This is a genomic window from Kitasatospora sp. NPDC005748 (assembly GCF_040630735.1).
In the GTDB taxonomy this organism is placed as follows: Bacteria; Actinomycetota; Actinomycetes; order Streptomycetales; family Streptomycetaceae; genus Kitasatospora.
The window spans coordinates 1-55,147 of sequence record NZ_JBEXYD010000037.1; the positions used below are offsets into that span (position 1 = coordinate 1).

48 protein-coding genes and 2 pseudogenes are annotated in these 55,147 nt (G+C 74.6%); 25 read left to right on the forward strand and 25 right to left on the reverse strand.

Annotated features, from left to right (window positions below):
* Positions 1-108: 108 nt before the first annotated feature.
* From ABZ495_RS24245 to ABZ495_RS24255, 3 genes are all read right to left on the reverse strand, one after another.
* On the reverse strand, positions 109-1,089 hold the full coding sequence (locus tag ABZ495_RS24245) for an alpha/beta hydrolase (protein WP_359810305.1): 981 nt from the start codon (positions 1,087-1,089) through the stop codon (positions 109-111).
* A 181-nt stretch (positions 1,090-1,270) separates the two neighbouring features.
* The gene (locus ABZ495_RS24250; RefSeq protein ID WP_359838012.1) at positions 1,271-2,455 is read right to left on the reverse strand and encodes a GDSL-type esterase/lipase family protein; all 1,185 of its coding nucleotides are present in this window, start codon (positions 2,453-2,455) and stop codon (positions 1,271-1,273) included.
* Between the two features lie 97 nt (positions 2,456-2,552).
* Positions 2,553-3,122: a WHG domain-containing protein gene (locus tag ABZ495_RS24255; RefSeq protein WP_359838014.1), complete on the reverse strand. Its 570-nt coding sequence runs from the start codon at positions 3,120-3,122 to the stop codon at positions 2,553-2,555.
* 225 nt (positions 3,123-3,347) lie between these two features.
* Between ABZ495_RS24255 and ABZ495_RS24260 the strand changes: the two genes are divergently transcribed.
* Positions 3,348-4,598 (forward strand): family 16 glycosylhydrolase, encoded by a 1,251-nt coding sequence (locus ABZ495_RS24260; protein ID WP_359838016.1) that lies wholly within the window; start codon positions 3,348-3,350, stop codon positions 4,596-4,598.
* Positions 4,599-4,671: 73 nt separating this feature from the next.
* Here ABZ495_RS24260 and katG read toward each other — a convergent pair whose 3' ends face one another.
* The gene (gene katG / locus ABZ495_RS24265) at positions 4,672-6,900 is read right to left on the reverse strand and encodes a catalase/peroxidase HPI (protein ID WP_359838018.1); all 2,229 of its coding nucleotides are present in this window, start codon (positions 6,898-6,900) and stop codon (positions 4,672-4,674) included.
* A 275-nt stretch (positions 6,901-7,175) separates the two neighbouring features.
* Between katG and ABZ495_RS24270 the strand changes: the two genes are divergently transcribed.
* From ABZ495_RS24270 to ABZ495_RS24280, 3 genes are all read left to right on the forward strand, one after another.
* A complete protein-coding gene (locus tag ABZ495_RS24270) occupies positions 7,176-7,586 on the forward strand; it encodes a Fur family transcriptional regulator (protein ID WP_329491548.1) in 411 nt (136 codons plus the stop codon).
* Between the two features lie 272 nt (positions 7,587-7,858).
* Complete coding sequence (locus ABZ495_RS24275) at positions 7,859-9,406, forward strand: MFS transporter (protein WP_359838020.1); 1,548 nt, start codon at positions 7,859-7,861, stop codon at positions 9,404-9,406.
* Positions 9,403-10,023: a TetR family transcriptional regulator gene (locus ABZ495_RS24280; protein ID WP_359838022.1), complete on the forward strand. Its 621-nt coding sequence runs from the start codon at positions 9,403-9,405 to the stop codon at positions 10,021-10,023. Before ABZ495_RS24275 ends, ABZ495_RS24280 begins: the two co-directional genes overlap by 4 nt.
* Before the next feature lie 58 nt (positions 10,024-10,081).
* Here ABZ495_RS24280 and ABZ495_RS24285 read toward each other — a convergent pair whose 3' ends face one another.
* Both ABZ495_RS24285 and ABZ495_RS24290 read right to left on the reverse strand, forming a co-directional pair.
* Entirely contained in the window at positions 10,082-11,086 is a 1,005-nt protein-coding gene (locus tag ABZ495_RS24285) for a hypothetical protein (RefSeq protein ID WP_359838024.1), read from the reverse strand.
* Complete coding sequence (locus tag ABZ495_RS24290; protein WP_359810323.1) at positions 11,083-11,466, reverse strand: PadR family transcriptional regulator; 384 nt, start codon at positions 11,464-11,466, stop codon at positions 11,083-11,085. The genes ABZ495_RS24285 and ABZ495_RS24290 overlap by 4 nt, the downstream gene beginning before the upstream one ends.
* 265 nt (positions 11,467-11,731) lie before the next feature.
* Here ABZ495_RS24290 and ABZ495_RS24295 point away from each other — a divergent pair, with 265 nt between their 5' ends.
* Entirely contained in the window at positions 11,732-12,406 is a 675-nt protein-coding gene (locus ABZ495_RS24295) for a hypothetical protein (RefSeq protein WP_359810326.1), read from the forward strand.
* Between the two features lie 42 nt (positions 12,407-12,448).
* Positions 12,449-13,234 (forward strand): GNAT family N-acetyltransferase, encoded by a 786-nt coding sequence (locus tag ABZ495_RS24300; RefSeq protein WP_359810329.1) that lies wholly within the window; start codon positions 12,449-12,451, stop codon positions 13,232-13,234.
* Between the two features lie 90 nt (positions 13,235-13,324).
* Here ABZ495_RS24300 and ABZ495_RS24305 read toward each other — a convergent pair whose 3' ends face one another.
* The 6 genes from ABZ495_RS24305 to ABZ495_RS24330 form a co-directional block, all read right to left on the reverse strand.
* The gene (locus ABZ495_RS24305; RefSeq protein ID WP_359838026.1) at positions 13,325-13,918 is read right to left on the reverse strand and encodes a hypothetical protein; all 594 of its coding nucleotides are present in this window, start codon (positions 13,916-13,918) and stop codon (positions 13,325-13,327) included.
* 130 nt (positions 13,919-14,048) lie between these two features.
* Complete coding sequence (locus tag ABZ495_RS24310) at positions 14,049-14,426, reverse strand: hypothetical protein (protein WP_359810334.1); 378 nt, start codon at positions 14,424-14,426, stop codon at positions 14,049-14,051.
* A gap of 133 nt (positions 14,427-14,559) precedes the next feature.
* Complete coding sequence (locus tag ABZ495_RS24315) at positions 14,560-15,891, reverse strand: sigma-70 family RNA polymerase sigma factor (protein WP_359838028.1); 1,332 nt, start codon at positions 15,889-15,891, stop codon at positions 14,560-14,562.
* Positions 15,864-16,283, reverse strand: coding sequence for a YciI family protein (locus tag ABZ495_RS24320; RefSeq protein ID WP_329491558.1), 420 nt, complete (start codon positions 16,281-16,283; stop codon positions 15,864-15,866). The genes ABZ495_RS24315 and ABZ495_RS24320 overlap by 28 nt, the downstream gene beginning before the upstream one ends.
* Before the next feature lie 171 nt (positions 16,284-16,454).
* The gene (pntB, locus tag ABZ495_RS24325) at positions 16,455-17,930 is read right to left on the reverse strand and encodes a Re/Si-specific NAD(P)(+) transhydrogenase subunit beta (RefSeq protein ID WP_359838029.1); all 1,476 of its coding nucleotides are present in this window, start codon (positions 17,928-17,930) and stop codon (positions 16,455-16,457) included.
* A 6-nt stretch (positions 17,931-17,936) separates the two neighbouring features.
* Positions 17,937-19,493, reverse strand: coding sequence for a Re/Si-specific NAD(P)(+) transhydrogenase subunit alpha (locus ABZ495_RS24330; protein WP_329491560.1), 1,557 nt, complete (start codon positions 19,491-19,493; stop codon positions 17,937-17,939).
* Between the two features lie 315 nt (positions 19,494-19,808).
* Here ABZ495_RS24330 and ABZ495_RS24335 point away from each other — a divergent pair, with 315 nt between their 5' ends.
* From ABZ495_RS24335 to ABZ495_RS24345, 3 genes are all read left to right on the forward strand, one after another.
* Positions 19,809-20,321 carry a hypothetical protein gene (locus tag ABZ495_RS24335; protein ID WP_359838031.1) on the forward strand — a complete coding sequence of 171 codons (513 nt, stop codon included), beginning with the start codon at positions 19,809-19,811 and terminating at the stop codon, positions 20,319-20,321.
* Between the two features lie 96 nt (positions 20,322-20,417).
* Positions 20,418-21,353 carry a GNAT family N-acetyltransferase gene (locus tag ABZ495_RS24340; RefSeq protein WP_359838033.1) on the forward strand — a complete coding sequence of 312 codons (936 nt, stop codon included), beginning with the start codon at positions 20,418-20,420 and terminating at the stop codon, positions 21,351-21,353.
* A gap of 130 nt (positions 21,354-21,483) precedes the next feature.
* A complete protein-coding gene (locus ABZ495_RS24345) occupies positions 21,484-23,058 on the forward strand; it encodes a hypothetical protein (protein WP_359838035.1) in 1,575 nt (524 codons plus the stop codon).
* A gap of 203 nt (positions 23,059-23,261) precedes the next feature.
* Here the strand turns inward: ABZ495_RS24345 and ABZ495_RS24350 are convergent, their stop codons facing one another.
* A complete protein-coding gene (locus ABZ495_RS24350) occupies positions 23,262-23,648 on the reverse strand; it encodes a VOC family protein (RefSeq protein WP_359808622.1) in 387 nt (128 codons plus the stop codon).
* A gap of 477 nt (positions 23,649-24,125) precedes the next feature.
* Here ABZ495_RS24350 and ABZ495_RS24355 point away from each other — a divergent pair, with 477 nt between their 5' ends.
* From ABZ495_RS24355 to ABZ495_RS24365, 3 genes are all read left to right on the forward strand, one after another.
* Complete coding sequence (locus ABZ495_RS24355; RefSeq protein WP_359838037.1) at positions 24,126-25,346, forward strand: MFS transporter; 1,221 nt, start codon at positions 24,126-24,128, stop codon at positions 25,344-25,346.
* Positions 25,347-25,617: 271 nt separating this feature from the next.
* Positions 25,618-26,724: an AI-2E family transporter gene (locus ABZ495_RS24360; RefSeq protein WP_359838039.1), complete on the forward strand. Its 1,107-nt coding sequence runs from the start codon at positions 25,618-25,620 to the stop codon at positions 26,722-26,724.
* Positions 26,725-27,114: 390 nt separating this feature from the next.
* Positions 27,115-28,275, forward strand: a complete 1,161-nt coding sequence (locus tag ABZ495_RS24365; protein WP_359838041.1) for a hypothetical protein — start codon at positions 27,115-27,117, stop codon at positions 28,273-28,275.
* 96 nt (positions 28,276-28,371) lie between these two features.
* Here the strand turns inward: ABZ495_RS24365 and ABZ495_RS24370 are convergent.
* Positions 28,372-28,527: pseudogene (locus ABZ495_RS24370) on the reverse strand (pyridoxamine 5'-phosphate oxidase family protein); the annotation flags it as partial.
* Here ABZ495_RS24370 and ABZ495_RS24375 point away from each other — a divergent pair.
* Both ABZ495_RS24375 and ABZ495_RS24380 read left to right on the forward strand, forming a co-directional pair.
* Positions 28,520-28,645: pseudogene (locus tag ABZ495_RS24375) on the forward strand (alcohol dehydrogenase); the annotation flags it as partial. The pseudogenes ABZ495_RS24370 and ABZ495_RS24375 sit on opposite strands and share 8 nt — an antisense overlap.
* Positions 28,646-28,853: 208 nt before the next feature.
* Positions 28,854-30,026 (forward strand): macrolide family glycosyltransferase, encoded by a 1,173-nt coding sequence (locus ABZ495_RS24380; RefSeq protein ID WP_359838043.1) that lies wholly within the window; start codon positions 28,854-28,856, stop codon positions 30,024-30,026.
* Positions 30,027-30,083: 57 nt separating this feature from the next.
* On the opposite strand, the gene ABZ495_RS24385 is transcribed toward ABZ495_RS24380, so the two are convergent.
* Positions 30,084-30,815, reverse strand: a complete 732-nt coding sequence (locus tag ABZ495_RS24385) for a hypothetical protein (RefSeq protein ID WP_329491570.1) — start codon at positions 30,813-30,815, stop codon at positions 30,084-30,086.
* Positions 30,816-30,831: 16 nt separating this feature from the next.
* Entirely contained in the window at positions 30,832-32,982 is a 2,151-nt protein-coding gene (locus ABZ495_RS24390; protein WP_359838045.1) for a DUF2156 domain-containing protein, read from the reverse strand.
* A gap of 243 nt (positions 32,983-33,225) precedes the next feature.
* Here ABZ495_RS24390 and ABZ495_RS24395 point away from each other — a divergent pair, with 243 nt between their 5' ends.
* Positions 33,226-33,906 carry a methyltransferase domain-containing protein gene (locus ABZ495_RS24395; protein ID WP_359838082.1) on the forward strand — a complete coding sequence of 227 codons (681 nt, stop codon included), beginning with the start codon at positions 33,226-33,228 and terminating at the stop codon, positions 33,904-33,906.
* Between the two features lie 24 nt (positions 33,907-33,930).
* Here the strand turns inward: ABZ495_RS24395 and ABZ495_RS24400 are convergent, their stop codons facing one another.
* Positions 33,931-34,746, reverse strand: coding sequence for a maleylpyruvate isomerase family mycothiol-dependent enzyme (locus ABZ495_RS24400; RefSeq protein WP_359838047.1), 816 nt, complete (start codon positions 34,744-34,746; stop codon positions 33,931-33,933).
* Between the two features lie 635 nt (positions 34,747-35,381).
* Between ABZ495_RS24400 and ABZ495_RS24405 the strand changes: the two genes are divergently transcribed.
* Complete coding sequence (locus ABZ495_RS24405; protein ID WP_359808610.1) at positions 35,382-36,758, forward strand: MFS transporter; 1,377 nt, start codon at positions 35,382-35,384, stop codon at positions 36,756-36,758.
* Positions 36,759-36,820: 62 nt separating this feature from the next.
* Here ABZ495_RS24405 and ABZ495_RS24410 read toward each other — a convergent pair whose 3' ends face one another.
* Entirely contained in the window at positions 36,821-37,765 is a 945-nt protein-coding gene (locus ABZ495_RS24410) for an MBL fold metallo-hydrolase (RefSeq protein WP_359838049.1), read from the reverse strand.
* Between the two features lie 143 nt (positions 37,766-37,908).
* Complete coding sequence (locus ABZ495_RS24415; protein ID WP_359838051.1) at positions 37,909-39,387, reverse strand: FAD-dependent monooxygenase; 1,479 nt, start codon at positions 39,385-39,387, stop codon at positions 37,909-37,911.
* Between the two features lie 102 nt (positions 39,388-39,489).
* On the opposite strand from ABZ495_RS24415, the gene ABZ495_RS24420 reads away from it, so the two are divergent.
* Positions 39,490-40,119, forward strand: a complete 630-nt coding sequence (locus ABZ495_RS24420) for a TetR family transcriptional regulator (RefSeq protein ID WP_359808605.1) — start codon at positions 39,490-39,492, stop codon at positions 40,117-40,119.
* Between the two features lie 200 nt (positions 40,120-40,319).
* On the opposite strand, the gene ABZ495_RS24425 is transcribed toward ABZ495_RS24420, so the two are convergent.
* Both ABZ495_RS24425 and ABZ495_RS24430 read right to left on the reverse strand, forming a co-directional pair.
* Entirely contained in the window at positions 40,320-40,763 is a 444-nt protein-coding gene (locus ABZ495_RS24425) for an SRPBCC family protein (RefSeq protein WP_359838053.1), read from the reverse strand.
* A gap of 360 nt (positions 40,764-41,123) precedes the next feature.
* The gene (locus tag ABZ495_RS24430; protein ID WP_359838055.1) at positions 41,124-41,933 is read right to left on the reverse strand and encodes an alpha/beta hydrolase; all 810 of its coding nucleotides are present in this window, start codon (positions 41,931-41,933) and stop codon (positions 41,124-41,126) included.
* A 418-nt stretch (positions 41,934-42,351) separates the two neighbouring features.
* Between ABZ495_RS24430 and ABZ495_RS24435 the strand changes: the two genes are divergently transcribed.
* From ABZ495_RS24435 to ABZ495_RS24455, 5 genes are all read left to right on the forward strand, one after another.
* Positions 42,352-43,395, forward strand: coding sequence for an RIO1 family regulatory kinase/ATPase (locus ABZ495_RS24435; protein ID WP_329491580.1), 1,044 nt, complete (start codon positions 42,352-42,354; stop codon positions 43,393-43,395).
* 252 nt (positions 43,396-43,647) lie between these two features.
* A complete protein-coding gene (locus ABZ495_RS24440; RefSeq protein WP_359838057.1) occupies positions 43,648-44,484 on the forward strand; it encodes an NPP1 family protein in 837 nt (278 codons plus the stop codon).
* A 401-nt stretch (positions 44,485-44,885) separates the two neighbouring features.
* On the forward strand, positions 44,886-45,095 hold the full coding sequence (locus ABZ495_RS24445; RefSeq protein ID WP_329491583.1) for a hypothetical protein: 210 nt from the start codon (positions 44,886-44,888) through the stop codon (positions 45,093-45,095).
* Positions 45,082-46,491: an amidase gene (locus ABZ495_RS24450; protein WP_359838059.1), complete on the forward strand. Its 1,410-nt coding sequence runs from the start codon at positions 45,082-45,084 to the stop codon at positions 46,489-46,491. The genes ABZ495_RS24445 and ABZ495_RS24450 overlap by 14 nt, the downstream gene beginning before the upstream one ends.
* 29 nt (positions 46,492-46,520) lie before the next feature.
* On the forward strand, positions 46,521-47,078 hold the full coding sequence (locus ABZ495_RS24455) for a TetR/AcrR family transcriptional regulator (RefSeq protein WP_359808595.1): 558 nt from the start codon (positions 46,521-46,523) through the stop codon (positions 47,076-47,078).
* Between the two features lie 57 nt (positions 47,079-47,135).
* Here the strand turns inward: ABZ495_RS24455 and ABZ495_RS24460 are convergent, their stop codons facing one another.
* Positions 47,136-48,017: an NAD(P)H-binding protein gene (locus tag ABZ495_RS24460; RefSeq protein ID WP_359838061.1), complete on the reverse strand. Its 882-nt coding sequence runs from the start codon at positions 48,015-48,017 to the stop codon at positions 47,136-47,138.
* A gap of 324 nt (positions 48,018-48,341) precedes the next feature.
* Positions 48,342-48,764: a carboxymuconolactone decarboxylase family protein gene (locus ABZ495_RS24465; protein WP_329491587.1), complete on the reverse strand. Its 423-nt coding sequence runs from the start codon at positions 48,762-48,764 to the stop codon at positions 48,342-48,344.
* Positions 48,765-48,943: 179 nt separating this feature from the next.
* On the opposite strand from ABZ495_RS24465, the gene ABZ495_RS24470 reads away from it, so the two are divergent.
* From ABZ495_RS24470 to ABZ495_RS24480, 3 genes are all read left to right on the forward strand, one after another.
* Complete coding sequence (locus ABZ495_RS24470; RefSeq protein ID WP_359838062.1) at positions 48,944-49,819, forward strand: metalloregulator ArsR/SmtB family transcription factor; 876 nt, start codon at positions 48,944-48,946, stop codon at positions 49,817-49,819.
* A 31-nt stretch (positions 49,820-49,850) separates the two neighbouring features.
* The gene (locus tag ABZ495_RS24475) at positions 49,851-50,465 is read left to right on the forward strand and encodes a dihydrofolate reductase family protein (protein WP_359838064.1); all 615 of its coding nucleotides are present in this window, start codon (positions 49,851-49,853) and stop codon (positions 50,463-50,465) included.
* A gap of 181 nt (positions 50,466-50,646) precedes the next feature.
* The gene (locus ABZ495_RS24480) at positions 50,647-53,538 is read left to right on the forward strand and encodes a hypothetical protein (RefSeq protein WP_359838066.1); all 2,892 of its coding nucleotides are present in this window, start codon (positions 50,647-50,649) and stop codon (positions 53,536-53,538) included.
* Positions 53,539-54,095: 557 nt separating this feature from the next.
* Here the strand turns inward: ABZ495_RS24480 and ABZ495_RS24485 are convergent.
* A complete protein-coding gene (locus ABZ495_RS24485; RefSeq protein WP_359838068.1) occupies positions 54,096-54,503 on the reverse strand; it encodes a hypothetical protein in 408 nt (135 codons plus the stop codon).
* Between the two features lie 66 nt (positions 54,504-54,569).
* Positions 54,570-55,073: an Rrf2 family transcriptional regulator gene (locus ABZ495_RS24490; RefSeq protein ID WP_329491592.1), complete on the reverse strand. Its 504-nt coding sequence runs from the start codon at positions 55,071-55,073 to the stop codon at positions 54,570-54,572.
* Positions 55,074-55,147: the final 74 nt, after the last annotated feature.

The following is a 55,147-nucleotide window of genomic DNA, read 5'->3' on the forward strand; positions in this document are numbered from 1 at the left end:
CTTGATCAGCTTCCAGGCCGTCCAGACCAGGAAGCCGCCGAAGATGAAGAACACCCAGGAGAACTGCGCCACCAGGGCCGCGCCGCCGGCGATGACCGGCCCGACCGGTCAGGCGGGCAGGGAGGCCAGCCAGTCGGTCAGGAGCCGGTTGACCTCGTCCGGTCGTTCCTGCTGGATCCAGTGCCCGCAGCCGTCGAGGACGTGGCAGGAGAGCAGACCGGGAAGCGTGACGGGGTAGGCCGCGATCGCCTCGGCCAGCCAGGTGGTGGAGGCGTCCAGGCCGCCGCCGGCGAACAGCGAGGGCTGGGTGATCGGGGCGCCGTCGAAGCGGGCGAGGTCCTCCCAGTCCCGGTCCATGCTGCGGTACCGGGCCAGCGCCCCGCGCAGGCCGGTCCGCTCGAACTCACCGGCGTAGAAGTCGAGGTCCTCCGCACTGAGCCAGCCGGGCAGCCGGCCGGCGGGGAACCGGTCGCGCAGCGTCCCGCCCGGGCCGACGAAGTGCGGATCGGGTGCGCCCGGGGCCGGCATGGTGTCGGCGGACAGCGCCGCGTAGAAGCCCGCGAGCCAGCCGCGCACATCGGGTTCGATCTCGGCCTCGGCGCGGCCCGGCTCCTGGAAGTAGGCGACGTAGAACTCCTCGTCGCCGCCCATCCCCGTGAAGACCTCGCTGGGGCGCGGACCGCCGCGCGGCAGGTACGGGACGCTCAGCAGTCCCACCGCACGGAACACGTCCGGCCTGACCAGGGCGGAGTCGGCGGCGATGGTCGCCCCCCAGTCGTGCCCGACGATCACCGCGGACCGTTCGCCCAGGGCGTGCACCACCGCGACGTTGTCCTCGACGAGGTCGAGCATCCGGTACGCGGCCGGGTCCTCGGGGGCGGTGGAGCGCCCGTACCCCCGGACGTCGACGGCGACCGCGCGGTACCCGGCCGCGGCCAGCGCGGGCAACTGGCGGCGCCAGGAGTACCAGGACTCCGGGAACCCGTGCACCAGCAGGACCAGCGGCCCGCTGCCCTGTTCCACCAGGTGGATCCGGCCGCCGGGGGTGGGGACCAGCCGGTGGGTGGCGCCCGCGAGGTGGGGTGACATGCGTCCTCCTGACGATTCGGTCGGCCGGGCGCGGGGTGGCGATCCGGCGCACGCTGTCTCGCCGCCGATCATGGTGCGCCCGGTGGGCTCCGGGCGAGGACTGTTGCCGGTTCGGCAAACCGCCCGGCCGGCTTCGGCTCCCGCGCTCCCCGCTACCGCTACCGGTTGCCCGCGCTCCCCGCTACCGCGCCGCGAACGGCCGGCCGGGGCCGAAGGCCAGGGCGGCGAAGCGCTCGCCGATGCGGCGGTGCGCGGCGGTGTCCGGGTGGAGCGCGTCGGGCAGCGGCAGCTCGGCGAAGTCCGCCTCGCCGTACAGCTCGCGGCCGTCGAGGTGGTGCAGGTTCGGGTCCTGGGCGGAGCGCTGCCGGACGATGCGGGCCAGCTCCTCCCGGATGACGCGCAGGGTGAGCTTCCCGCCCGCCCGCTCCGCCGGGTCGCCGGTGGCCAGGAACCGCAGGCGCCCGGTGGCGAGGGCGGTGGGGTCCGGGGCGCTGGGGCCGGGGGTGTCCTCGTGGATGGGGCAGAGGATGGACGAGACCACCAGCAGCGGCGCGTCCGGGTGCCCCTCGCGGATGGTGTCGAGGAAGCCGTGGACGGCCGGGGTGAAGGCGCGCAGCCGCATCAGGTCGGTGTTGACGAGGTTGATGCCGATCTTGACGCTGATCAGGTCGGCGGGGGTGTCGCGCATGGTCCGGGCGGTGAACGGGTCGAGCAGGGCGCTGCCGCCCAGGCCCAGGTTGACCAGCTCCGCACCGCCGAGCGCGGCGGCGAGCGCCGGCCAGGTCGTGCTGGGGCTCGCGGTGTCGGACCCCTGGCTGATCGAACTCCCGTGGTGCAGCCAGACCTTGCGGCCCCGGTCGGCCGGGTGCTGCTCGACGGGGGCGTCGGTGCGCAGCGCCACCAGTTCGGTGGTCTCGTTGTGCGGCAGCCAGATCTCGACGTCCTTGACGCCCTCGGGCAGTGCGGGGAACCGGGCGGTGCCGACCGGCCCGGGCCGGGTCCGCGCGGATCCGGTGGCCAGGTCGATGGTCAGGGTGTTGCCGGTGGCAACGGTGGACTGCCCGGCCGGGCGGCCGTCGACGAGCAGGTCGTACACGCCGTCCGGGCGGGGCGGTGCGCCCGGGTAGACCCGCTTGGTGGGCAGGGTGTCCAGTTCGATCGCGGTGGCCCGGGTGCGGAAGGCCAGGCGTACGCCGGAGGGCTGGGACTCGGCCATGGCCAGCTGGTCGTCGGTGTCGCGGGCGCGGACCCAGGCGGGCAGCCGGTGCGGGAGCAGACCGTGCTCGGTCCGCTCCAGGTCCAGGGCGCCGCGCAGCAGCTCCGCGGTGACGGGCGTGGTGATCCAGGTGTGCGGGGTGGTGTTCATCGTCTCAACCTTGTGCTTCGGGAAGTGCGGGGGCGTCGGCCCGGACGCGGGCCGGTCGGCCGGTCGGGCGCCGCCCGTGGCGGGCGAGGGGCCCGGGTCAGGGCGCGGGCCAGTTGCGCAGCAGGGCGTCGAGGGCGTCCAGGATCCGTGTCCAGGACTCCTGGGAGTCGGGGGCGCTGTGGCTGAAGGCCTCGGCCAGCTCCAGGCTGACGTAGCCGTGGAAGACGCTCCCCAGCAGGCGGACGGCGTGGGTCTGGTCCGGTTCGGTGAGGTCGTACCCGCGCAGGATCGCCCGCGTCATCTCCGCGTGGCGGCCGCCGGCGCTGGCCGCCGCCGCCTCCGGGGTGAGCGGCTGACGGGTCGCCGCGTAGCGGCCGGGGTGCTGCCGCGCGTAGTCGCGGTAGACGTCGGCCAGCGCCGTCAGGGCGTCCTTGCCCGCCCGCCCGGCCAGCGCGTGGGCGCCGCGGTCGGCGAGCTCCTCCAGGGCGAGCAGGGCGATCCTGGTCTTGAGGTCCTGGGAGCTCTTGACGTGCGAGTACAGGCTCGCGACCTTGACGTCGAACCGCCTGGCGAGTGCCGAGACGGTCACCTGCTCGAAGCCGACCTCGTCGGCCAGCTCGGCGCCCGCCCGTGTCAGGCGCTCGGTGGTCAGCCCTACGCGTCCCATGTCCCGTCCTCTCGTTCGACAGAACCGATGATGCATTTGCCTAATGCCTTTAGGCAAATCGACGGGAGGTGTAGGGAAGAGTGGTGCGGCGGCCAGGGTGCGGGCGGGTAGCGGAAGCGGGCCCCCGTTCAAGTGATTGACAGCGTTCCGTCATGGGAGTTCACTTCGTGAAGAAAGGTCCCGGCCGGGCTCTCCCACGACCCCTCCAGACCAAGGCGGTTGCGTATGCCCTCGTCGATCCACCGACAGTCCCTGGCAGCCACGTTCGGGCTGCTGCTGGCCATCGTCGCGACCTTCGCCTGGGGACCGGCCCAGGCCACGGCGGCCCCGACCTCCGTTCAAGCAGTGAACTTCGAGGACGACTTCGACGGCCCCGCCGGGTCGGCGGTCGACGCGGGCAGGTGGCAGACCGAGACCGGCGACAACGTCAACAACCACGAGCGCCAGTACTACACGGCCGGGAACGCGAACGCCGCGCTGGACGGCCAGGGCCACCTGGTGATCACGGCGCGCCGCGAGAACCCGGCCAACTACCAGTGCTGGTACGGAACCTGTCAGTACACCTCGGCCCGGTTGAACACCTCCGGCCGGTTCGCCCAGGCCTACGGGCACGTCGAGACCCGGATGAAGGTCCCGCGCGGCCAGGGCATGTGGCCGGCCTTCTGGATGCTGGGCAACGACATCGGCCAGGTCGGCTGGCCGAACAGCGGTGAGATCGACGTCATGGAGAACGTCGGCTTCGAGCCCGGCACGGTGCACGGGACCATCCACGGCCCCGGCTACTCGGGCAGCGGCGGCATCGGCGCCGGGTACAGCCTCCCGGGCGGCCAGGCCTTCGCGGACGCCTTCCACACCTTCGCCGTCGACTGGGCGCCCGACTCGATCTCCTGGTCCGTGGACGGCACGGTCTACCAGCGCCGCACCCCGGCCGATCTCGGCGGCCGGAGCTGGGCGTTCAACAAGCCCTTCTTCCTCATCCTCAACCTCGCCGTCGGCGGCTACTGGCCCGGTGACCCGGACGCCGGCACCGCCTTCCCGCAGCAACTGGTCGTGGACTACGTGCGGGTGACCACCTCCGGCGGCACCCCCACGGGCGGCACCCTGACCGGGCTGGCGGGCAAGTGCCTGGACGTGGCCGCCGCGGGCACCGCCAACGGCACCCAGGTCCAGCTCTACACCTGCAACGGGACGGCCGCGCAGCGCTGGACGGTCGGCACCGACGGCACGGTGCGCGCGCTCGGCAAGTGCCTGGACGCCAATGCCGCGGGAACCGCGGACGGCACCAAGGTGCAGCTGTGGGACTGCAACGGCACCGGCGCCCAGCGCTGGTCGTACAACGCGGCCACCCGCGACCTGGTCAATGTGCCGGCGAACAAGTGCCTGGACGTGGCCGGCAACAACCCGGCCGATGCCACCGCGACCCAGCTCTGGACCTGCACCGGGGCCGGCAACCAGAAGTGGACGCTGAACCCCTGACGAACAGCGCCGTGCCCCGGTCGCCGGAGGGCGGCCGGGGCACGGCGGTCCGTCAGGGTCGGGTGACCCGCGGTCAGCGCAGGTCGAAGCGGTCGAGCTCGGACACCTTGGTCCAGGCCGCGACGAAGTCCGTCACGAACTTCTCCTTCGCGTCGTCGCTCGCGTAGACCTCGGCGAGTGCCCGCAGCTCCGAGTTGGAGCCGAACACCAGGTCGGCGCGGGTGCCGGTCCAGCGGACCTCGCCGGTGACGGCGTCCCGGGCCTCGAAGGTGTTCGCGTCCGCGGCGGTGGCCTTCCACGTCATGCCCAGGTCGAGCAGGTTGACGAAGAAGTCGTTGGTCAGCCGGCCGGGGGTGTCGGTCAGGACGCCCAGCGAGGACTGCTGGTGGTTGGCGCCCAGCACGCGCAGGCCGCCGACCAGGACGGTCAGCTCCGGGGCGCTCAGGGTCAGCAGGTTGGCCCGGTCCAGCAGCAGGTACTCGGCCGGCAGCCGGTTGCCCTTGCCCAGGTAGTTGCGGAACCCGTCGGCGGTCGGCTCCAGCGCCGCGAAGGACTCGACGTCGGTCTCGTCCTGGGCGGCGTCCACCCGGCCCGGGGTGAACGGCACCACGACCGGGAAGCCGGCGTCGGCGGCGGCCTTCTCCACACCGGCCGCGCCCGCGAGGACGATCAGGTCGGCGATCGAGATCGCCCTGCCGTCCGTCCGGCCGGCGTTGAACGAGTCGCGCACGCTCTCCAGGGTGCGCAGCACGGTCGCCAGCTCGTCGGGCCCGTTGACCTCCCAGCCGCTCTGCGGTTCCAGCCGGATCCGGGCGCCGTTGGCGCCGCCGCGCAGGTCACTGCCGCGGAACGTGGAGGCCGAGGCCCAGGCGGTGGAGACCAGCTGGGCGACGGTCAGGCCGGAGGCCAGCACCTGCTGCTTGAGGGCGGCGATGTCCGTGGCGTCGACCAGCTCGTGCGTGACGGCGGGCAGCGGGTCCTGCCACAGCAGGGTCTCCGACGGGACCTCGGGGCCGAGGTAGCGCACGACCGGACCCATGTCGCGGTGGGTGAGCTTGAACCAGGCCCGGGCGAAGGCGTCCGCGAAGGCCGCGGGCTCGGCCAGGAAGCGCCGGGAGATCTGCTCGTAGACCGGGTCGACCCGCAGCGCGAGGTCGGTGGTCAGCATGGTCGGCGCGTGGGTCTTCGAGCCGTCGTGCGCGTCCGGGACGGTACCGGCGCCGCCGCCGTCCTTGGGCCGCCACTGGTGGGCGCCGGCCGGGCTCTTGAACAGCTCCCACTCGTAGCCGAAGAGGATCTCGAAGAAGGTGTTGTCCCAGGTGGTGGGCGTGGTGGTCCAGATGCCCTCAAGGCCGCTGGTGATCGTGTCGTCGCCCTTGCCGCTGCCGTAGGTGCTCTGCCAGCCCAGGCCCTGCAGCTCCAGCGGGGCGGCCTCGGGGTCGGGGCCGACGTTGTCGGCCGGGCCCGCGCCGTGGGTCTTGCCGAAGGTGTGGCCGCCCGCGATCAGGGCGACGGTCTCCTCGTCGTTCATCGCCATCCGGCGGAAGGTCTCGCGGATGTCGCGGGCCGCGGCCATCGGGTCCGGGGTGCCGTTGGGGCCTTCCGGGTTGACGTAGATCAGGCCCATCTGGACGGCGCCCAGCGGGCTCTCCAGGTCACGGTCGCCGGTGTAGCGCTCGTCGTCGAGCCAGGTCGTCTCGGGGCCCCAGTAGACGTCCTCCTCCGGCTCCCAGACGTCCTCGCGACCGCCGCCGAAGCCGAAGGTCTGGAAGCCCATCGTCTCCAGCGCGACGTTGCCGGCCAGGATCAGCAGGTCGGCCCAGGACAGGCTCTGGCCGTACTTCTTCTTCACCGGCCACAGCAGGCGGCGGGCCTTGTCGAGGTTGGCGTTGTCCGGCCAGCTGTTCAGCGGCGCGAAACGCTGCTGGCCGGCACCGGCGCCGCCGCGGCCGTCGCTGATCCGGTAGGTGCCCGCGCTGTGCCAGGCCATCCGGATGATGAAGGGGCCGTAGTGGCCGAAGTCGGCCGGCCACCAGTCCTGCGACGTGGTCAGCACCTCGGCGAGGTCGCGCTTGACGGCGGCGAGGTCGAGCGTCTTGAACGCTTCGGCGTAGTCGAAGTCCGCACCGAGCGGGTTGGCCACGGCCGGGTTCTTGGCAAGGATCTTCAGGTTGAGCCGGTCCGGCCACCACTGGCGGTTTCCACCGCCCTGGGTCGGGTGCGCGGCGCGCCCGTGCGCGACGGGGCAGCCTCCCCCCTCCGCCTTCGCATCGGTGACGATCGCGTCGTGGTTCTCAGACATGGGAATCCTTCCGGGCCGGGCGGATCACGTTGTTCAGGAACGATCGAAGGGCGGAGCACCTGGGGGGGTCGTTCAATGAGGAGGACTAGCTCACCCGACGCGGAGGTGCTCACCGCCGTTCCGGAGCCTCACTGCCCCCTAGGCTATCGCCGGAACCGATCCTACGATGGACAGATTCCAAGTCAAGAACCACACCGAGTCACTATCCCGTCGGGGTTCGGAAGGCCACTGCTAGAATCCGGGGTTCCCCCATGAGCCTGAATAGGTGAACCGATATGAGTGACCTGCTGGTACGGCTGAGAGGGCGCGGCTGGCGACTGACCGCCCAGCGGCGCGTCGTCGCGGAGGTCCTCGACGGCGATCACGTCCATCTCACGGCCGACGAGGTGCACGCCCGCGCGGTCCAGCGGCTGCCGGAGATCTCCCGCGCGACCGTCTACAACACCCTCGGCGAACTGGTCGGCCTCGGCGAGGTCATGGAGGTCGCCACCGACGGCCGGGCCCGGCGCTACGACCCCAACGCCCACCGCCCGCACCAGCACCTGGTGTGCTCCGGCTGCGGCACGATCCGCGACGTCCACCCGGCCGGGGACCCGCTGGCCGACCTTCCGGCCGAGCAGCGGTTCGGCTTCGCCGTCGCCACCGCCGAGGTCACCTACCGCGGGATCTGCCCGGACTGCGCCTGACGCCCGGGGCCGGCGGCTCGCCGACCCGCCGAAGGGGCCGGCCGAACCCAAGGGTTCGGCCGGCCCCTTCGGCTGCGGTGCGGTCGACGGACGGCCGCTCAAGGTGCTCGAACCGCTGCTGCTCTCGTCGACGACGATGATCTCCCCGCTGGAACTCGACGAACCACCGCCCCGGCCGGCGCCGTCGGTGCCGCCGTCGGCGACGAGGGCGCGGCCGTCGGGGCTGGATGCGTAAAGGGCGGGACAGGGGGTGTACAAGCGTTTACCCTGGGATGGGTGAACGTCTGTGCACCCGTCTGTGGACCAGCGTCTGGAGCACCATGACCCCGGTGACGGCCGAGCCCGGCCAGACCTCCCCCGTCCCGTCCGCCAGGACGCCGCGGGCCGATCTGATCGTGCCCGTCCTCGCCTTCTGCGGCGTCGTGGTCGCGGTCATGCAGACCCTGGTCGTGCCGCTGCTCCCGCACGTGCCCGCGCTGACCGGCAGTTCGCCGGGCGCGGCCGGCTGGCTGGTCACCGTCACCCTGCTGACCGGCGCGGTCTTCACGCCCGTGCTCGGCCGGGTCGGCGACATGTACGGCAAGCGCCGGGTGCTGCTCGCCTCGCTGGGCGTGCTCACCGCCGGGTCCGTGCTGTGCGCCGTGAGCTCGCAGATCGGCGTGCTGATCGCCGGCCGCGCGCTGCAGGGCGCGGCCCTCGCCGTCATCCCGCTCGGCATCAGCATCATCCGCGACGAACTGCCGCCCCAGCGCGTGCTGCCCTCCATCGCCCTGATGAGCTCCACCCTCGGCATCGGCGCCGCGATAGGCCTGCCGGTGGCGGCGCTGGTCGTGGAGAACTTCGACTGGCACACCATGTTCTGGGCCTCCGCCGCGCTCGGCGTGCTGGACATCGCCCTGGTGCTCCGGACCGTGCCGGAGTCGCCGCTGCGCTCCCGGGGGCGCTTCGACCTCCCCGGGACCCTCGGCCTCGGCGCCGTCCTGGTCGGCCTGCTGCTCGCGATCACCCAGGGCGCCGGCTGGGGCTGGACCTCGCCGCGCACGCTCGGCCTGCTCGGCGGCTCGCTGCTGCTCGGGCTGCTCTGGGGCCGGTACGAGCTGCGCACCGCCTCGCCGATGGTCGACCTGCGGGTCTCGGCCCGGCCCGCGGTGCTGCTGACCAACCTGGCCGCGATGCTCATCGGCTTCGCCTTCTACGCGAACTCCCTGGTCACCGCGCAGATGGTGCAGGAGCCCAAGGAGACCGGCTACGGTCTCGGCGCCTCGATCGTGGTGGGCGGGCTCTGCCTGCTGCCGGGCGGCCTGGCGATGGTCGCGCTGTCCCCGCTGTCCGCCCGGATCTCCGCCAAGTACGGCCCCCGGACGACGCTCGCCGTCGCGGCGTCCGTGATGGTGGTCGGCTACCTGGTGCGGTTCTTCACCAGTCACAGCCTCTGGCTGATCGTGGCCGGGGCCACCGTCGTCGCCTCCGGCACCGCCCTCGCGTACTCGGCGCTGCCCGCGCTGGTGATGCGGGCGGTGCCGGTCAGCGAGACGGGCGCGGCGAACGGGCTGAACACGCTGATGCGCTCGGTCGGGCAGGCCTGCTGCAGTGCGGTGGTCACCGCCGTGCTCGCCCACGTCACGTTCACCGTCGCCGGGCGCACCGCCCCCACCCTGCACGCCTATCTGCTGATCTTCCTGATCGCGGCCGGGATGGCCGCCGCCGCGCTGGTCGCGACCCTCTTCCTGCCCGCCGGCCGCACGGCGCGCCCGGCCCCCGCCGCAGCCGGTACGGTCGGGGTGACGACCCCGGCGGCCCCGGCCCAGGAGAGCGCATGACCATCGCCGACGAGACCGGCGCGACCGAACCGGCCACCGGGCCGGTGACCGGGCGGCCCGAACAGCCCGGCGAGGCCGAGCAGGGCACCGGGCGGGACGCGATCCTGCGCGCCGCCCGCCGGGCCTTCGCCCTGCGCCCCTACGCCGATGTCACCATGCGGGGGATAGCGGCCGACGCGGGCGTCAGCCCGTCGCTGATCGTGAAGCGGTTCGGCAGCAAGGAGCACCTGTTCAACACCGTCGCCGACTTCGGGCCGGCGGCGGACGAGCTGTTCGCCGCCGAGCCCGGCGCGCTGGGCCGCCACCTGGTGCTCACCGTGGTCCGGATGCGCCGGGAGCAGCGCGGCGACCCCCTGCTGCGCGTGGTCTTCTCGCTCGGCAACGACGACGAGCGGACCCTGCTGCGCGAGCGGTTCCGCCGCCAGGTGACGGACCGCCTCGCCGCCTCTCTGCCGGGGCCGGACGCCGAACTGCGCGCCGAACTGATCGCCGGCCAGCTGCTCGGGCTCGGCGCGACGCTCAGCCTGCACCGCCCGGGCGCGGGCGACCGCGCCACCCCCGAGCGGCTGGCCGAGCTGTACGCCCCGGCGCTGCAACGGCTCGTCGACGGCGCCTGAGACCGGCTGGCTGGCCCCCGTGCGGGCCCCGACCGGTCACGCCGGTCGGGCCCCGCCGTCAGGCCGGTTCGACCGGCTCCGGGGTGGTGGCGCGGGTGCGGCGCAGTGCGGCGAGGGCGGTGGCGACGGCCAGGAAGGCGGCCACGACCCCGGCGTCGCGGGCGAGTTCGGCGAACCCGATCGGCGGCGCCCAGTAGTAGGGCGGGGCCAGCATGGCGGTCCAGGGGAGGACGGCCAGGGCGGCGCCGGCGGCCCGCAGCCGGTCTGGGCGGGCGGCGGCGAGCTGGACGAGGTAGGCGATCGTCATCACCAGGGCGGGCCAGGCCGTGGAGACGTCGAGGAGGGTCTGCAGGCTGTCGGAGAAGACGGGCTCGGAGAAGTCCCCGGGGCCGGCCCACGGCCAGCGCAGGACGAGCGCGGTCATCGGCAGTGCCACGGCGACGGCGGCGAGCGCCGCCCCGGTGCGGCCGCGCGCGGACCGGTCGACGGCGTCCGGCGGGGCGATCAGGACCGGCCCGGCGAGCAGCAGCCAGAGCGGGAGCAGGAAGACGTACTGGAGGAACGCCCCCGACGGGTACACGAGGAAGGCGGCCGGAGCGCCGGCCCCGGCGAGGACGCCGGCCAGGACCAGCAGTCGGGCGTGGCCCCAGCGCCCGAGTGCGGCGAGGACCAGCGCGAGGATCCAGGGCGCGGTCTGCACCGCGCCCGCCACGGCGGTGGCCGTGGCGTTCGGGCTGAACAGGTCCACCCGGGGCACCGTGAGGAAGAGGCTCATCACCAGGTGCACGGTGGCCAGGGCCGCGCCGCCGGCGAGGGTGAACGGCGCCGCGCCGGCGAGGACGCGGCCGGCGGGGTCGCGTGAGCTGAGCCGGGTCCGCAGCCGGACGGCGTGCGCGGCGAGGGCCGTCCACTCGCGCAGGACGGTGCGGCGGTCGCCGTCCTGTACGGACTCCGCGAAGACGGCGGCGATCTCCTCGCCGTGCGAGGACCGGTAGGCGGCGGGGTAGAGCCCCAGCAGGGCGAGCCTGGCGGGCGGCGGGGTGGCCTGGGCGTGCGTGCTCATGCGGTGGCTCCGTTCAGTCGGGGCATGCTGAGGCCGGTCCCGCGGCCGGGGTTCGGCCCGCGGCCGAGGGCGAGCCTGCGGTCGGCCTCGGCGACGCCGGCGCGCAGGCGCTCCGTCTCCTCGCCGAGCACCTGCCGGCCCTCCTCGGTGAGGGCGAAGGTGCGGCGCATCCGGCCCGCGACGGTCTCCTCGTGGTCGATCCGGATCAGCCCCTGCTGGAGGAGGCGGTCCAGTGCCGTGTAGAGGGTGCCGGTGAGGAGCTTGGTCCGGCCGCCGGAGATGGCCAGCACCTCCTGGACGATCGCGTAGCCGTGCCGGGGGGCGTCGGCCAGCGCGGTGAGCACGAGCCTGGTCGGCTCCTGTAGTTGACGGTTAGCCATGGGGGCGAGCATAGCTAAATGATCAGAGTATGTCGATGATTGAGCTATCGGGCCGTCAGAAGATGCCGGTAGGGGGCGATCGGCCAGTGGGTCCACGCCCTCCTGACGCGGGGCGCCGCCGGGCGCCGGCACCTCCGGTGAGCGGCCCGGGGTAGCCGGCCGGCCACGTGTCGTGGGTCTCATCGGGGGCCGTGGCCAGTTCGTCCGCGTCCCAATGTGGTGAGATGTGCGCGTCACAGAGTGATGGCGCTGACGGGGGTGCGTGATGAGGAGTGGACGGCTGTTCGGGCTCGGGTCGGATACCGGTGCGGCGGATCTCGCCGCCGTGGGGCTGATCCGGCTGGCGACCGGCGAACGGCTCGGGGCCGGGGCCCGGCCCTGGCTGTGGCAACTGCGGGCGGCCTCGTTCGCCGACACCTGGCTGGCCTTCGCCGACCCGGCCGCGCCCGGGCTCCGGGTGCCGGCGGGCGCGGCCCTGCACCAGCTCGTCCGCCGGGCGGCGGAGCTGGTCCTGCTGACCCGCGAGGGGGACGGCCCGGCGGCGCTTGAGCTGCTGGGCCGGGAGTCGGCCGAGGCGCACGAGCGGTCGCGGTGCTCCGACACCGCCCATCCGGTCGAGCCCGTCGCGCTCGCCCTGCTCTGGCACGGCGTGCAGGCGGCGACCGCCGACGGCCCCGACGCGGCGGCGGAGCGGGAGTGCCACGACCGCCGCATCGCCGAACGGTCCGAGGCCTACGTCCGCCGCCGGCACCGCCGCCAGGACACGCTCGCGCTCATCCTCGCCTGCGCCCGCTCCGCCGCCACCGCCCTGGCGGAACTGAGCGGCGACGACCCGGGTAGGGCGGCCGCCCGGCTGGAGGAGTACGCCATCCGGTCGATGGCCCAGGCCGGTCCGGTGCCGCTCTGGGTGCCGGGGCGGCCCGGGCAGCTCACCTCCTGAGCCTCCGGCCGGCCGGCCCGGCGGCCTCCGTATGCTGGCCCGATGCCTTTGCGGAGCCTGCACGACCGAGCCGCCCTCGAAGCCCGTTTCCGACGGGACCCGGCGTTGCACCTGATGGAACTCGGTGACCTCGACGACCTGCTGTGGCCGCACACCTCCTGGTACGGCCTCGCCCCGGACGGCCCGGTGGCGCTGCTGTACGCGGTCGGCGACACCCCCACCCTGTTGGCCTTCGGCGGGGCCGCCGAGGCACCGGAGGTGGCGGAGCTGGTCCGGGAACTGCTGCCGGTCCTGCCGCGCCGCTTCTTCGGCCACCTGACCGGCGACGCGGCCGAGGTGCTGGCCGAGGCGTACGAGGTGCGCCGCCACGGCACCCTGCTGCGGATGGTGCTGACCGACCCGGAGCGCGCGGCGGCGCACCCCGCCGACCCGTGGGCGCCGGTCCCGCTGGGCCGCGCGGACCTGCCCGAGCTGGTGAAGCTGTTCGCCGAGGCCTACCCGGGGAACTGGTTCGACGACCGGATGCTCGACACCGGCCAGTACGTCGGCGCCCGCCGGGACGGCCGGCTGGTCGCCGTCGCGGGTGTGCACGCCTGGTCGCCCGTCCAGCGGGTGGCCGTGCTCGGCAACGTCACGACGCACCCCGCGGTCCGGCGCCAGGGCGCGGCCGGGGCCTGCGTGGCCGCGCTCTGCCGGCAGCTCGCGGACGGCAGCGACCACATCGGGCTGAACGTCCGCGCGGACAACGCGGCCGCCGTGGAGCTGTACCGGCGGCTGGGCTTCACCGAGGTCATCTCCTTCACCGAGGGGACGTTCACCGCGCGCTGACCGGTACGCCGCCGTCCCGGGCGCCCGCCCGCCGGTCGCCTGCCCGGGGCGGTCACCCGTCCTCGGGGGGTCGCGCGGGGCGGCCGGAGTTCAGGCGGAGGCCGCGGTCGTCCCGCGCGTCCTCGCCCGCCCCGACGACCACGCGGCCGCACCCCCCACCAGCAGGGCCGCCCCCAGCGCGTAGACCGGCAGCCAGTGGGTCGTCGTCGCCGCCAGGCAGTCGTCGACGACCGCGCGGCTCTGCTCCCGCTGCGCGGACTCCAGTGCGTCGGGGTCCGCGCCAGCCAGGCCACCCAGGGCGGCCTGGGTCCGCAGGCTCTCGTACCGGCCCGCCTCCGGGCAGGACTGCCGGGTGCCCGGCATCGGGAACAGCCAGTCCCAGCGCTGCAGCGCCGGGGCCAGCGCCAGGGCCACACAGAGGCCCACGACCAGCGCGTACGCCGCCAGGCCGCAGGCATAGCTGACGCGTCGGCCCGGCGTGCGGACCGGCACCCGGCCGAAGGAGAGGACCACCGCGAGCAGCGTCACACCGAGGTAGGTGGAGAACCACTGCCAGGAGCCCTCGGCGAAGGAGAACGCCAGCACCACGGCGAGCGCCGTCCCGAGTACCCCGGGGTCGGCGGACAGGTCCGCACCGCCCACCGCCGCGCGGCCGCGGACACCTCGACGGCTGGGCTCACTCACGGGCTCTCTCCTGCCTGCCGCCGGCTCCGGAGCACCAGCCTCCCGCCCCGACCCGTGGTCACCCCCTGCTCCCACACCGGTCCCCGCCCGACCCCACCCGCTCGGCCCAGCGGCGCGGGCCGGTGGCCGGTCAGCCGTGGGCGGTGTCGGCCGGGCGGCAGAGGTGGAGGCTGTAGGAGGCGCGGCACTCGGTCTGCGCGGGCACCACCCCCGAGCCGCGCACGCCCTGGACCAGGCTGACCAGCACGACGGCGACCAGCGCGGCCTTGACGGCCCCGGTCAGCGCCCCGTCGTACCGGGCCGCCGAGAAGCGCCTGAACGCGTAGACGGCTCCGCAGAGCGCGGCGACGATCGCCGAGACGCTGAGGTAGCTGTAGCCGGTGATCTCGCCGTTCTCCCGGACGGTGTTCTCGAAGTGGAAGTCGGCTACCACCGGGAGGAGCGCCAGGAGGGCCGCCGCCCAGCCGATCCTGACGGCCCGGCCGCGGCCACGGAAGTACTCGATCATCGGCGTCCCCCTGGTGTACCGGAGCGGGGCCGCCCGACCCGAGGGACGGCCGCCCCCGCACCCCGGCCGTCCTCGTCGTGGAGGAGGACGCCGGGGGGCGACACCCGGTTCCGGTAGGCGAGGTGACGCGGCGTCAGTCGAGCGTCGCCGCCTTGCGCAGCAGGACCGACCGCTCGCGGGCGTTGCGGCAGAGCCGGGCGGCGAGTTCCAGCTCCGCCCGCGCCTCCGCGGTGCGGCCGAGCCGGGAGAGCAGCTCGCCGCGCACGCTCGGCAGCAGGTGGGAGCCGGACAGTCGGCCGGCGGCGGCCAGCGTGTCGACCAGGGGCAGCGCCTCCTGCGGCCCCGACGCCATGGCGACGGCGACCGCCCGGTTGAGTTCGACCACGGGGGAGGGCGCGACCCGGCCGAGCGCCTCGTAGAGCAGCACGATCCGGTCCCAGTCGGTCTCCGGGACGGAGGGGGCCGTGGCGTGGCAGGCGGCGATCGCCGCCTGCAGGCCGTACGGCCCGAGGCCGCGCCCGGCGGCCGTCGCCCGGGTGAGCGCGGCCAGGCCTCGGCGGACGGCGGAGCGGTCCCACAACCGGCGGTCCTGGTCCTCCAGCAGCACGGCCTCGCCGTCCGGACCGGTGCGCGCGGGGAAGCGCGCGGCGGTGAGCTCGAAGAGGGCGAGCTGCCCGAACACCTCCGGTTCCGCGGGCAGCAGCGCGGTGAGCGTGCGGGCCAGCCGGATCGCCTCGTAGGCGAGACCGGGGCGCAGCAGCCGGTCGCCGGACGTCGCCGTCGAGCCCTCGGTGAAGATCACGTAGAGCACGCTGAGGACCCCGCCGAGCCGCTCGCGCCGTTCCGTCGCCGGGGGCAGCTCGAAGGGCACCCCGGCCGCGCCGATCGTCTTCTTCGCCCGGGTGATCCGCGCCTGGACGGTCGGCACGGGTACCAGGAAGGCCCGGGCGATCTCCTCGCTGGAGAGGCCGGCCACCACGCGCAGGGTCAGCGCCGTGCGGGCCTCGGGTGACAGCACGGGGTGGCAGGCCACGAAGATCAGCGCGAGGACGTCGTCCTCGATCCGGTCCGGGTCCCAGGGCGGGTCGTCGGACCGGTCCGCGGGCGGCTCGGCGCCCGAGCTCGCCCCGCCCTCGCCGAGCCCGCCGGCCAGCGCGGCGTAGCGGTCGTCGAGGGCGGCGCGGCGGCGGAAGTGGTCGATGGCGCGCCGCCGGGCGGTGTTCAGCAGCCAGCCCACCGGGCTGGCCGGCTCGCCGTCGCGCGCCCAGGCGACGAGCGCCTGGGCCAGGGCCTCCTGCGCGACGTCCTCGGCCAGGTCGAAGTCCCCGGTGTACCGGGTGAGCGCGCCGACGATCCGCGCGGACTCGATCCGCCAGAGGGCCTCGACCGCCCGCCGGGCGGCCGCGCCGCCCGGCGGATCGTCCGGTGCCGGAGGTGTCAGAGCTGGCCGGTCCGCTCGCGCCATGCCCGTTCCTTGATGATCCACTCGTTGTCCTGCGGGAACTCGTCGATCCCCGGCACGCGCCGGATCTCGATCTTGGTGCCGGGGAAGGACGGCAGCCGCTTGGCCCACTCGACCGCCTCCTGCTTCGAGGCCACGTCGAGGATGTAGAAGCCGCCGAACAGTTCCTTGGTCTCACCGTACGGGCCGTCGGTGACAACCGGGGTCTCCCCGCTGACGTCGACCACCACGCCCTGCGCCGCGTCGTCCAGGCCCTCGGCCGCGACGAGCACGCCGGCCCGGATCAGCTCGTCGTTGTAGCGGCCCATGGTCGCGAGCATCTCGTCGAACGGCGTCTCCATCATCTTCGCGATCGACTCGTCGCTGCCCCGCATGATCAACATGTACTTCGCCATGACTGCTCTCCTTCGTCCCGGGGACCGTTCTTCGGTCCTCTCTATCCCAGGTCGAACGGGACGGCCGCGGATCGACACGGCGGCGAAGGAACTTCCGGGCCGGATCCCTCCCGGCCCGACCGGCGGGCCGACCGTTCCCGCCGCCGGGCCGCGGGAACGGTCGGCCGGGGTCTACCCGGCGCTCCGGCCGGCCGCCGCCGTCCGGCGGGCGGCCGGGGCCGGGGTGTCCCGGCCGTCGTCGTCGAGGGCGCGCAGGATGTCCTCGACGCTCTGCTTGGCGTCGCCGAAGAGCATGGCGGTGTTCTCGCGGAAGAACAGCGGGTTCTGGACCCCGGCGTAGCCGGAGGCCATCGACCGCTTGAACACGATCACCTGCTCCGCCTCCCACACCCGCAGCACCGGCATGCCGGCGATCGGACTGGTCGGGTCGTCGGTGGCGGCCGGATTCACGGTGTCGTTGGCGCCGATGACGAGGACGACGGAGGTGGCGGCGAGGTCGTCGTTGATCTCGTCCATCTCCAGGACGATGTCGTACGGCACCTTCGCCTCTGCGAGCAGCACGTTCATGTGCCCCGGCAGCCGCCCGGCGACGGGGTGGACCCCGAAGCGGACGTCGACGCCGCGCTCGCGCAGCCGGCGGGTGAGCTCGGCGACCGGGTGCTGCGCCTGCGCCACCGCCATCCCGTACCCGGGGGTGATGACGACCGACCGGGCCTGTGCGAGCTGCCGCGCCGCCTCCTCGGCGCGCACCTCGCGGTGCTCGCCCTGCTCCTCCGTTCCGCCGGACGGCGCCTCGATGCCGAAGCCGCCGGCGATGACGGAGATGAAGGAGCGGTTCATCGCCCGGCACATGATGTACGAGAGGTAGGCGCCGGAGGAGCCGACCAGTGCGCCGGTGACGATGAGCAGGTTGTTGTCGAGCAGGAACCCGGCGGCGGCCGCGGCCCAGCCCGAGTAGCTGTTGAGCATCGAGACGACGACGGGCATGTCGCCGCCGCCGATCGAGGCCACCAGGTGCCAGCCCAGCGCGAGGGCGAGCGCGGTCACCGCGATCACCAGGCCGAGGCCCGGGCTGACGGTGAACCAGACCGTCAGCGCGACGAACACGCCCAGCGCGCCGAGGTTCAGCGCGTTCTTGCCGGGCAGCATCAGCGGCCGCGAGGCGATCCGGCCGGACAGCTTGAGGAAGGCGACGACGGAGCCGGTGAAGGTCACCGCGCCGATGAAGATGCCGATCACGACCTCGGCGTGGTGGATCCGCAGCAGGTCGGCGGCGACGGCGACCTGGGCCGAGCCCCGCGACTCGACCTCCAGGTAGCTGTTCCAGCCGACCAGCACCGCGGCGAGGCCGACGAAGCTGTGCAGCACGGCGATCAGTTCCGGCATCTGCGTCATCTCGACCTGCCGGGCCCGCCACAGCCCGATCACGGCGCCCAGCGCCATCGCGACGACGATCAGGGCGACCGCGCCGGCGGTGATGCTGCGGGACGCCAGCACGACGGTGGCGACCAGGGCGAGCGCCATGCCGGCGATGCCGTAGACGACCCCGGCGCGGGAGGTGCGGTGCTGGGACAGCCCGGCCAGACTGAGGATGAACAACAGGGCGGCGACCAGGTCCGCGGCATGGGCGGCCGTCGTGGTAGTCATCGGGGCTCAGCCTTTCGAGAACATGGACAGCATGCGGCGGGTGACGGCGAAGCCGCCGAAGATGTTCACGCTCGTCAGCAGGATGGCCACGAAGGACAGGACGGTGACGAGCGCACCCCCGTGTCCGATCTGCAGCAGCGCGCCGACCACGACGATCCCGGAGATCGCGTTGGTCACTGACATCAGCGGGGTGTGCAGGGCGTGGTGGACCTTCCCGATCACGTAGTAGCCGATGACCACCGCGAGCGCGAACACCGTGAAGTTCTCGGCGAGTTGGGCCGGTGCCACGGCGACGAGGAGGAACATCGCCAGCATGCCGAGGCCGATCAGGCCGAAGCGGGCGGCCGGGGTGAGCCGGGGCCGCTTCGGTTCCGGCGCGGCCGGCGCGGCCGCGGGCTGCGCGGCGGGCGCGGCCGAGACGGCCACCGGCGGTGGCGGCCAGGTGACCTCGCCCGCCCGGACCACGGTCACCGCGCGCTGGACCACGTCGTCGAGGTCGAGGACCAGCCGCCCGTCCTTGCCGGGGGTCAGCAGGGTGAGCAGGTTGACCAGGTTGGTCCCGAACAGCTGGGAGGCCTGGGCGGGCAGCCGGGCCGCGAGGTCGGTGTAGCCGATCAGGGTGACGCCGTTGGCGGTGACCACCGTGCGGCCCGCCACCGTTCCCTCGACGTTGCCGCCCTGGGCGGCGGCCATGTCCACCACGACGCTGCCGGGCTTCATCGCCGCCACGTCCGCGGCGGTGAGCAGCCGCGGGGCGGTCCGCCCGGGGATCAGCGCGGTGGTGACGACGATGTCCACGTCCTGGGCCTGCGCGTGGTACAGCTCGGCGGCGGCCCGGTCGTAGTCGGCGGAGGTCGCCTTGGCGTACCCGTCGGTGCTCGCCTCCTGGGCGACCCGCACGGGGAGGTACTCGCCGCCCAACGACTTGACCTGGTCGGCGACTTCGGGCCGCGGGTCGGTCGCCCGGACGATCGCCCCCAGGCTGGAGGCGGCGCCGATGGCGGCGAGCCCGGCCACGCCGGCGCCGGCCACCAGGACCTTCGCCGGCGGGACCTTGCCCGCGGCGGTCACCTGGCCGGTGAAGAAGCGGCCGAACACGTGGGCGGCCTCGATCACGGCCCGGTACCCGGCGATGTTCGCCATCGAGCTGAGCACGTCCATCGACTGCGCGCGCGAGATCCGGGGCACCGCGTCCAGGGCGAGCGCGGTGACCGGGCGCGCGGACAGCGCCTCCAGCAGGTCGGGCCGCTGGGCCGGTGCGAGCAGGCCGACCAGGGTCGCGCCGTCGCTCAGCCGGGCGATCTCGTCGGTGGACGGCGCGTTGACCTTCAGGACGATGTCGGCCCGCCAGGCGTCCCCGATCCGCGCGCCGGCCTCGGTGTAGGCCTCGTCGGCGAAGCCGGAGGCCGCGCCGGCCTCGGACTCGACCGCGACCTCGTAGCCGAGCGCCAGCAGTCCGCGCACCGTCGAGGGTGTCGCGGCGACGCGGGTCTCCCCGGTAGCCGATTCGGCGACCACACCGATGCGCAGCGGGGGGTGGTGCGTGGCGTCCTGTGCAGACATCACTCGTGCCTCTCTCGTCGGAGGAACTCTTGACGGCGGGACCTGCGCCCGAAGGGGGAGTCTCCTCCCCTTGGACGCAGGAACCTACCCGCCCGGGCCCTGCCGGGGGACGGGGCGAGGCCGTGACATGCTTCACCCGTTCGCGCCCTGTCGGGCGGGTCGGGTCGCGTGCTCGCCATCCGGGTGCGCCCCGGGCGTCGTGCCATCCTCGCTCCGCCGCAGGGTTTCTGACACCCCGTCCGATCGGCCTTCGCTTCGCGCCCGCGTTCGGTAACAAAGGTTGCCAGATGCGTTTTCGGAAACTAGGGTTGTCGCATGACTTCGGCTGAGATCACCCTGGAAGAGCAGGCGCAGCTGGCCAAGGCGCTCCTCGACGCCCTGAATCCGCTCGCCTCGGCCCTCCACGCGCGCACGTCCGGGCTGCCCGAGGAGCGGATGTGGGAGGCGGAGCCGGTCGAGGTGACCCTGTCCGTCCTCGCCGCCTGGAGGGTGGTGGACGCGGAGGTCAAGCGGCTGACGGCGATCGCGGCCGGCACCGCCGGCTCCTACGGCGCGAGCTACGAGCAGCTCGGCGCGGTGTGGGGGATCACCCGGCAGGGCGCGCGCAAGAAGTGGCCCGAGGCGGTCACCCGCCCCGCGGCGCGGGCAGGCGCGGCCCTGCGGCTGTTCGGCGGTACGGCCGAGCTGGTGCGGGCCCCGGAGTCCGGCGGCTGGAGCTGGTCGGGCGAGGGTGCGGACGGCACGCGCGGCGCCGCCGACACCCGGTGCGCGAGCAAGGAGGAGGCCGCCGCCCACGCCGGAGCCTTCCTGGCGGCGCACGCCGCCTGACCCTCGCTGGCCGGCCACCCCGCCGGACCCTCGCTGGCCGGCCACCCCGCCGGACGGAGGTGGCCGGGGCGGTCGGGCTTGTGTGATCATCTCCGGATGATCTTCCGCGCTGCCACCGCAGACCCCTCCGACCTGGACCGTGCCGTCGCCTACCCGGCCGACGGCCCCGTCCCCGCCCTGACCGCCGAGAAGGTCCGCGAGGAGCTCGCCGAGAACCGGATCCGCCCCGAGTGGGTCTGGGTCGCCCAGGACGAGGACGGCGGGATCCTGGCCCGCGCCCTGTGGTGGGGCCGTTCCGACAGCGAGCGCCCGATCGCGCTGGACTGCCTCCAGGTCCGCGCGGGGGTGGCCGATCCGGCCGCTGTCGCCACCGCCCTGCTGGAGGCCGGCCACGCCGCCTTCGGGAACCGTCCGGGCTACCACATCTCGCTGCCGCGCGGCTGGCGGGCGGAGCCCGAGCTGGCCGAGGCGGTCGCCTGGCGCCGGCAGGCGGCGGAGCGGGCCGGTCTGACCCGGGAGATCGAGCGGCTCCGCTACGAGTGGACCCCGCGGCGCGGGACCGCCGAACCGACCGGGCGGCTGGTCTTTCGCGAGGGCACCGACGAGGAGTTCCTGGAGGCCTTCGTGCGCCTCTCGCAGGACAGCCTCGACCTGGCGACGCAGAACGAGCTGCTCACCATGGATGCCGGGCAACTGGCCCGGGAGGACTTCGACTTCTATCTGAGCTGCCCCGGCGAGCGCTCGTGGTGGCGGCTGGCCGAGCTCCCGGACGGCACGCCGGCCGGGATGGCGATCCCCTCCGCGACGCCCTACCACCGCAACGTCGGCTACCTGGGCGTCGTGCCGGAGCAGCGCGGCAAGGGCCTGATCGACGAGATCCTGGCGGAGATCACCCGCTTCCACGCGGCGGCGGGCGCCGAGCGGATCACCGCGACCACCGACACCGTCAACGTCCCGATGGCCGCCGCGTTCGACCGTGCCGGGTACGAGGTCACCGAGATCCGCCTGGTCCTGGAGTGCCCCCCGCGGTAGCCCGGGGACCGGTGGCGACCGGCGCAGGTCGCCACCGGCTACCGGAATCTGACGCTCCGTCATCCACTCGTGTCCGGTTCGGAACACGGTGCGCGGCGTGCCCGTGCCACGGGCGGGGGAGGCTCGGGGAATGCGCGGGACGGGGGAGTGGGGAGCGGTCCGGCCGGTCGTCCGCTGGGCGGGGCACCCGGGGACGTCGGGCGCCGTGCTGGTGCTGCTGGTCAACGACCATGTCGCAAAACGGCTCTGGCCGGGTGCGGTCACCGGGAAGGTCAGCGACCTGGCGTGGATGCTGGTCTCGCCGGTGGTCCTGGCCCTCCTGCTGACGCCGCTGCTGCGCCTGCGCGGTGACCGTCCGGCGATCGCCGGGCTGGCGGTCACGGCGGTGACGTTCACCGTCGCGAAGTCCGGCGAGGCCGGTGGCGAACTCGCCTCGACCGTCTGGTCGTGGAGCGGCGTACCGAGCCGGATCCAGGGGGACCGGAGCGACCTGCTGGCCCTGCCGGCGCTGGGCGTCTCCTGGTGGCTGTGGAAGCGGTCGCGGGCGACGCGGCGGCCCCGGCGGTGGGCGGCCCTGCTGGGCGTGCCGCTGGCCGTGGTCGCCATGGTGGCCACCTCCAAGATCGGGGAGCCGCCGCGGCCCGTCCTCTGGCAGGCCGGGGCGCGGGCGATCCTGGACACCGAAGCCGGCCGGTGGGCGTCGCAGGACGGCGGCGCGACCTGGATCCAGGAGAAGCGGTCCGGTGACGTCGAGAAGTCCCGGCGGAACAGCCGGCCGCAGGACGGCCACTGCCTGGAGGGCGAGCCGGGGCCGTGCTTCCGACTGCTCGACTCCACCTCGCCGATCGAGATCAGCGAGGACGGCGGCCGGACCTGGCGGGCCGCGTTCGACCCCGGTCCGCCGTGGCGCGACGAGCCGCTCCCGCCCGCGACTCCGTCACCCACCGGCGTGGACGGGGCACCGGTCGACCCCGCCGTGCCGCCCCCCGGCGTGCCGCCCCCCGGCGTGCCGTACCCCGCTGTGCCGTCCCCCGGCGCGGAACCGACCGGGGGCCGCGCCGGGTACCCCGCAGACCTGTTCATCGTCCCCGCGCCGGAGGGCTGGGCGGTGCTGGCCCACTACCCGGGCGGCGGACTGGTGCGCGGCACCCCCGACGGCACCTGGTCGCGCCGGAGTTACCCCGTCCACCAGACGATCGTCGTCCCCGAGCAGCCCCGCCGTCCGGCGCTGGGCCTGGCCGTGGCGCTGACCGCCGGTTTCGCCGGCGTGCTGGCGGCCACGGGCGCCCGGCTGCTGGTCGCCGCCGGACCGGCCGGGCGGTCGCGCGAGCTGCTGCTCCTGCTGCTCCGTCAGGGAATCTGCCTCCTCTGGGTCCGCCTCGCGGCGTACCTCTGCGGCGGCGAGCTGTTCTGGAAGGTGCCCGGGGTGCTGCCGGCGAGTGTGCTGACGGTGGGCCTGCTGCCGATGCTGTGGTTCCTGCGGCGCGGCCCCGCGCCGACCGGCCGCGTGGTTCCCGTCCTGACCGTCCTCGGCTCCGGGGCCGCCGCGGTGGCGCTGATCCCCTACGTCCACTGGGCGGCCCACCGGCTGGCGGCCTGGTCGGACGCCTCGGACCAGGCCTTCCTCTGGGCCCTCGCCGCCACGGCCGCCGGCGCGGCGGTGGGCGCCCTCGGCCGCCCCGTGGGGCGGTCGAGGCGGGTGTGACGCGACGAGGCGGGTGTGACGCGACCGCTCGGGGTACGAGCAGCCGGTACCGGAGCGCCTCGCCGGTGATCGCCTCGATCCCACGAGATCGCTCCCACGGGCGGGGGAGCGGGTCCGGTCGGTTCGGCGGGGCTCGTCACCGTCCGACGCACGGGCCCACCCCGCGGGCGGCTCCCGGGGGCCGCCCGCCGCCGTGACCGCTCCTACCCGCCGTGCACGAGCTGGATCAGGTTGCCGCAGGTGTCGTCCAGCACCGCCGTGGTCACCGGACCCATCTCGCGCGGCTCCTGGGTGAAGCGGACCCCGAGCGCGCGCAGCCGCTCGTACTCGGCGGGCACGTCGTCCACGGCGAAGGAGGCGGCCGGGATGCCGTCCTCGACCAGCGCCCTCCGGTACGGCCGCACCGCGGGGTGGCCGCTGGGCTCCAGCAGGAGCTCCGTGCCGCCCGGATCCTCCGCCGAGACGACGGTCAGCCACCGGTCCTGGCCGAGCGGGACGTCGTGCTTCGTCACGAAGCCCAGCACCTCGGTGTAGAAGCGCAGGGCCTCGGCCTGGTCGTCGACGAAGACGCTGGTCAGGTGGATCCTCATGGACTACTGCTCCCCGGGTCACGATGCGTTCGGTGGGCACATGGGTGACGGCGGCCGGAGCCGGTCGGTCCGGCCCGGCGTGCGGACGGCTCTGACGCCCCGGGCCGGCCGTCCCGTTCTACCAGGCCGTCCGGAGCGGAGGCAGCCTCGGCCCCGCCGTGTCGCGACCGGGAACTCCCCCGGGGGGCGCGCCGGGAACCGGGTGGTTTGTCCGGCCGGATCCGGGTGAGAAGGGGACCGGGTGGGAAGAGCGTGACCCGGGCGGCGGGTACCCCCACTCCTCGCCGTCCGGGCCCGTCCCGCCACGGCTCAGAGCCCGGCCACCGTGACGACCGCTACCGGCGGCCGGGCGGCACGCCGAATCCGTGCCGCGTCCCGCCGTGACGCCCTGAGCCCGCACCCTCCTCCTGCGGAGGGCCACGGCCATTCGGCGCAGCCCGGCCCGCGCGTCGCCGACCCGGTGCCTAGCGTGGACGGATGACCGATCGTCGGATCGCGCGGCCGGCCGCCGGACGGCTGGGCTACCTCGGGGCCGCCGCCGCCTTCGCCGTCTGCATGGCGGGCACCACGCTGCCCACCCCGCTGTACGGGCGCTACCAGGCGGAGCTCGGTTTCTCCGAGCTGATGGTGACGGTCGTCTTCGCCGTCTACGCGTTCGGCGTGATCGGTGTCCTGCTGCTCGTCGGCAACGTCTCCGACTCCGTCGGCCGCCGGCCCGTGCTGCTCGCCGGGCTGGCGCTCGCGGCCTGCAGCGCCGTCGCCTTCCTGGCGGAGGGCGGTCTGCCGCTGCTCTGCCTGGGGCGGCTGCTGTCCGGCCTGTCGGCGGGTCTGTTCACCGGGACGGCCACCGCGTACGTGCTGGAACTCGCCCCGACGGGGCGCGAGGCCATGGCGGGTTTCGTGGCGACCGCCGCCAACATGGGCGGCCTGGGCTGCGGCCCCCTGCTGTCGGGGCTGCTCGCCGAGTACGCGCCCGGGCCGCTGGTGCTGCCGTTCGTCGTGCACCTGGTGCTGCTCGCCGCTTCGTTCGCGGTCCTCTGGTTCCTCCCGGAGACGGTCGACGGGGCCCGGCCGCTGCGCACCGCCCGGCCGCACCGGCCGTCGCTGCCACCGGAGGTCCGGGGGGTGTTCGTGCCGGCCGGGATCGCCGCCTTCGCGGGCTTCGCCCTGCTGGGCGTCTTCACCTCGGTCAGCCCCGCCTTCCTCGCCGAGAGCCTGGACGTCCACAACTCCGCGGTCGTCGGCCTGATCGTCTTCACGGCCTTCTTCGCGTCCACCCTCGGCCAGCTCCTGGTGCCCCGCCTGGGTACGGCACGGGCGATCCCGCTCGGCTGCCTGGTGCTCATCGCCGGGCTGGCCCTGCTGGCCGCCTCGCTCGCCCGGACCACCCTCCCGCCGCTGGTGCTCAGCGCCCTGGTGGGCGGCGCCGGCCAGGGCATGGGCCTGCGCGGCGCGGTGGGCGAGATCGCCGCCGCCGCTCCCGCCGAGCACCGCGGCGGCGCGCTCTCGGCGCTCTTCGTGGTCGCCTACTTCGGCATCTCGATCCCGGTCATCGGGGTCGGCCTGCTCGCCGAACCGCTCGGCCTGGCCGACGCCGGCCTGGTCTTCGCCGCCTGCATGGCCGTCCTCGCCGCCGCCTCCGCGCTCTACCTGCTGCGCCGGGCCCGCGCCGCCCACCGACCGCGCGCCGGCCACTGACCCCGCTCCGCCCACCGACCGCGCGCCGGCCACCCGCTTGCCGCCCGGCCTCCCGCTCCGCCCACCGACCGCGCGCCGGCCACCCGCTTGCCGCCCGGCCTCCCGCTCCGTCGGCGCGGGAACCGCCCGTGCGGCGTCCCACCCGCTATCCATGATCCATGTCGTCTGCGCACCCCCGTAGCCCCCGGTCCCACCGCCGGTCCCCGACGCCGGGCGGCCGCCCACCCGCGCGTGGTGCCGCGCCGGCGGGCGCGGCGGCCGGCGGTGCGGCATGCGGGTGAGACGGCCCGGCCCGCGCGAAAGGCCGGCTCCCGCGGCGGCCGCCCCCGGCGCGGGCCCGGGGCTGCGCCGGCTCTCCGACTACGCCTGGCGGCTGCTGGTCGTCGCGGTGGCCGCGTACCTGGTGCTCACGGTGCTGGGGCAGTTCCACCTGATCACGCTGGCCGCCTTCCTCGCCCTGGTGATCACCTCGGTGATCCGCCCGCTGGTCGACCTGGCGGCCCGCGCGGTACCCCGCCCGCTCGCCGTCCTGATCGGCCTGGCGGTGGCGCTGCTGCTGCCGGCCGGCCTGCTCGCGCTGATCGGCGAGAACGTGGCGGACGACGTGTCACGCCTCGCCAGGGAGTTCCAGGGCGGCCTGGACCGGCTGGAGAAGCTGCTGAAGGGACCGCCCCTCCACCTGGAGCCGACGTCCTTCGACGACCTCAAGCAGAAGGTCTCCGACTTCGCCGCCAAGCACCGCGCGACGCTGATCAGCACGGTCGTCAACGGCGCCCACCGGGCGGTCGAGATCGGGACGGGCGCGGCGCTCGCGCTCTTCATGTCGGTGTTCTTCCTGCACTCCGGCGAGCGGATGTGGCGCTGGACCGCCGCCCAGCTGCCGCCGGCCGCCGCCGACCACCTCGACCGGGCCGGGCGGGTGGCCTGGCGGACCTTCGCCGGCTACACCCGGGGCATCTTCGTCGTCGCGGCGAGCAACGCGATCATGGTCGGCATCTCGCTGTTCCTCCTCGACGTGCCGCTCGCCCTGCCCCTGACGGTGCTGGAGTTCCTCGCCTCGTTCGTCCCGCTGGTCGGCTCCCCGATCGCGATGCTGGTCGCCGCCCTGGTGGCGCTGGCCGCCCGCGGCCCGGTGATCGCGATCGTGGTGCTGCTGCTGATCGTGGTGATCGGTCAGATCGAGGGCCATCTGCTCCACCCGCTGGTGATGAGCCGGGCGGTCAGCCTGCACCCGGTGGTGGTCGCGGTCTCGGTGCTCGCGGGCAGCATCGCGGCCGGGGTGATCGGCGCGGTGGTCGCCGTCCCCGCCGTCTCGGTGCTCTGGTCGGTCTACGCCGAGCTGCGCCGCCCGCGACCGGCGCCGCCGTCGACGCCCTGACGGCGAGGAAGGATCCGCCGGGTACGAACGGAGGGCGCGCTCCGGCGGCGGGAGGGCGAGGTCTTTCGGACGCGCCGTCGGTGCCCGACCGGCGGTGGCACGCAAGGCCGTTCACGACCGGGTGTCGGACAGGTGTTCAAGAGATGCCAAAATAATGGCGCACCCCCTTGCGGATTGTGTGATCAGATGTGACGTCGCTGTGGCGCTTCCTGCCACAGGGGAGGGATCGGCCTGCCCCCGCACCAGGCCCCGTCACACAGGAGACGTACCATCAACACCGCTATCCGCCGGGCCGCGCGCGGCGCAGTTCCCGTCGTCGTCAGTGCCTCCGTCCTCGCCGCGGGCCTGACCGCCTGTGGCACGGTCGAGCAGCTCACCGCCGCCCAGAAGGTGACCAAGGCCTTCGACAAGCTCGGCGACAGCAAGGCCGCCGGCCTCACCTTCTCCGTGGACGCCTCGCCGGAGCAGATCGTCGCCTTCGGCAACGCCACCGGTGACAAGATCGAGCAGAAGACCGCCGAGGCGCTGTCCGGCCTGAGCATCTCGGTCGCGATGGCCGCCGACAAGCCGCTCAAGGACCTCGACACCTTCAAGAACACCCGGGGCGCCGGCAAGGGGGTGACGCCGGACAAGTCGCTGCGCGTCTCCTACCTGCTCGCCGACAAGAAGGGCACCGCGCTCCTGGAGTTCCGTCAGGTCGACGCCAAGGCGTACGTGCGCGCCGACGCCAAGGGCCTGGTGAAGCTGGTCGGCGAGGACCCGGCGGAGGTGGACGCGGTCGCCGAGGACCTGCCCACCGAGCTGAACCCGGTCAAGGACGTGCTGGCCGGCAAGTGGGTCGCCTTCGACCTGCAGGAGCTCGCGGACACGGCCAAGAAGCCCGCCGACGCCGGCACCCCCGCCCCGTCCGGCCGGCCCACGCTGGACCCGGAGACCGCCGAGCAGCTGGCCGTCTCGCTGAAGGACGTCTTCTCCCGGACCGTCACCTTCGACGACAAGGGCAAGAAGGACGGCGCCGAGCACCTCCTGGTGAGCGCCCCGGCCCGACAGCTGACCGACGAGCTGCTGAAGGCGCTCAAGCCGCTCTCCGCGAAGCTCCCCGAGCAGTTCGGCAAGCTCCCCACCAAGGTCCCGGACGACCTGGCCGACACCAGGATCGGCGTCGACCTGTACCTGAAGGGCGGCACCTTCTCCTCGGCCACCTTCGACCTCGCGCAGCTGGAGCCCAAGGCCGGCCCGGGCAGCACCTTCCCGGTCAAGCTCGCGTTCAACAGTTCCGCCCCGGCGGTCCAGGCGCCCGCCGACGCGGTGAAGATCACCGACAAGGACATCCAGAACGCGACGCTCGCCCTCGTGAGCGCCGCCGCCGGTGAGGCCGGTGGTCCCGGTGCCCCCGCCGGCGCCGGCCGGCCCGGCACGCCGGGCAAGCCGCTGACCGACGCCCAGGTCAAGGAGCTGGTCGGCCTCGGCATGCCCGAGCAGCAGATCCAGGTCTTCAGCCGGCTCGGCATGGACTACGAAGAGATCAAGAGCCTCGCCCAGGAGGGCTGAGAGCAGTCCGGTGGCGCCGGGGCGTGGTGAGTCGGTTCGGCCGGCCCGCCACGCCCCGGCGCTCGTCGGGGCCCGTCCGGCCGCGGCCGGCGTCGCTCAGAACGTCCACCGGGTGTGGCTGTAGACCCCGTCGTCCCGGCCGAAGCCGTACGCGGTGACCGGCGCCACCGCGAACACCGTCACGCTCCCGTTCCGGAACGCGTCCCCGATCCCGTGGAAGGTGCCCTCGGGCGAGGTGATGGGCGACCCGAAGACCTTCGAGGAGGCGGCGGGCCGGTACGACCTCGTCCTCAACACCGTCTCCGCGCCGCTCGACTTCGCCGCCTACCTGTCGCTGCTGCGCACGGACGGCACCACGGTGAACCTGGGCCGCCGTAAATGCCGTGCGCGGCCGCCGGGTTGCGGGTTAGGGTCCTGAACATGTGCTTCCACCAGGTCTACGGCTGATCGGACGGGGCAGGCCCCCGTCCCGTCTCGCAGACCCGAGTGACGCTCCGCCGGCGGGCTCTCCCGCGCCGGGCCGGGCGCACGGGTCTGCCGTGTCCTCCCCGCCGCAGACCTGAAACGAGTGATCGCCCATGTCCCGTCGCCGTGCCCACATCGCGATGGTCGGTGTCCCCGCCGTCAGCCACGTCCTGCCCAGCCTTGAGGTCATCCGCGAACTGGTGGCCCGCGGCCACCGGGTGACCTACGCCAACGACCCGGCGGCCGCCGCGCTGATCGAGGCCACCGGGGCCGAACTGGTCCCCTGCGCCTCCGTGCTGCCGGTCGGTGACCAGAGCTGGCCCGATGACCCGATCGCCGGGATGGACCTCTTCCTCGACAACGCCGTCCAGGCCCTCCCGCAGCTGCGCACCGCCTACGACGACGACCCCGCGGACCTCTACCTGTACGACATCGGCGGCTACGCCGCGCGTGCCCTCGCCGAGTCCCAGGGCCGCCCCGTCGTGCAGCTGTCCCCGACCTTCGTGGCCTGGCAGGGCTACCACCAGGAGGAGGCGGTCCAGCTGTGGGAGCTGCCGGGGGCCGCCGCCCACCGGGCGAGGTTCGCCCGCTGGTTGGCCGAGAGCGGCACCACCACCGACGTGGACGCCTTCGCCGGTCTCCCCGTACGGGTCCTGGCCCTGATCACGCGGGCGATGCAGCCGAACGCCGACCGGGTCGACGCGGACGCGGTGACCTTCGTCGGCCCCTGCTACGACCTGAGCGCGGGCGCGGACGCCTGGACCCGCCCCGCCGGTGCCGAGAAGGTCCTGCTGATCTCGCTGGGTTCGGCGTTCACCCGCCGCCCGGAGTTCTACCGGCAGTGCCTGGCGGCCTTCGGCGACCTGCCGGGCTGGCACGTCGTCCTGCAGATCGGGAAGTACACCGACCCGCGGGACCTCGGCACCGTCCCGTCCAACGTCGAGGTGCACCCGTGGGTCCCCCAGCGGGCGATCCTGGCGCAGGCGGACGCCTTCGTCACCCATGCGGGGATGGGCGGCTGCGGCGAGGGGCTGCTGGCCGGGGTGCCGATGATCGCCGTCCCGCAGGCCGTCGACCAGTTCATGAACGCGGACCGTCTGGTGGAGCTGGGGGTGGGCCGCCGGATCGACACCGAGGACGCCACGGCGCAGACCCTGCGGACGGCGCTGGCCGAGCTCGTCGGCGACCCGGAGGTGGCCCGCCGCTCCGCGCGGCTGCGGGCCGGCGCCCGGGCCGAGGGCGGCACCCGGCACGCCGCCGACCTCATCGAGCGCATGCTGGACTGATCGCCGGGGCGACCCGGCCGGGGCGGTGGGCCCGACCCGGCCGGGGGCCGCGCGGGATCAGCGGTGCGGTGTGCCGCCGACGAAGTCCTTCAGGGCGTCGAGGCGGGTCCGGCGGTCGGGCGGGTAGCGCCGCAGCGCGCGCTCGGCCTTGCGCGAGCCGGGGCGGTAGCGCCAACGGGCCCAGGGGGAGGTCGGCTTGGCCAGCCGCAGGATGCCGACCAGCCCGACCACCAGGGGCACCAGCAGGCCGATCACCCCGAGCGCCGTCTTGCCCTTGAGGATCGTGCCGACGCACAGCGCCAGGTTGACGAGCATCAGCGCGGCGAAGACCAGGTGGTTGGCCGTGCCCTGACCCACATCGGAGAACGGGTTGAACCCGGCGACCAGCAGCAGGCCGACCGCCACCGCGAGGAACGCCGCGTCGACCGACTTGCGGCCCTCCTTCGCCCAGTAGACGTCCTCCAGGTGCAACCAGAGCGCGAACTCGTCCACGGCCAGGGCGGCGCCGGCGCCGAACAGCACGGCCAGGACCTGCGCCCCGGGACTGTCCGGCCGGTAGGAGAACTCGATGGCGCCCGCCACCAGCATCGCGAGGATGCCGTACACCTGGTGGTGCACGTGGGTGCCGCCGACCGCGACGTCGCGGAACGGTCCCCGGCCCGCCCTGATCAGCCGGGTGACGACCCTGGTCCCGGCGAAGGTCAGCACGAACGCGCCGAGCATCCAGAGCCCGACGCCGTGGTTGGGGACGGTGATGACCACCTCGACCTGGACCGATGCGCTCCGCACGGCGGTTCCGTTCCCGTCAGCCGTGGTGCGCGGGGACCTTGAGCAGGTCGCGCATCGTGGCGGAGGGCAGGTAGCAGCGCAGCAGGGCCAGCCCGATCCGGGGCAGGTCGGCCTCGTCGCGGTAGAGCAGGAACATCGGCTCGTAGCGCGGCTGGAACTTCGCCTTGAAGGAGTGCAGCGAGCGGAAGCCGTAGTACGGCTCCATGGCCGCGCCCAACTGGTCGAGGATCCGGTCGAGCACGGTCGGTGCGTGGGCGGGGCCGGTGCGTGCCAGCGGCGCGCCGGAGAGCGAGAGGTAGTGCGCGCCGTCGTCGCGCAGGGCGAGGCAGCTGGAGGCGATCATGAACTCGACGACCGGCCGGAAGCCCTCGCGGCGGCGGCGCATCATGTCCAGGGTCCAGCCCTGCGGCACCCCGTCCGGGCCGTACACCGGCATCCACGAGGTCACCCCGTGGAGGTGTTCGTCGCCCTCCAGCGCCAGGCCGACCCGCATCCGCGGATCCATCGCCTCCTCCACGCCGCCGAGCGTGAAGCCCATCTCCGGCAGCCCCATGTCACCGACCCACTCCTCGGAGATGCCGCGGACCTGGGACAGCACCGGTCGCGGCTGTTCGGCGAGGGCGCCGAGCCGGTACTCGACGCCGTCCTTCCTGGCGCGGTTCAGGGCGGTGCGCACGTCCTGCCAGGCCTTGCCGCGGAACTCCAGGTCCGGCAGGTCGATCACGGTGTCCTCGGCGACCTGGACGGACCGCCAGCCCAGCGCGTCGGTGGTCCCGGCGGCCCGGGCGGTGGCGGAGAACAGGCACGGGACCAGCCCCGCGCGGTCGCACATCTCGGCGAAGCGGGTGATCGTCCGGCCCCGGTCGTCCGGTGCTCCCACCGGATCGCCCAGCGCTACCGCGACGCCGGCGTGGGCCCGGTAGGCGATGTAGCTCCCGTCGTCGCCCTCGGGGAAGAAGTAGGAGTTGTCCGGCCAGGTGGTCATCCAGGAGAGGTTCGCCCCGCCGCGGTGGACCAGCAGGTCCGCGGCCCGGCTGCGCGGGTCCCCGTCGGACGCCGGCGCGGCTGCGGCCGCCGGCTCGGCACCGGGCACCTGCGCCCGGCCGCGCGGCCGCCTGGCCCGGAACGCCTCCCGGCCGGCGATCAGCACCACCAGCTCGGCCGTCCACACCACCGAGGTGGGGACGAACACCGCCGCGCCGGTGACCGTGACCTGCTCGTCGAGCGCCTTGCCGATCACGTACGCGACCGCCACGAACAGGCCCAGCAGCGCGTTCAGCGCGCAGAGCAGCACCGTCCAGCGCCAGGCGGTGCGGCGCCCCCGGCGCAGCCCGTTGACCAGCAGGGCGATCAGCGCCACCGAGAGCAGCACCTGCCAGCCCGGTCCGCCCAGCCCTCTGGTCTCCCCGACCGGACCGCTGCCCGGTACCAGCCAGACGACCAGCAGGATCGCCGCGATCAGGACCAGGCCCGCCACCGCGAGCAGCCGCCACTCCCGGCGGCTGAGCCGGCCGGAGGTCCGGGCCGCGCCCGGGACCCGCAGCCAGTGGGTCGCCACGAGGCCGCCGGCGACCGCCAGGGCGTGCTCCAGGTCGTCGAGCCCTCCGACGTACAGCAGCGAGACGCCGGCGTAGGCGGCCAGGGCCAGCCGCAGCCGCTGCCGCCACGGCGAGGCGAGGGCCGCCGAGGCCACCGCGCCCGCGCAGAGCGCGCCCGCCGAGACGCCGACGTCGACGGTGCCGGCCAGGTCCTTCGCCCAGGTCCACGCGGTGTGCCGGAGGGCGAACAGCAGCAGGGCGGCCAGCAGGACGGCGCCGAGCTGGCCGGCCACCGTCACCGCGGCGGTCCAGCGCGTGCCGAGCCTCGCCTCGGCGAGGCCGCAGAGCAGCACGACGGCGACGAGCACCGGGAGGTAGTCGATCGGTGTCGAGCAGAACAGCGGACCGGTGGCCAGGGTCCACCAGCGGCCCTTCTCGAACGAGGGCAGGCCGTACGCGACGTTCGGGTACCACGACCGGTCGGACGTCGCGTCCCACAGGCCGCCCACGGCCAGCCCGACCACCAGCACCACCACGGCGGTGGCGACGGTGAAGGGGAAGCGCCGCAGCGCGGCGGTGACCGCGGGCAGGACGTCACGCCGCCACCGCGGCTCTGATTCTCCCGGCACCTCGCACCTCCGCACGGTGTGGCCGACACCCCCGCCTCGGGCCCGGAGCCTCCTTGCTCAGCGTAGCCGGATTCGGCGGACGGGGCCGGGCGGGGAGACCGGACCGGGACGGGCCCGTCCGGGCGACGGGACGGCCGCCCTTCGCTAGGCTCGGCGGTATCCGCGGCCCCGCCCTGGCAGCCCGGCGAGGGCGAACGCATCGATCTCGGCTCCCTCGCCTACGACCACGTCACCCGCGCCCGGCTGCGCGCCCTCGGGGTCGGCGCGGGAGTGCGCTGCTGCGAGGTGGGAGCCGGTACCGGCACGATCGCGCGCTGGCTGGCGACCGCGGGCGGGGCCGGCGAGGTCCTCGCCGTCGACCGGGACACCCGCTTCGTCGAACCGTTCGCGGGCGGGGCGCTGCGGACGCTCACGGCGGACATCTCCTCGCCCGACTTCGACCCCGGCGGCCGGTTCGACCTGGTGCACGCGCGCTTCGTGCTGATGCACCTGCCGGAACGGCACCGCGTCCTGGCCCGCCTGCGGGACCTCCTCGTCCCGGGCGGGTACCTCGTCCTCGGGGACCCGGTCGACCTCACCACGGCCGCGCCGCCGGACACCCCGTACCGGCTCGCGATGCGGGCGATGTGGCGGGCGCTGCGGACGTCCATCGGCACGGACATCAGCTGGACCCCCGACTGTCCGCGGCTGCTGCGCGACCTCGGGCTGTCCGAGGTCGGCGCGGAGGTGTTCGTGCCCGCCCTGGTCGCGGACGCCCCGATCACCGCGTTCTGGCTGGACACCTGGGACCGCACCCGCGAGGCCATGCTCGCCACCGGCCTCGTCGACGCCGGGCTCCTCGACGAGGCGCGGGAGTCCCTCGCCACGGGCACCGTCGCGGACCTCTCGCCCGGCCTGGTCACCAGCTGGGGGCGGCTGCCCTGAGCGGCGTACGCCCCGAGGCCGCGCTCAGGGGGCGGTGAACAGCAGCGGGAACCCGAGGGCGAGCCACGGCCTGCGCCCCCAGGCGAGGACCTTGCCCCGGGCCAGCACCGCGTACGGGCCGCACCGGCCGAGGGCGAGCAGGAGGAAGGCCACCGGCTCGGTGAGGATCGTGCAGTCCGGTCGGCGGGCCGGGTCGGCGGAGACCTCGGCCACGCCGTCGCGGAAGGTCACCGTGAACCGGGCGCCGCCGCGCACCCGCAGGTCGTAGCAGGCGGTGTGACCGGCGGCGGAGCGGCCGTCGACCACCCGCGGCATGGCGGCCATCAGGAACGGCACGGTCAGCGCCACCCGGTGACGGTCCACCATGTGCGGCCGCCGCAGCGCGACGGCCAGGTCGTACCCGTGGCCGAGCATATGGGTGATCAGGTACGAGGCCAGCGTGGCCAGGTCCATCGGTCCGAGCGGGGTCAGCACCGCGGTCGACGCGGGCCGGCCGGCACAGGCCTCGGTGAAGGCGCGGGCGTGCCGGACGATCTGCTCGGCGAGGACGACCGCGTCCCGTTCGGGGAACGCGGCCAGGGACGCCGCGTTGGCGGCGGCCAGGCCGGCCGGCGTGCCGTCGCCGTAGGTCCGCCGCTCACCGGCGGCCAGTTCGGCCATCAGCCGGTTGGCCAGGGCGAGATGGGCCGCCGCCTCGCCCATGGTCCACAGCGCGCCCGGGATCGGCCGGCCGGTGTCGGGGCGGTCGCGGAGCAGCGCCGCGATGTCCTCGGCCACGCCGAGGACGGCGTCGAGGAGGGCGGGCTGTACGGAGCCCCGGGGGGCCGGCGTAGGGGTCATGGAGCTGAAGCGTGGACCAGGTGCGCCCGGGTGTCCAGGGGTTCGGCAGCGGAGATTACCGGTGGGTAGGTCCGCCCGGTCGCCGCCGGACCGGCTGGGTGGCCGTCCCGGCGGGGGTGGCGGCCGGGTCCCTCGTCGGACTGTCCGTCAGAGCGGCCGCCCCGAGGGCGGGTCGCGGCTCGCCCGGGGTCCGGCCGTCACCATCGGCCGCCCGCTACCGGCGGGTTGGGTGTCCGGTGCGGGGCGGCGGGGGCCGGACCAGCTGTCCGGGGCCCGTCGACGATCCGTGGACGCTGCCCGCCGCCATCACATATCAGGCAATTAAGACATTTGCCGCGTTCGGGTGAGAAGTGTCACCCGGTCCGCCCGGCCGGAGCGCGCGGAGCGGTGCTTCCCGGGCCTGGCAGGCCGAAGCCCCCGCCGCACGGGTCCCAGGGCCCGTCCGGTTCGGGACCAAGGGCCGGAACCGGCGGACCTTCGTCCCCGTCGGGACCGCTTCGGAGCGGGCAACCGTGGACGGTCGCCCGGTGGGTCCGGGTGACGGGGTCGTCCGACCGGGCGGCCCCGACTTCTGCCGTCTACCAGGCGCACGGAGTGCGGGAGCACTGCCGTACGCCCCGGAGGACCCGAATTCCATGTCCCGAACCATCGACAACGCCCCGTATACCGCCTTCCACCGGAGACTGGCCCTGGCCTGTTCCGGTGGGCCCCTGCTGGACGGTTACATCCTGAGCATCGTCGGCGTGGCCCTGATCGGGATGCGTCCCGAGCTCGGCCTCTCCACCGCCGAGGTCAGCCTGATCGGCGCCGCCGCCCTGGTCGGCATGTTCGTCGGAGGCGCGCTGTTCGGCGTGCTGACCGACAAGATCGGCCGGGAGGTGATGTACACCGCCGACCTGCTGGTGATGGTCGTCTGCTCGGTGCTCTCCTTCTGGGTCGACCAGGTGTGGGCGATCGCCGTGCTGCGCTTCGTGCTCGGCCTGGCCGTGGCCGCCGACTACCCGATCGCGACCTCGCTGCTCGCCGAGTGGCTGCCGGCCCGCCACCGCGGGCGGCTGCTCGGCCAGCAGATCATCGCCTGGTACGCCGGTTCCGTCCTCGCCTACCTGACGGGCTACCTGTTCCTTCGGATCGGCGGGAACGGCAGCTGGCGCTGGATGCTGGCCAGCTCCGCGGTGCTCTGCGTGGTGTTCCTGGTGATCCGGCGCGGCTCGCCCGAGTCGCCGCGCTGGCTGGCCGCCAACGGGCGGGTCGGTGACGCGGTGCGCGTGGTCGAAAAGCACCTGGGCGTCCGGGTCGACGGGCGGGAACTGATGCCCGACCCGGCCGAGGCGGGGCGTCCCAGCGGCCTGCGGCTGCTGATGACCGAGCCCTACCGGCGCCGCACGCTCTTCTGCGGGCTGTTCTTCCTCTGCCAGGTCGGCCCGCTCTTCGCGATGCTGACCTTCGGCCCGCAGATCCTGGCCTCCTTCGGCATGCCGGGCGGCACCGTGCTGGACACCCTCGGTACGGCCCTGGTGAGCCTGGTCTTCCTGCTGGGCTGCTTCCCGGCGCTCCGGCTGATCGACACCTGGGGCCGTCGTCCGGTGATCATCTGGTCGTTCGCCCTGATGATCGTGCCGCTCGCCCTGCTGGGTGTCTGGCCGGCCGCCCCCGCGGCCGTCGCCGTCATCGCGCTCTGTGCCTACGCGTTCCTGTGCGGCGGCCCGAACGTGCTCGACTGGACCTACCCGAACGAACTCTTCCCGACCGAGATCCGGGCGACGGCGGTCGGCGTCGCCACCTCGGTGAGCCGGATCGGCGCGGCCGTGGGCACGTACCTGCTGCCGCTGTCGCTCAGCGGCCTCGGGACCGGGCCGACCATGCTGATCGCGGCCGGTACCACGGCGGTCGGCCTGCTGGTGTGCGTCCTGTGGGCCGAGGAGACGCGCGGCACCGGCCTGGGGGCGGCCTCGGCAGCCGGCCCCGCGTCGGCCGCGCCGGCCCGGCCGACCCCTGAGCCGGTCGGCTGACGGCCGGGCGTCGTGGTCCTGCCGGAGTGGGACGTCGGCCCGTCCGACGCCCCACTCCGGCGTCAGGCCGTCGTACGGGGGGTGCCGGGGACGGACTCCAGCCGGTAGGCGTCGCCGTGGGCGACCACCCGGCCGGCGGTGGGCGGGGGGAAGTGGGTGCCGAGGACCAGCGTGCCGGTGCCGGCGAGCGACTCCAGCAGGGACCGCCGGGTCGCCCGCGACCGGGCGGGGTCGATGTCGACGCAGCTGCCGATGGCCGGGTGGGCGAACTGGACCGGGTGGTGGACGCAGTCCCCGGTGACGAGGGCCGCGCCGCCCTCGCCGGACAGCTCGACGGCCAGGTGGCCCGGGGTGTGGCCGGGCGTGGGGAGCAGCCGCAGGCCGGGGGCGACCTCGGCGCCGCCCGCCGGGACGTCGACCAGGTCGAGCAGCCCGGCCTCCGCCACCGGGTCCACCGAGTCGCGGAACATCCGGCGGCGCGGCTCGTCCATCTCCCGGCCGGCCCAGAACTCGCGCTCGGCGCGCGAGGTGAGGTAGCGGGCGTGGGGGAAGGTGGGGACCCACGCCCCGTTCCCGTCGGCGCGGGTGTTCCAGCCGACGTGGTCGGTGTGCAGGTGGGTGAGGATCACGAGGTCGACGTCGGCGGGCGGGTACCCGGCGGCGGTCAGCCGGTCGAGGTAGTCGGTGTGGAGGTCGTGCCAGGCCGGGTTGGCGCGGTCCTTGCCGTTGCCGATCCCGGTGTCCACCAGGACCTTCAGGCCGCCGACGGTGAACGCGAAGCTGTGGCTGTCGATCAGCAGCCGGCCGGCCGGGTCGGCGAAGTCGGGGCGCAGCCAGTCCTGCCCGCGCACGACCTCGGGCGTGGCGTCCGGCAGGAGCCACTGCCCGGTGTCGGGCGGCAGGGGGATCTCGTCGATCCGGTGCACGGTGAGGTCGCCGACGGTCCAGGCCGGGATGGTGCCGATGGCGGGTGAAGCACCGCGCGGGTCGTCGGACGTCGTGTGCATGGACCGGGGTTCCCCTCGTACGGGTGGCGTCGTCGCGGCGGCGGGAGCTGTTAAAGCTCCGCCTTTGCGTTAGCCGATCGTAGATCACGCCGGCCCGCTAACGCAATGTCTTCGCTTTTAGAGCCACGGCGTGGGCCGGGCGGCTACCGCAGGGCCGTCAGGTAGTCGAGCACCTCCTGGCGGGCCGTCGCGGGGGCGAGGAGGGCGAGGTGGTTGTCCGGTCGGACGAGGGCGAGGGTGTCGGTGGCGATCCCGTAGGTCCGGTGGGCGTCGCCGGAAGGGTCGTCGAGCAGGACGGGCCGGATCTGGGCCGGGAGTCCGGCGAGTGCGGGGCGGGTTCCCGGGCCGAAGCCGAGCAGGGTGTAGTGGTCGCCGGCGAAGTGCTCGAAGAGTCGGGCCGGCCTGCCGTCGGGGCCGGTGAAGACGGCGTCCGGGGCCCGGTCGCCGGCCCGGAGCGGGCCGTCGGGACCGGGGGCCGCGAGCCGGCTCCATCGGTAGCCGAGCGAGAGGCCGGTGAGGTCGCCCACCCGGCCGGCCTCGACGCCCACGCCCGGAGTGCCGATGCCCGCCATGACGTTGGTCATGCCGGCCGTGGTGACGTCGAGCGTCCAGGCGGCGACCGGCCGGCGTTCGTCCTGGTAGGTGTCCAGCAGGGCCGGTGCGGCGAGGCCGCGCAGGACGTGCCCGAGCTTCCAGGCCAGGTTCCAGGCGTCCTGGATGCCGGTGTTCATGCCGAGCCCGCCGGCGGTGGGGTGGACGTGCGCGCAGTCGCCGGCCAGCAGGACCCGCCCCCTGCGGTACTCCTCGGCGATCCGGACGTTGACCCGCCAGGTGGAGAGCCAGGTGGCGTTGGTCAGCACGAGGTCCGTCCGACCGGTGTGCAGGGCGGCCAGCCGCCGGAAGCTCTCCAGGGAGGGGGCGACCGCCCGGCCGTCGGCGTCCGTCTCCGGGCTCGCCTGGAGCTGCCAGCGGCGGGTGCCCTCGAAGGGGCAGAGCATGAACACGCCCTGCGGGCCGAACCACTGGTGCCAGGCGCCGCGGTCGAGGCCCTCGACCTCGACGTCGCCGCAGACCATGAGCGGCTCCGGGTCGCCCTCGCCGACGAACGGTATCCCCAGCAGCTTGCGCACGGTGGAGCGGCCGCCGTCGCAGGCGACCAGGTACTCGGCGGAGATCCGTCCGCCGTCCGCGAGGTGGACCTCCACGCCCTCGTCGTCCTGGGTGAAGTCCACGAGCTCGGTGGCGAGTTCGACCGTCACCCCGTACTCGGCCAGCTTCTCGCGCAGCAGTCGCTCGACCCGCGTCTGCGGCAGCCACAGGCTCGCCGGGTAGGGGGTGGGCGTGCTGCGGCGGGCGCCGGCGAACGGTTCGGTCTCGTTGACGAACTCGCCGCCGAAGTACTTGCGGAACGGGAGGTGCGTGCGGCCGGCGGCCGCCAGTCGCGCGCCGAGCCCCAGGTCGGCGAGGACCTCCAGGCTCCGCGGGTTGAGCGTCTTGCCGCGTGAGCCGGTGTGGAACGCGGCCGCCTTCTCGACGACCCGCACGGCGACCCCCTGCCGTGCCAGCCCGCAGGCCAGTGTCAGTCCGGTCGGTCCCGCCCCCACGATCACCACGGTTGTCATGGTGTGTCCGCCCTTCCGTCTCGTCGGTGATGCACACCAGCAAACTGCAACTCGGTAAGAAAAGCAACCGAGTAACAAACATTTCCTGGTTATGATCGAGTCATGAGCGAGTCGGACACGGGTCTGCGGACCCTCAAGAAGCAGCGCACCCGGCAGGCCATCGCGGAGGCGGCGATCGCCCTGTTCCTGGCCCGCGGGTTCGACCAGGTCTCGGTGGCCGAGATCGCCGCCGCCGCCGAGGTCTCCAAGCCCACCCTCTTCCGCTACTTCGGCAGCAAGGAGGAGCTGGTCCTGCACCGTTTCGCCGACCACCTCGGCGAGGCCGGACGGGTGGTGCGCGCCCGCCCGGCCGGGACCACCCCGCTGGACGCGCTGGAGCGCCACCACCTGGAGCGGCTGGCCGCGCGCGACCCCAGCAGCGGGCTGACGGACAGCCCCGAGGTGCTGGCCTTCTTCCGGCTGGTCTACGAGACCCCCAGCCTCTCCGCCCACCTCTTCGACTACCTCGACGCCGACACCCGCGCGCTCGCCGAGGCGCTGGGCCCGGACGGGAACGTCACCGCCCGGCTGTTCGCGGCCCAGTACACGGCGGTGCGCCAGGTCCTCGCCCACGCCACCTGGGCGAGGCTCGCCGAGGGGCAGGACGTCGGCGAGGTGGCCGTGCTGGCCGCCGCGGAGACGGCCGAGGCGTTCGCCCTGCTGCGCGACGGCGCCGCCGCCCGCGGATTCTGAGCCCGAAGCGCGGGCGGCGGCCCCGCCCGGGGCCGGCCGGCCGCCCGGCGCGCGGTCCGCGACCGGGCGGTGCGCGGCGGTGGTGAGGTCCGGGTCGTGCTCCTGGGCGTCGCGGTCGCTACCTCGCCTGCGCGCTGCTCACGGCCGCCGCGGAGTGTCGCCGGCCGGGCGTGGCCGGGGAATCCGGCCCCGCGCCGCGGTCAGGAGCCGGCGCTCCCGGGGGCGGCCCCGCGGTTCTCGACGAAGTGCTTGAAGCGCCGCAGGTCACCGCTGACCATCCGGTCGAGCACGCCCAGCTTGTCCGCGGCCTTCTCGGCGAATCCGGTGGGCTCGAAGTCCATGGTCATCCTGACCCGGGTGTGGGTCGCGTCGATCGGGTGCAGGGAGACCGTGCCGGTGTGCTTCACATTGCTGCTGCTGGTGCGCCAGGACACCCGTTCGTCGGGGACCCGTTCGACGATCTCGGTCTCGAACTCGCGGGACAGCCCGGCGATCCTGGTCTTCCAGTGGGCGTGCAGGTCGTCCAGCTGCCGGACCTCCTGCACCCCCTCCATGAACTCCGGGAAACGCTCGAAGCTCGTCCACTGGTCGTAGACGACGCGGACCGGCACGTCCACGTCGATCGACTCCTCCACCTTGCTCATCGCCACACCCACCTCGACCTCGTCGGGCGGCCTGCCGGTGGACGGACTCCCCGGGGCGGGTTCCCGCCGACAGCACCACCACGAATGTCCGTCCTCCGACGGTCGTCGGCAAGCCGCCCCGCCGGTCCGCCGCGTGTCGGTCGGACGCCCGGACCGTGCGCCGACCGGTGGCTCCCGGCGGCCGGGCGGAAGAGGCCGCGGGCGTGGGGTTTGGCCCGGCGGAGCGGGGTGAGAAGAGGGCGCGGTGGGTGCGCCCGCCGCGCCCGGACGGTGGCCGTCCCCCCTCGCCCGCCGTCCGGGCCGGGCGGCCCCCGACCACGACCGGCGGGCCCGCGTCCCTGACGCCCGGCGGTGGCGGGCTCAGGAGGCGGGGCCGAGCACGGCGCCGGCGATCAGGCGGGCCACCGCGTCGGGCTGTTCGAGCAGCACCAGGTGCCCGCTGTCGGGGACCACTTCCAGGGTCACCGTGGGGCAGTCCGTCAGTGCGGCCCGTTCGGCGTCGGTGAGCCCCACCTCGTCCCGGTCGCCGCGGACCACCAGGGCCCGGGCGCCGGAGCGGCACAGCCGGGGTACCAGCTGGCCGTGCCGGTCCAGGTACGCGAAGTACTCGATCATGGCCCGGCGGCAGAACGACGCGGAGTTCTTGCCGAGGTCGGCGAGCAGGGCCTCCCGCCGCGACTCCGGAATGCTGTCGGCCAGCGCCTTCGGCGTCAGCCACAGCATCGTCGGCCAGGCCAGCGAGCCGAGCCCGGGGACCCGGCCGATCGCGGCGGCGATCGCCAGCGCTCTGGACTCGTCCGGTCGTGAGAACGTCGGGGAGAGCAGCACCACCGGCCCGGAGAAGTGCCCGCCGGCGACCATCTCCAGCGCGATGTTGGCGCCGATGCTGTGGCCGACCACGGTGGTGCAGCCGTGGTCGGCCGCGAAGGCGCCGGTGATCGCCGCGTAGTTCTCCATCGACACGTCCGCGGGTGCGACCGTCCCGGCGTGGCCCGGGACGGTCGCCGCCACCAGCCGGACCGGCGCGCCGGCGAGCGGCGGGGCGGCCATCACGTCCTCGTAGAACGCCGCGCCGCACAGCCCGCCGGGCAGCAGCAGGACCCGGTGCGGGGCGTCGGCCGGACCCGACTCGCGGACGTCCCAGGCGCGGAACTGCGCGGTGCTGTCCATGATTTGACCTCCAGTCTCGTACGACCTCCGGCATTGTTCCGCGCCGTCGGCCGCCGGTCGGCGACCTTGGGCCGTGCGCGGCATGTCGGGCGGCGAGGGGGTGCGTGGTGCGGCACCGGGATGAGGACCGTGACCGGACCGGACCGGGCCGAAAGGAATTCGGTTGCGCCGATCTTGGAAGTCGCTAAGCTTTCACCGTTCCCGCCGCGGTGTCGCCCGTGGCGTCGCCGCGGCGCTCTCGTGCCGTGGCACGAGGACCGACGTGGAGAAGCAGAGGAGGTGCGTACCAATGGTTGCCGCCGTGATGCGGCGCGCCCTCGTGTGCGCGCCAGACGCCTCTTCCTCTCGTCTTTCGCCCACCGGCTGACGACGCCTCACGACTGGCGCACCGGTGGGCCGTTCCTCTGGAGCCACCGCAGTGCGTGAGCGCTTTGCCGACAACGATTCCTTCTCCCGTATCCGCCCCAAGGGCGCACCCCGTCGCGGCCGCCGGTCCGAGCGGGACGGCGACTTCGAGCCCGAGGTGGCCTACCACTTCGAGGCCTTCGAGCCCGCGGGCCACCCGCATGACACCCACGGCGCGGACAGCGCCGACGACTTCGCCGACGCGTACGTCACCGACGATGACACCCCCGACGGCAGTTACGACGACGGCTCGACGCCGGTCGCCGACGGTCCCGCCGAGGGCGATCGCTGGTCCACCTGGGACCAGTCCACCCCCACCGAGAAGGGCCCCGCGCCGCGCCCTGCCTGGGTGGTGACCGAACTCGCGGCCGTGGACACCGAACTCGGGCTGGTCAAGACCGGCAAGGAGGCCGACGTCTTCCTCCTGGAGCGCGGCGTGCCCGGGACCGACCGGCGCACGCTGATGGCGGCCAAGCGCTACCGCGACGCCCAGCACCGGATGTTCCACCGCGACTCCGGCTACCTGGAGGGCCGCCAGCACAAGGAGTCCCGGATCGCCCGGGCCATGGCCAAGCGCACCGCGTTCGGCAAGGAGGCGATCGCCGGCCAGTGGGCCGCCGCCGAGTTCACGGCGCTGTGCCGGCTCTGGTCGGCCGGCGTGGCCGTCCCGTACCCCGTACAGATCCTGGGTACGGAGATCCTGATGGAGTTCGTCGGCGACGCCGGCGGCACCGCCGCGCCCCGGCTCGCGCAGCTGCGCGCCGAGGAGGTGGACGTCGAGGACCTGTGGGAGCAGCTCGGCCGCAACCTGTCGCTGCTCGCCGTCGACGGCTACGCGCACGGCGACCTCTCGGCGTACAACATCCTGGTCCACGACGGGCGGTTGGTGATCATCGATGTGCCGCAGATCGTGGACGTCGTCGCCAATCCGCGCGGCCGTTCGTTCCTGGAGCGCGACGTGCGCAACGTCGGCGCCTGGTTCGTGTCGCGGGGCCTGCCGGAGCGCCGGGTCGGCGAGCTCGTCGAGGCGCTGACCTTCGACGCGCGCCTGCGGTGAGCGGGCCCGCCCGCCCCTTCCCGGGGTGTCGGGCCGCGCGCCGGCACCCCGGGCGGGGGCCCTCCCGGCGCGCACCCGACTACGTCATTTGACTGAGGGTCAGGCCGCGCCCCCGCCCGCACGGGGGCGCCGGCTTCCGAATCCCGTCAGTCATCGGACGGATCCGCCCCGGGCGGATCACGGCCATGCTCGATGTGCGCCGCCCCGCAGCTGCCGGGCGGCCCCCGTCAACTCCTGACGAAACAGGGATACATGAACAGTTCCTCGCTGACCGGCCCGGCCACCACGGCCCAGGGCTCCGCGACCGGGCGCGCGACCCGCACCCGGGGCCGGATCGGGACGGTCCTCGGCGCCGGTGTCCTCCTGCTCACCTTCTCCGGGCCGGCCGCCCAGGCCGACTCGCTGCCCAATCTGCCGCAGCGCGCCGGCGGCTACGAGGCTTCGTTCTCGCCCGCCTACGACTACGACGTGGACGGCTGCTACGCCGTCTCGGCCATCGGCCCCGACGGCACCCTCAACCCGGGTCTGAAGACTTCCGGCGCCATCAACGGCAACTGCCACGACCAGTCCGACCTGGACCGGTCCCAGACCTACGCCCGGTCCAAGTGCAACAACGGCTGGTGCGCGATCGTGTACGCCAGCTACTTCGAGAAGGACCAGACGGTCAACGGCTCGGGCGGCCACCGCCACGACTGGGAGCACGTCATCTCCTGGGTCAAGCAGTCGTCCGACCAGGTCGAGTTCCTGACCGTGACCCAGCACGGCGGCCAGGCCACCTACCCGCGCTCCTCGGTGCGCTTCAGCGGCAGCCACCCCAAGGTCGTCTACCACAAGGACGGCCTGCCGGCGCTCACCCACCTGTTCCGGCTGGCCAACAGCAACGACGAGCCGCCGGAGAACCACTACCACAGCTGGCGCCAGCCGCCCATCGTCGACTGGAACGGCTGGCCGAGCACCTGGCTGCGCGACCGGCTCAACAACGCCGACTTCGGCTCGGCGACCATCAAGACCACCGACAAGGACGACCGCTTCCGCAACCTGCTCAACGCCTCCAAGCCCGGCGGCATCCCCTTCAACCCCTGGGCGTGAGGTCACCGGGCCCGGGCACCGTACTCGGGTTCCAACGGTGCCAGGGCCCGGCCGTGTCAGCCCCGGAGGTCGTGGGGGCCGAAGACCACGGTGACGGCGGGTGCGGAGAGGCCCCATCGGTCCTGGTGGAGCGGGTAGAGCGGGGTCGGGACACTGGAGGCCGTCAGCAGGGCGGCCAGGATCGAGCCGTGGAGGACGAACGAGGTCGTGCGGCCGGGGGTGGCCCGGCGGGGGAGGCGGGCGGGTGCGTCGGAGGGGGGCCGGGCATGGAAGGGGGCTCCTTCGTAAAAGCAATTGATTTGCTTTAGCTGACCGTAGAACCTACGTTCGGCTAAAGCAAACTGTTAGCTTTTGGGTCGGGAGTGCTTCGCGGCTCCCGACCCGACGAGGAGAGGACACCCATGTCTGCCGCCGAACTGACGCCGCAGGAGGCGGCCCGCTGGGCCGCCCGGGCGGGCCTTCCGCTGCCCGACGACCGGCACGGGCCGGTCGCGGCCACCGCCGACCAGCTCCACGCCGTCGTCGCGGTCCTGCGGGAGCTGGACTTCGGGGACACCCCGCCCGCGATCGCCTACCGCGCGGGAACGGAGCTGTCCGATGCGGCCGTATGAGCTCACCGTCGCCGCCGCGGCCGACGAGATCCGGGCCCGGCGGCTGTCTCCCGTGGAGCTGGTCGGCTCGGTGCTCGACCGCATCGAACAGGTGGAACCGCAGCTCAACGCCTATGTCTCGGTCCTCGCGGAGCAGGCGCGCGGTGCGGCGCGCGAGGCCGAGCACGAAGCGGCGCACGGCCGCTTCCGGGGGGCGCTGCACGGCATTCCGATGGGTCTCAAGGACCTGATCGACGTCGCGGGCACCGCGACCACGGCCAGCTCCCGGGTCCGCGAGGGCCACCGCGCGCAGGCCGACAGCACGGTCGCCGCGCGGCTGACGGCGGCCGGCGCGATCCTGCTCGGCAAGACGCACACCCACGAGTTCGCCTACGGCCTGACCACCCCGCAGACCCACAACGCCCGGGACCACGGCCGGGTCGCCGGCGGGTCCAGCGGCGGCTCCGCGGTCGCCGTCGCCTCGGGGGCGGCGGCCTTCGCGCTGGGCACCGACACCGGCGGCTCGATCCGGGTGCCGGCCGCGCTCAATGGCGTCGTCGGCCTCAAGCCGACCTACGGCCTCGTCCCCCGGCACGGCGTCACCTCGCTGTCCTGGTCGCTGGACCACGTCGGTCCGATCACCCGCACCGTCGAGGACGCGGCCGTCGTCCTGACGGCGATGGCCGGTCACGACCCGCGCGACCCCGCCTCGCTGGCCGCCGCCGCCGTGGACCACCGGCCCGGCCCGGGCACCGACCTGACGGGGCTGCGGGTCGGCGTGCCGCGCGACTACTACTTCGACCACCTCGACGCGGAGGTCGAGACCGCCGTCCGGCGCGCCATCGGGCACCTGGCGGACCTCGGCGCGGAGCTCGTCGACGTCGGGATCCCGATGGCCCGCTACATCCGGGCGACCCTCTGGGGGCTGGTGGCGCCGGAGGCCAGCGCGTACCACGAGCGCACCCTGCGGACGGTGCCCGAGCTGTACCAGGCGGACGTCCGGGTCCTCCTGGAGGCCGGCGAGCTGATGACCGCCGGGGACTACCTGCGAGCGCAGCGCTCCCGGACCCTGATGCGGGAGGAGTGGGCCCGTGTGCTGGCCGGGGTCGACGTGATCGCCGCTCCGACGGTCCCGACGACCGCGGTGCGGGCCGGCCAGACGACGGTGACCTGGTCGGACGGCACGTCCGAGGGTGTCGCCGACGCCCTGGTGCGCCTCAGTGCCCCCGCCAACATCACCGGGGTGCCGGCGCTGACCGTCCCGGTCGGCCGCGACGCGGCGGGCCTGCCGATCGGGATGCAGCTGCTCGGCCGGCCGCTCGGGGAGCGCCTCCTCCTGCGGGTCGGTCACGCCTACGAGCAGTCGCGGCCGGCCCCCGTGCCGGCGCCGGTCGGTACCGGGGTGGGCGCCCCCTAAACGCAAGGACTGTGCTTTAAGCTGGTCCCATGAGTCGCAAGCAGATGGTGCGCCCCGGCGGTCGCAGCGCCCGGGTCCAGGCGTCGGTGCACACCGCTGTGCGTGAACTCCTCGCCGAGGTGGGCCGCGACGGGCTGACGGTTCCGCTGGTCGCCCAGCGGGCGGGCGTCACCCCGTCGACGGTGTACCGCCGCTGGGGCGATCTGCAGGAGCTGCTGTCGGACGTCGCGGTGGAGCGGCTGCGGCCCGACGCGGAGCCGGCGGACCACGGCGACCTGCGGTCCGACCTGGCGGCCTGGGCCGAGCAGTTCCTCGACGAGATGGCGTCCCCGTCGGGGCGTGCCTACGTCCGCGACGCCCTGCTCGGCGACCCGGACGGCAGCAACGCCGGCCAGTGCTCGGCCTACGCGGCCGAACAGGTCGACGTCGTGCTGGCCCGGGCGGGCGACCGCGGGGAGGCCGCCCCCGAGGTGGAGACGGTGATGGACCGCGTGGTGGCCCCGATGATGTACCGCATCCTCTTCCGCCCGGCCGGCCTCGATGCCGGGTACGCCCGCCGACTCGTCGGGGAGCTCCTCGCCGGGTGACGCGCCGGCTCCGGAGCGGCACGCCGTTCCTCCGCCCGCTCCCCGCGCGGGCCGCGCTCAGGAGCCATCGGCGAGCCGGTGCCGGAGGTGGTCGTAGGCCCAGGCGGCGAGCGTGGTCGGCGTGGTGGTCCGGACGCTGCGGCGCTGTTCGGGCGTGAAGTCCGCACGGAGGCCGGTCGACATGCCGAGCACGGCCTCCACCAGCCCCTCGGTCATCCCGGACCGCCTGAGCCCGGCGCGCATGGCGTCGTCGGTGATCCGCTCGACGCCGATCCGCCGGCCGGTCGCGGCGGTGAGGATTCCGGCCACCTGCCGCCAGGTCAGGTCCGCCGGTCCGTGCACCGCCCGCACGCACCGCCCGGACCAGGCGGGGGAGAGCAGGCGGGTGGCGGCCACCTCGGCGATGTCGCGCGGTGCCACCCAGGCCATGGGCTGATCGAGGGGGAGGACCACCTGGAGCGTGCCCGCCCGGAGGGCGTCGAGCTGGAGTTCGAGATTGGTGAAGAAGTAGCCGCACCTCAGATGGGTGACGTCGACCCCGAGGTCGTCCAGGGCGGTCTCGGTCCCCGCCAGGCCGTCGATCTCGCCGGCGCCGTGCCGCTTCTCGGCGCCGACACTGCTCTGGAAGACCACCCGGCCGATCCGGTTGCCGGTGACGGCACGGACCACGGCGGCGGTGGCGCGGGCGTAGTCGGCGAGCGGGTCCTCGCCGCCCGTGGTCGGGTCCACCCAGTACAGCGCGTCGACGCCCTCGGTGGCGGCCGCCACCGCCTCGGGGTCGAACTGGTCGACCCGCACGGCGTCCACCTCGCCCCTGACCTCGGGAGCCAGCCGGCCGGGTTCGCGCAGCAGGACGCGCGGCCGGACGCCGGCCCGGATCAGCGTGGCGACGACGTGGCGGCCGACGTTGCCGGTCGGGGTGGTGACGGCGATCTGCATGGGCTTCCTCTCGTCCGGGGGCGGCTCGGCCTCGGGCCGGGCACCTGGGGCGGCCCGAAGCACCCCATCCTTCCTCCGGTGCGGCCGGGGACGCGTTCGACGGGCGCCGCGTGTCGCCGCCTTCCCCGGAGCCCCCGGCCGACACCGGGGAGTCCGGGCACCGTCGGCGACCGTGTCACCAGCCCCGGACGAACGCACGGCCGGGTGCGGGTGGTGTTCCCGGCCCTCGCGCTCTGCTCATGGTGACGCAGGCCGTCGGCGGTGCGGGCCAGGCGGGTCGGGCTCCTGCGCCGGGGCCGGTCCGCCGCCCGCCGCGGCCCGGCCTCAGTCGCCCGTGACCGGCAGGAGGCCGCGTTCGGCGAAGACCTTCTTGGCGACGAAGGTGGCGTTGAGGGCCCTGGGGAAGCCGCAGTAGCCGGCGGAGTGCAGCAGGGCCTCGACGATCTCCTCGGGGGTGAGGCCGACGTTGAGGGAGGCGTTGACGTGGACGTCGAGCTGGGACTCGCAGCCGCCGAGCGCGGTGAGCATCCCCAGGGTCACCAACTGCCGGTCGCGCGGCGCCAGCCCGGGGCGCCGGTAGATCTCGCCGAACCCCCAGGCCACGATCTGGTGGGCGAGTTCGGGGCTGATGTCGGCGAGCGCGTCGACCACCCGCCGACCGGCCTCGCCGTCGATCCGGGTGAGCGTCTCCAGGCCGCGGTCGTAGCGGTCCTGGCGGGTTTCGGCGGCGTTCGGGGGGATGTCCATGGGGTCACACTCCGTTCCCGGCGGCGCCTCGGCGCCTGCCCGTGGTGTCCGGTCCTCGCCCGACCGTAGGACCTGGAGCGTGCCCGCTCCCGGCTCCGACATGCGGCCGACCGTCACGCGCAGGTGCGTCCGGAGATATTCCTTGACACGAATATTCTTTGTGGCGAATACTTCTCCTCATGGACGCACTCCTCGCCGCACTGGCCGATCCGGCGCGCTGGCGCCTCGTGAGCCTGCTGGCCGAGCGGCCCCGCCCGGTCGGGGTGCTCGCCCGGCTCGCCGAGGCGCGTCAGCCGCAGACGACCAAGCACCTGCAAGCCCTTGAGCGTGCCGGTGTCGTCACCTCCGAGCGCATCGGCCAGCGGCGTGTCTACGCGCTCCGTTCCGCCCCCCTGCGGGAGCTGGCGGCCGAGCTCGCCCGGCTCGCCGACAGCGCGGAGCGGCCCGGCGGCCCGGGCGAGACCCACGAGCGCTACGGCCTCGGCGTCCACGCGGAGCGGCGCGCGGCGGGAGAGGCAGGGTGGGCCGACGGCCGCTCGTTCCGGTTCCACCGCGAGCTGCCGGGGCGCCCGGACCTGGTCTGGCGCCACCTGGTCGAAGCCACCCTGCTCGCCCACTGGTGGACGCCCGACGACCTCCGGGTCTCCGAGCTCGTCTTCGAGGCCCGCCCGGGCGGCCGGATCGTCCAGGAGTACCGCGACATCGAGGACACCGACGGCTCCGACCCGGTCGCCGGCCGAGCGGAGGGAGTCGTCGAGGACGTCCGCCCGGGCGAGCGCCTCGCCTACCGGCTCTCCCCGCTGCTCCCCGGCGGCGGCACCGCCTTCACCGCCCACGTCGAGCTAGGCCTCCGGCCGACCGGCACGGACCCGGGCACCGGGCTCGACGTCCACTGGCGGATCACCGACAGCACCGTCGACTCGGCGGACTTCGTCGCCGGGATCGAGACCGGCTTCGGCCAGAGCCTCGACAAGCTCGCGGCGGCCCTCACGGCCGCCGACGACGACCGGCGACGGCGCCAGCCACCGACGACAGCCACCGACGACAGCCACTGACCACTGACGACAACGACACGAGGAGTACGCAATGACCGAGCAGACCGCAAACCGCCGGGTCGTCACCAACATGAGCCTCTCCCTCGACGGCCGCTACGCCCGGCGCGACCCCCGGGACATGAGCTGGGTGATGCCCTACGCCCACACCGACGTCGCCCGCGACCACCTGACCGGCCTCTGGGAGCCCGCGACGACCGCCCTGCTCGGGCGGGTCAACGCCGAGGGTTTCCTCGGCTTCTGGCCCACCCTCATCGGTATGCCGGGCGTCGACCCGCGCGACGAGGGCTTCGCGAAGTGGCTCGTCGACGCCGACAAGGTGGTCCTCTCCGGCACCCTCGGCGAGTCCGCCCCCGGCCGGGCGCCGTGGGAGCGGACGACGGTCGTCGACCGGCCGACCACCGAGGTGGTCGCCGGCCTCAGGGCCACCGGGGGCGGCGACATCCTGGTGCTCTCCAGCGCGAGCGTCATCAAGGCACTGCTGGCGGCCGACGAGGTCGACCGGCTGGCACTCACCGTCTTCCCGGTCTTCCTCGGCGACGGACCGCGCCTGTTCGACGACGGCCTGCCCGCCGCCGAGTGGGCGCTCGTCAGCCAGACCGCGGGGGAGCACGGCACGCTGGCCCTCGTCTACGACCGGATCCGCTGAGCCGGCCGCGTCTCTCCTCCGGGGCGGCCGGCCGGAGTGCCCGTTCGGCCGTGCCGGAGGTGCCTCTTCGGTCCATGCTTCGCCCGGGAACCTTCCGGTCCCGGGCGCTGTTCTGGCACCATCGGCCGCTACTGCGTGACGGACCGTCGGTGACCGCCGTCCTGCCCCGACGGAGGTTCCCGTGACCAGCTCCGACCCCACCTGGCCGGCGAGCCCGGCCCGTCCCGCCCGCCCGGTGACCTCCGGTGCCCACCGGCCGGCCCGGTGGGTGCGGACGAGGCTGCGCACCGGCCCCTGGGCGGCGCTGCTCACCGCCGGACTGGCCTTCGTGCTGGTGTTCCTGGCGGCGGCGATCCCGAGGGTGCTGGACCGCGGCGCGGACGCGGCGCTGCGGGACTTCCTGCACGACCGGGGCCCGCTGGAGACGAGCCTGCTCAGCACCGCTCGCTCCCCGGAGGGCGGCGGGACGGAGGCGGAGCTGGAGGCGGTGGCGGCTCAGCTGGTCGCCCGGGCCGGGGCCGGCCTCCCGGTGGCGCCGTCGGGACCGGTGTTCGGCGCCGAGGCCCTGCTGCGCCACGCGCTGACCACCCCCGGCCTGGACCGCCCGGACGGGCACTCCCCGCCGACCCTGCACCTGCGCTACCTCCACGGCTTCACCGAGCACACCACCCTGGTCGCCGGCGCCTGGCCGTCCGGCGGGAGCAAGGGCGAGCCGATCCCGATCGCGGTGGCCCGCAGTGCGGCGGAGACGATCGGGATCCGGCTCGGTGCGGTCCTCGACGACGACTCGGTGCCCCCGCAGCGGGTGCGGGTGACCGGCCTCTACACCGTCACCGACCCGGCCGAGCCGTACTGGGCCGACCTGCCGTGCACGGGCCGGGCCTGTCTGGAACGCTCGCTCAGCGACCCCAACATCAGGAGCTGGCACACCGCCGCGGTGATCGGGGGCGACGACCTGGGCGCCCTCGGGCGCTGGGGGCGCAACACGCGTGACTTCTGGCGGCTCCCGGTGGACACCGGCGTGCTGCGGGCCGACCGGCTGGCCGGGGTCAGGCACGATGTCGCCGCGTTCCTCACCGGGCCGACGGCCACCGCACTGCTCGCCGCCACCGGCCGCTCCGACCTCTCTACGACGTCCCGGCTGCCCGGCCACCTCGACCGGGCGGTGGCGCGGCAGGCCGCGGTCGCGCCGACGGCCCTGATCGGGCCGGCCGCCGTGGCGGGGGTCGCGGGGGTGGTGCTGGCCCTGGCCACCGCGCTCACCACCGACCGGCGCGGCGCGGAACTGCGGCTGCTGAGGGCCCGGGGCGGGTCCGGCACCGGGCTCCTGCTGCGGCTCTGCGGGGAGGGCGCGGTCACCGTCCTGCCGGCGGCCGTCGCGGCCACCGCGTCGGCGCTCTGGCTGTGGCCCACGCCGCGCTGGGCGGCGGCGGTGGCCGCCGCGCTGGTCACCACCGCCCTCGCCCTGCTCGCCGTTCCGGTCCGGGCCGCGCTGCCGCCGGCCGACGGCTCCGGCAGGGCCGCGCGCCGGGGTCGGCTGATCGCCGAACTCGTCGTCCTCGCCCTGACGGTGGCGGCGGTGTCGGGTGTCCGGCGCCGTGGCGTCGCCCCACCGGACGCGGGCCCCGACCTGCTGCTGGTGTCGGCCCCGCTGCTGATCGCCCTCACCGCGGCGCTACTGCTGGCACGCCTGCTGCCCGTCCTCGCGGGCGGCCTGGCCCGGGCGGCCGCCCGTTCCTCCGGCACGGTGGCGTTCCTGGGCCTGGCCCGCGCCGCCCGGGGCTCCGGTGGCCGGGGCGGCCGGCGGTCGCGGCACTCCGTCCTGCCGCTCCTGGCCCTCGTGCTCGCGGTCACCACCGCCGGCTTCGGCGCGAGCGTGCTGGCGGGCGTCGGGCTCGCCCGGGAGCAGGCCGCGAAGCTCGTGGTCGGGGCGGACGCCTCGGTGGCGGCGCCGGCCGGGATGACCCTGCCGCCAGGGTTCGCCGCGGCCGCCGCAGCTCTGCCGGGGGTCACGGCCGCCACCGCCGTACGGCTGGAGAGCGAGGCATTCCTGCTGGAGGGGGTCCCGGGCGTGCGCGCGGGTGTCGACCCGGAGGCCACCCAGGTCACCCTGGTGGTCGCCGAACCCCGGGCCTACGCGCGGATCGCCAGGACTGTCGGGGCGGGCACCTTCGACCCGGCGGCGCTCGACGCGCCGACCGCGGCGGATCCGGGCGCGCCGACCGTCCCCGCCCTGTTCAGCGCCGACCTCGCCCGCCACCTCGGCCCCGGCGGCCACCGGCTGCGACTGCCCAGCGGCGGCGAAGTCCTGACAGCCCACGCCGGCACGGTCGACGCGACCCCCGCCCTGCCCGGCGCCACCCGCCCCTTCATCGTCCTGCCCACCCCCGCCGCGAGCGCCGTGCTGCCGGAACTCGCCCGCATCACCGACTGGTTCGCGCTCGGCCGGATCGACGAGCCGGCCCTGGCCGGCCTGGTCCGCGCGCTGCCGGCCTCCTCCCTCGCCGATCCAGGCGCCCCGCCGCCGCCCGGGCCGACCGCCGCCACCGCTGTGGTCGGCAACGACCCCGACGCGCTGCGCAGCGGCTACGTCACCCGGACCAGCGCCGCCGTCGCCGCCGACCTCGCCCAGGACCCCCTCCAACACGCGGCGGGCCGCCTGTTCGGCCAGGCCCAGGCCGCCGCGGGCGCCTTCACCCTGCTCGCCGTCCTGCTCACACTGCTGCGCGCCGCCCCCGACCGGGCCGCCCTGCTGGCCCGGCTGCGCACCATGGGCCTGCGCTCCCGGCAGGGCCTCGCGCTCGTCCTCGCCGAGACGCTGCCGCAGACCCTGCTGGCCGCGGCCGGCGGCGCCCTGGCCGCGCTGACCGCCGTCGCCGTGCTCGGGCCGGCCGTCGACCTGTCCACCCTGGTCGGCGCCCCGGTGCCGACCAGGCTGCGCCCCGCGGCGGCGCCCCTGCTCCTCCCGGCCGCTGCGCTCGCCGCGCTGACTGCCCTCGCGGTCGTCGCCGAGGCCCTGACCGGCGGCCGCCGCCACCTCACCACCCACCTACGACTCGGCGACCGGCCCTGAGCCGTCCGGCCTCGGGGCGTCCGGCCCTGAGCAGACCCGTCCCGAGCGGACCGGCCTTGAGTAGACCCGTCCCGAGCGGACCGGCCTTGAGTAGACCCGTCCCGAGCGGACCGGTCCTGCCGGGGCGCCGACCGGTCGCCGGCACCGGTCGGGCCCGCCGCGCGCCCTCCGGGGCTCGGCCGAGGAGGAGGCCGAGCCGCGATCCGGGGAGCCGCTGTCGGGCGACGACCGGGGGAATCCCCCTGTGAAGGGCGGTACGCCGAGGCGGGCAGCGGCTCCCCCGATCGAGGCCGGACCGCCGGCCCGGCTTCACGGCACCGCCCGAGAAGTGACGAGCCCACAGCACCGTCGGCCCTGGCCATCGGCGAGCGCGACTCCGCCGGCCCCGTGACGTATGAGACGGTTCTCGGCCGTCTCGCGGCACGCGGCTGCGCCTGGCGCCAGGACGATGCCCCGACCTTCGACGACCAGCTCCGCGTCCGCAGGGAGGCCGGCGTCCCTCGGCTTCGTGCGCGCGCCCGATGGGTGGCTGCCGCCGATCCCCTACATGTCGGCTCTCACGAAGGCCGGCCGAGCTCCCCGGTGCGGGCGGCGGCTGCCTCCTCCAGCAGCGACCAGCCGTCGAGCTCCACCGCTCGCCGGTCCGGCTGCCATCCACGGGCCGCGGCTGTGTCCAGCAGGGCCCGGACGGCGCCCGGTTCGTGCAGGTTCAGTGAGCCACCCCGGACGAACCCGACGTCCCCGGAGCCCAGGGGGAACCCGCCGGGGACGTACCGGTCGGGTCCGCCGGCGAAGACGATGCGCAGCGTCCCGCCGGAGCCGGCCGGCTGCGGGTGCAGGGTGAGGGTCTCGCGGCAGCCGGTGAAGGCCTCGCCGGCCGGTCCGGGGTGGCTGTGGCGGAGCGACCACAGGTACGTCCGGCCGTCGGCGACCAGTCGGCGGGGCTTTCTCGGGTGGCGCGGCACAGAGCCGAGCGTACGCGGCGCGGTCCGCCGGATCCGGCGGGGCCGGGGGCCGGAGAGGGCGCGGACCTACGGTGCGGCCGGTCCGCGCGGGTCGGCGCCCGAGGTCAGCCAGGCCCCGATCCCGGGGAGGGCGTCCGGCCCGTTGTCGGCCTCCACCGTGGCGGCCAGGTCGGCGATCGTGACCCCGGCCAGCGAGGCCCGCCAGGCGGCGTCCGCGGCCCCCATCGCGCGGGCGATGGGGCACGGCTCGGTGCACTGCTCAGCTGGTGTCGCGAACGGCCCGCGCCGGCGTATCTCGGTGCACACGAACGCCGGGGTGGCGCCGTCGACGGCCTGGACGACGTCGAGCAGCGTGATCTCGTGGGCGGCCCTGGTGATCACGTAGCCGCCGGTCTTGCCCTGGACGGAGCGCACCAGACCCGCCCGCGAGAGGGCCTGCAACTGCTTGGCCAGGTAGCTGGGCGACACCTCGTGCAGCTCGGCCAGCCGGGCCGCCGGCACCGGCTCCCCGGCGGCGGTCAGGACCACACAGCAGTGCAGCGCCCATTCGACGCCGCCGGACAGCTTCATGTCGCCTCCACATTGACTCGGACATAGACTATCCGAGTATTGTCCCGGACATCTGGTATCCGGGTTTGCCCCCA

What these genes read in the sequence shown, in the direction of transcription:
- katG (WP_359838018.1), bottom strand. Translation starts at nt 6,900, where the DNA reads ATGTCTGAGAACCACGACGCGATCGTCACCGATGCGAAGGCGGAGGGG.
- ABZ495_RS24355 (WP_359838037.1), top strand. Translation starts at nt 24,126, where the DNA reads ATGACCGATCGTCGGATCGCGCGGCCGGCCGCCGGACGGCTGGGCTAC.
- ABZ495_RS24250 (WP_359838012.1), bottom strand. Translation starts at nt 2,455, where the DNA reads ATGAACACCACCCCGCACACCTGGATCACCACGCCCGTCACCGCGGAG.
- ABZ495_RS24340 (WP_359838033.1), top strand. Translation starts at nt 20,418, where the DNA reads ATGATCTTCCGCGCTGCCACCGCAGACCCCTCCGACCTGGACCGTGCC.
- ABZ495_RS24245 (WP_359810305.1), bottom strand. Translation starts at nt 1,089, where the DNA reads ATGTCACCCCACCTCGCGGGCGCCACCCACCGGCTGGTCCCCACCCCC.
- ABZ495_RS24360 (WP_359838039.1), top strand. Translation starts at nt 25,618, where the DNA reads ATGCGGGTGAGACGGCCCGGCCCGCGCGAAAGGCCGGCTCCCGCGGCG.
- ABZ495_RS24455 (WP_359808595.1), top strand. Translation starts at nt 46,521, where the DNA reads ATGAGTCGCAAGCAGATGGTGCGCCCCGGCGGTCGCAGCGCCCGGGTC.
- ABZ495_RS24460 (WP_359838061.1), bottom strand. Translation starts at nt 48,017, where the DNA reads ATGCAGATCGCCGTCACCACCCCGACCGGCAACGTCGGCCGCCACGTC.
- ABZ495_RS24410 (WP_359838049.1), bottom strand. Translation starts at nt 37,765, where the DNA reads ATGCACACGACGTCCGACGACCCGCGCGGTGCTTCACCCGCCATCGGC.
- ABZ495_RS24430 (WP_359838055.1), bottom strand. Translation starts at nt 41,933, where the DNA reads ATGGACAGCACCGCGCAGTTCCGCGCCTGGGACGTCCGCGAGTCGGGT.
- ABZ495_RS24345 (WP_359838035.1), top strand. Translation starts at nt 21,484, where the DNA reads ATGCGCGGGACGGGGGAGTGGGGAGCGGTCCGGCCGGTCGTCCGCTGG.
- ABZ495_RS24270 (WP_329491548.1), top strand. Translation starts at nt 7,176, where the DNA reads ATGAGTGACCTGCTGGTACGGCTGAGAGGGCGCGGCTGGCGACTGACC.
- pntB (WP_359838029.1), bottom strand. Translation starts at nt 17,930, where the DNA reads ATGACTACCACGACGGCCGCCCATGCCGCGGACCTGGTCGCCGCCCTG.
- ABZ495_RS24490 (WP_329491592.1), bottom strand. Translation starts at nt 55,073, where the DNA reads ATGAAGCTGTCCGGCGGCGTCGAATGGGCGCTGCACTGCTGTGTGGTC.
- ABZ495_RS24260 (WP_359838016.1), top strand. Translation starts at nt 3,348, where the DNA reads ATGCCCTCGTCGATCCACCGACAGTCCCTGGCAGCCACGTTCGGGCTG.
- ABZ495_RS24335 (WP_359838031.1), top strand. Translation starts at nt 19,809, where the DNA reads ATGACTTCGGCTGAGATCACCCTGGAAGAGCAGGCGCAGCTGGCCAAG.
- ABZ495_RS24280 (WP_359838022.1), top strand. Translation starts at nt 9,403, where the DNA reads ATGACCATCGCCGACGAGACCGGCGCGACCGAACCGGCCACCGGGCCG.
- ABZ495_RS24350 (WP_359808622.1), bottom strand. Translation starts at nt 23,648, where the DNA reads ATGAGGATCCACCTGACCAGCGTCTTCGTCGACGACCAGGCCGAGGCC.
- ABZ495_RS24445 (WP_329491583.1), top strand. Translation starts at nt 44,886, where the DNA reads ATGTCTGCCGCCGAACTGACGCCGCAGGAGGCGGCCCGCTGGGCCGCC.
- ABZ495_RS24475 (WP_359838064.1), top strand. Translation starts at nt 49,851, where the DNA reads ATGACCGAGCAGACCGCAAACCGCCGGGTCGTCACCAACATGAGCCTC.
- ABZ495_RS24255 (WP_359838014.1), bottom strand. Translation starts at nt 3,122, where the DNA reads ATGGGACGCGTAGGGCTGACCACCGAGCGCCTGACACGGGCGGGCGCC.
- ABZ495_RS24380 (WP_359838043.1), top strand. Translation starts at nt 28,854, where the DNA reads ATGTCCCGTCGCCGTGCCCACATCGCGATGGTCGGTGTCCCCGCCGTC.
- ABZ495_RS24300 (WP_359810329.1), top strand. Translation starts at nt 12,449, where the DNA reads ATGCCTTTGCGGAGCCTGCACGACCGAGCCGCCCTCGAAGCCCGTTTC.
- ABZ495_RS24290 (WP_359810323.1), bottom strand. Translation starts at nt 11,466, where the DNA reads ATGGCTAACCGTCAACTACAGGAGCCGACCAGGCTCGTGCTCACCGCG.
- ABZ495_RS24415 (WP_359838051.1), bottom strand. Translation starts at nt 39,387, where the DNA reads ATGACAACCGTGGTGATCGTGGGGGCGGGACCGACCGGACTGACACTG.
- ABZ495_RS24275 (WP_359838020.1), top strand. Translation starts at nt 7,859, where the DNA reads ATGGGTGAACGTCTGTGCACCCGTCTGTGGACCAGCGTCTGGAGCACC.
- ABZ495_RS24285 (WP_359838024.1), bottom strand. Translation starts at nt 11,086, where the DNA reads ATGAGCACGCACGCCCAGGCCACCCCGCCGCCCGCCAGGCTCGCCCTG.
- ABZ495_RS24295 (WP_359810326.1), top strand. Translation starts at nt 11,732, where the DNA reads ATGAGGAGTGGACGGCTGTTCGGGCTCGGGTCGGATACCGGTGCGGCG.
- ABZ495_RS24470 (WP_359838062.1), top strand. Translation starts at nt 48,944, where the DNA reads ATGGACGCACTCCTCGCCGCACTGGCCGATCCGGCGCGCTGGCGCCTC.
- ABZ495_RS24310 (WP_359810334.1), bottom strand. Translation starts at nt 14,426, where the DNA reads ATGATCGAGTACTTCCGTGGCCGCGGCCGGGCCGTCAGGATCGGCTGG.
- ABZ495_RS24330 (WP_329491560.1), bottom strand. Translation starts at nt 19,493, where the DNA reads ATGTCTGCACAGGACGCCACGCACCACCCCCCGCTGCGCATCGGTGTG.
- ABZ495_RS24400 (WP_359838047.1), bottom strand. Translation starts at nt 34,746, where the DNA reads ATGACCCCTACGCCGGCCCCCCGGGGCTCCGTACAGCCCGCCCTCCTC.
- ABZ495_RS24420 (WP_359808605.1), top strand. Translation starts at nt 39,490, where the DNA reads ATGAGCGAGTCGGACACGGGTCTGCGGACCCTCAAGAAGCAGCGCACC.
- ABZ495_RS24440 (WP_359838057.1), top strand. Translation starts at nt 43,648, where the DNA reads ATGAACAGTTCCTCGCTGACCGGCCCGGCCACCACGGCCCAGGGCTCC.
- ABZ495_RS24425 (WP_359838053.1), bottom strand. Translation starts at nt 40,763, where the DNA reads ATGAGCAAGGTGGAGGAGTCGATCGACGTGGACGTGCCGGTCCGCGTC.
- ABZ495_RS24450 (WP_359838059.1), top strand. Translation starts at nt 45,082, where the DNA reads ATGCGGCCGTATGAGCTCACCGTCGCCGCCGCGGCCGACGAGATCCGG.
- ABZ495_RS24315 (WP_359838028.1), bottom strand. Translation starts at nt 15,891, where the DNA reads ATGGCGCGAGCGGACCGGCCAGCTCTGACACCTCCGGCACCGGACGAT.
- ABZ495_RS24405 (WP_359808610.1), top strand. Translation starts at nt 35,382, where the DNA reads ATGTCCCGAACCATCGACAACGCCCCGTATACCGCCTTCCACCGGAGA.
- ABZ495_RS24465 (WP_329491587.1), bottom strand. Translation starts at nt 48,764, where the DNA reads ATGGACATCCCCCCGAACGCCGCCGAAACCCGCCAGGACCGCTACGAC.
- ABZ495_RS24320 (WP_329491558.1), bottom strand. Translation starts at nt 16,283, where the DNA reads ATGGCGAAGTACATGTTGATCATGCGGGGCAGCGACGAGTCGATCGCG.